The 57,671-nt window shown below is 51.7% G+C and carries 45 protein-coding genes and 1 riboswitch (2 of these 46 only partly in view); of the genes, 40 read left to right on the top strand and 5 right to left on the bottom strand.

Annotated features, from left to right (window positions below):
* The 15 genes from H8S75_RS13520 to H8S75_RS13450 form a co-directional block, all read left to right on the top strand.
* On the top strand, positions 1–497 hold the 3' portion of the coding sequence (locus H8S75_RS13520) for an SDR family NAD(P)-dependent oxidoreductase (protein ID WP_002604143.1). It extends 262 nt beyond the left edge of the window; 497 of the gene's 759 nt are visible here — the last part of the coding sequence; its start codon lies beyond the left edge, outside the window; its stop codon occupies positions 495–497.
* Positions 498–537: 40 nt separating this feature from the next.
* Entirely contained in the window at positions 538–1,116 is a 579-nt protein-coding gene (locus tag H8S75_RS13515; protein WP_187022074.1) for an O-linked GlcNAc transferase-like protein, read from the top strand.
* Positions 1,117–1,129: 13 nt separating this feature from the next.
* A complete protein-coding gene (locus H8S75_RS13510; RefSeq protein ID WP_187022073.1) occupies positions 1,130–2,092 on the top strand; it encodes an RluA family pseudouridine synthase in 963 nt (320 codons plus the stop codon).
* A gap of 3 nt (positions 2,093–2,095) precedes the next feature.
* Entirely contained in the window at positions 2,096–2,629 is a 534-nt protein-coding gene (locus H8S75_RS13505; RefSeq protein WP_187022072.1) for a Holliday junction resolvase RecU, read from the top strand.
* Between the two features lie 93 nt (positions 2,630–2,722).
* Complete coding sequence (gene hisZ, locus H8S75_RS13500) at positions 2,723–3,985, top strand: ATP phosphoribosyltransferase regulatory subunit (RefSeq protein ID WP_187022071.1); 1,263 nt, start codon at positions 2,723–2,725, stop codon at positions 3,983–3,985.
* Between the two features lie 8 nt (positions 3,986–3,993).
* Positions 3,994–4,641: an ATP phosphoribosyltransferase gene (hisG, locus tag H8S75_RS13495; RefSeq protein ID WP_002604138.1), complete on the top strand. Its 648-nt coding sequence runs from the start codon at positions 3,994–3,996 to the stop codon at positions 4,639–4,641.
* Positions 4,642–4,675: 34 nt separating this feature from the next.
* On the top strand, positions 4,676–5,968 hold the full coding sequence (gene hisD, locus H8S75_RS13490; protein ID WP_187022070.1) for a histidinol dehydrogenase: 1,293 nt from the start codon (positions 4,676–4,678) through the stop codon (positions 5,966–5,968).
* Between the two features lie 43 nt (positions 5,969–6,011).
* A complete protein-coding gene (gene hisB, locus H8S75_RS13485; RefSeq protein ID WP_187022069.1) occupies positions 6,012–6,599 on the top strand; it encodes an imidazoleglycerol-phosphate dehydratase HisB in 588 nt (195 codons plus the stop codon).
* Positions 6,600–6,601: 2 nt separating this feature from the next.
* Positions 6,602–7,615: a hypothetical protein gene (locus H8S75_RS13480; RefSeq protein WP_187022068.1), complete on the top strand. Its 1,014-nt coding sequence runs from the start codon at positions 6,602–6,604 to the stop codon at positions 7,613–7,615.
* Positions 7,593–8,309: a 1-(5-phosphoribosyl)-5-[(5-phosphoribosylamino)methylideneamino]imidazole-4-carboxamide isomerase gene (gene hisA / locus H8S75_RS13475; protein WP_187022067.1), complete on the top strand. Its 717-nt coding sequence runs from the start codon at positions 7,593–7,595 to the stop codon at positions 8,307–8,309. The genes H8S75_RS13480 and hisA overlap by 23 nt, the downstream gene beginning before the upstream one ends.
* 52 nt (positions 8,310–8,361) lie before the next feature.
* The gene (hisIE, locus tag H8S75_RS13470; RefSeq protein WP_187022066.1) at positions 8,362–9,651 is read left to right on the top strand and encodes a bifunctional phosphoribosyl-AMP cyclohydrolase/phosphoribosyl-ATP diphosphatase HisIE; all 1,290 of its coding nucleotides are present in this window, start codon (positions 8,362–8,364) and stop codon (positions 9,649–9,651) included.
* A 222-nt stretch (positions 9,652–9,873) separates the two neighbouring features.
* Positions 9,874–11,199, top strand: a complete 1,326-nt coding sequence (locus H8S75_RS13465) for a hypothetical protein (protein WP_187022065.1) — start codon at positions 9,874–9,876, stop codon at positions 11,197–11,199.
* A gap of 108 nt (positions 11,200–11,307) precedes the next feature.
* Positions 11,308–12,534: a peptidase T gene (gene pepT / locus H8S75_RS13460; RefSeq protein WP_187022064.1), complete on the top strand. Its 1,227-nt coding sequence runs from the start codon at positions 11,308–11,310 to the stop codon at positions 12,532–12,534.
* Between the two features lie 13 nt (positions 12,535–12,547).
* Complete coding sequence (locus tag H8S75_RS13455) at positions 12,548–12,802, top strand: TfoX/Sxy family protein (protein ID WP_187022063.1); 255 nt, start codon at positions 12,548–12,550, stop codon at positions 12,800–12,802.
* Positions 12,803–12,916: 114 nt separating this feature from the next.
* Positions 12,917–13,011: riboswitch (NiCo riboswitch) on the top strand.
* Positions 13,012–13,064: 53 nt separating this feature from the next.
* Complete coding sequence (locus H8S75_RS13450; protein ID WP_187022062.1) at positions 13,065–15,614, top strand: cation-translocating P-type ATPase; 2,550 nt, start codon at positions 13,065–13,067, stop codon at positions 15,612–15,614.
* A 134-nt stretch (positions 15,615–15,748) separates the two neighbouring features.
* Here H8S75_RS13450 and H8S75_RS13445 read toward each other — a convergent pair whose 3' ends face one another.
* Entirely contained in the window at positions 15,749–17,080 is a 1,332-nt protein-coding gene (locus tag H8S75_RS13445; protein WP_187022213.1) for an MATE family efflux transporter, read from the bottom strand.
* 184 nt (positions 17,081–17,264) lie between these two features.
* Here H8S75_RS13445 and H8S75_RS13440 point away from each other — a divergent pair, with 184 nt between their 5' ends.
* Positions 17,265–17,723 (top strand): Lrp/AsnC family transcriptional regulator, encoded by a 459-nt coding sequence (locus H8S75_RS13440; protein ID WP_187022061.1) that lies wholly within the window; start codon positions 17,265–17,267, stop codon positions 17,721–17,723.
* A gap of 142 nt (positions 17,724–17,865) precedes the next feature.
* Positions 17,866–18,465, top strand: coding sequence for a biotin transporter BioY (locus tag H8S75_RS13435; protein WP_187022060.1), 600 nt, complete (start codon positions 17,866–17,868; stop codon positions 18,463–18,465).
* 131 nt (positions 18,466–18,596) lie between these two features.
* Here H8S75_RS13435 and H8S75_RS33595 read toward each other — a convergent pair whose 3' ends face one another.
* Positions 18,597–18,836, bottom strand: a complete 240-nt coding sequence (locus H8S75_RS33595) for a DUF6512 family protein (RefSeq protein WP_432764187.1) — start codon at positions 18,834–18,836, stop codon at positions 18,597–18,599.
* Positions 18,837–18,987: 151 nt separating this feature from the next.
* On the opposite strand from H8S75_RS33595, the gene H8S75_RS13430 reads away from it, so the two are divergent.
* The 10 genes from H8S75_RS13430 to H8S75_RS13385 all read left to right on the top strand — a co-directional run bounded on the left by H8S75_RS13430 (position 18,988) and on the right by H8S75_RS13385 (position 33,784).
* Positions 18,988–21,435: a LuxR C-terminal-related transcriptional regulator gene (locus H8S75_RS13430; RefSeq protein WP_243270264.1), complete on the top strand. Its 2,448-nt coding sequence runs from the start codon at positions 18,988–18,990 to the stop codon at positions 21,433–21,435.
* Between the two features lie 122 nt (positions 21,436–21,557).
* The gene (locus H8S75_RS13425; RefSeq protein WP_187022059.1) at positions 21,558–21,899 is read left to right on the top strand and encodes a DUF2442 domain-containing protein; all 342 of its coding nucleotides are present in this window, start codon (positions 21,558–21,560) and stop codon (positions 21,897–21,899) included.
* 15 nt (positions 21,900–21,914) lie between these two features.
* On the top strand, positions 21,915–22,244 hold the full coding sequence (locus H8S75_RS13420) for a DUF2442 domain-containing protein (RefSeq protein WP_187022058.1): 330 nt from the start codon (positions 21,915–21,917) through the stop codon (positions 22,242–22,244).
* Positions 22,213–22,665 (top strand): hypothetical protein, encoded by a 453-nt coding sequence (locus H8S75_RS13415; RefSeq protein WP_187022057.1) that lies wholly within the window; start codon positions 22,213–22,215, stop codon positions 22,663–22,665. The genes H8S75_RS13420 and H8S75_RS13415 overlap by 32 nt, the downstream gene beginning before the upstream one ends.
* A 96-nt stretch (positions 22,666–22,761) precedes the next feature.
* Positions 22,762–22,890, top strand: a complete 129-nt coding sequence (locus H8S75_RS33095; protein ID WP_279288672.1) for a hypothetical protein — start codon at positions 22,762–22,764, stop codon at positions 22,888–22,890.
* On the top strand, positions 22,887–28,475 hold the full coding sequence (locus H8S75_RS13405) for an InlB B-repeat-containing protein (RefSeq protein ID WP_243270263.1): 5,589 nt from the start codon (positions 22,887–22,889) through the stop codon (positions 28,473–28,475). Before H8S75_RS33095 ends, H8S75_RS13405 begins: the two co-directional genes overlap by 4 nt.
* An 84-nt stretch (positions 28,476–28,559) precedes the next feature.
* Positions 28,560–29,111 carry a hypothetical protein gene (locus tag H8S75_RS13400; protein WP_187022055.1) on the top strand — a complete coding sequence of 184 codons (552 nt, stop codon included), beginning with the start codon at positions 28,560–28,562 and terminating at the stop codon, positions 29,109–29,111.
* A gap of 701 nt (positions 29,112–29,812) precedes the next feature.
* Positions 29,813–30,205, top strand: a complete 393-nt coding sequence (locus H8S75_RS13395; protein ID WP_187022054.1) for a hypothetical protein — start codon at positions 29,813–29,815, stop codon at positions 30,203–30,205.
* 102 nt (positions 30,206–30,307) lie between these two features.
* A complete protein-coding gene (locus H8S75_RS13390) occupies positions 30,308–31,777 on the top strand; it encodes a GntR family transcriptional regulator (protein ID WP_187022053.1) in 1,470 nt (489 codons plus the stop codon).
* A gap of 150 nt (positions 31,778–31,927) precedes the next feature.
* Positions 31,928–33,784: a PAS domain-containing sensor histidine kinase gene (locus H8S75_RS13385; protein WP_243270262.1), complete on the top strand. Its 1,857-nt coding sequence runs from the start codon at positions 31,928–31,930 to the stop codon at positions 33,782–33,784.
* 32 nt (positions 33,785–33,816) lie between these two features.
* Here the strand turns inward: H8S75_RS13385 and H8S75_RS13380 are convergent, their stop codons facing one another.
* On the bottom strand, positions 33,817–35,865 hold the full coding sequence (locus H8S75_RS13380) for a sensor histidine kinase (RefSeq protein WP_187022052.1): 2,049 nt from the start codon (positions 35,863–35,865) through the stop codon (positions 33,817–33,819).
* A 31-nt stretch (positions 35,866–35,896) separates the two neighbouring features.
* Here H8S75_RS13380 and H8S75_RS13375 point away from each other — a divergent pair, with 31 nt between their 5' ends.
* The gene (locus H8S75_RS13375) at positions 35,897–37,795 is read left to right on the top strand and encodes a hypothetical protein (protein ID WP_187022051.1); all 1,899 of its coding nucleotides are present in this window, start codon (positions 35,897–35,899) and stop codon (positions 37,793–37,795) included.
* 69 nt (positions 37,796–37,864) lie between these two features.
* On the opposite strand, the gene H8S75_RS13370 is transcribed toward H8S75_RS13375, so the two are convergent.
* A complete protein-coding gene (locus H8S75_RS13370; RefSeq protein WP_349768924.1) occupies positions 37,865–38,545 on the bottom strand; it encodes a response regulator transcription factor in 681 nt (226 codons plus the stop codon).
* A gap of 225 nt (positions 38,546–38,770) precedes the next feature.
* Between H8S75_RS13370 and H8S75_RS13365 the strand changes: the two genes are divergently transcribed.
* From H8S75_RS13365 to H8S75_RS13340, 6 genes are all read left to right on the top strand, one after another.
* Positions 38,771–46,030: an SGBP N-terminal domain-containing protein gene (locus tag H8S75_RS13365; protein WP_187022049.1), complete on the top strand. Its 7,260-nt coding sequence runs from the start codon at positions 38,771–38,773 to the stop codon at positions 46,028–46,030.
* 672 nt (positions 46,031–46,702) lie between these two features.
* Positions 46,703–48,568 (top strand): TIGR03960 family B12-binding radical SAM protein, encoded by a 1,866-nt coding sequence (locus tag H8S75_RS13360; RefSeq protein WP_187022048.1) that lies wholly within the window; start codon positions 46,703–46,705, stop codon positions 48,566–48,568.
* Positions 48,552–49,262: a TIGR03936 family radical SAM-associated protein gene (locus H8S75_RS13355; protein WP_187022047.1), complete on the top strand. Its 711-nt coding sequence runs from the start codon at positions 48,552–48,554 to the stop codon at positions 49,260–49,262. The genes H8S75_RS13360 and H8S75_RS13355 overlap by 17 nt, the downstream gene beginning before the upstream one ends.
* Entirely contained in the window at positions 49,255–50,457 is a 1,203-nt protein-coding gene (locus H8S75_RS13350; RefSeq protein WP_187022046.1) for a ribonuclease E/G, read from the top strand. Before H8S75_RS13355 ends, H8S75_RS13350 begins: the two co-directional genes overlap by 8 nt.
* Positions 50,454–51,809: a Trk system potassium transporter TrkA gene (gene trkA / locus H8S75_RS13345; protein WP_187022045.1), complete on the top strand. Its 1,356-nt coding sequence runs from the start codon at positions 50,454–50,456 to the stop codon at positions 51,807–51,809. Before H8S75_RS13350 ends, trkA begins: the two co-directional genes overlap by 4 nt.
* A gap of 15 nt (positions 51,810–51,824) precedes the next feature.
* Entirely contained in the window at positions 51,825–53,264 is a 1,440-nt protein-coding gene (locus H8S75_RS13340; protein ID WP_187022044.1) for a TrkH family potassium uptake protein, read from the top strand.
* 82 nt (positions 53,265–53,346) lie between these two features.
* On the opposite strand, the gene H8S75_RS13335 is transcribed toward H8S75_RS13340, so the two are convergent.
* A complete protein-coding gene (locus tag H8S75_RS13335; RefSeq protein WP_187022043.1) occupies positions 53,347–54,522 on the bottom strand; it encodes an MFS transporter in 1,176 nt (391 codons plus the stop codon).
* 227 nt (positions 54,523–54,749) lie between these two features.
* Between H8S75_RS13335 and rplU the strand changes: the two genes are divergently transcribed.
* The 6 genes from rplU to nadD all read left to right on the top strand — a co-directional run.
* Positions 54,750–55,058 (top strand): 50S ribosomal protein L21, encoded by a 309-nt coding sequence (gene rplU / locus H8S75_RS13330; protein WP_002604079.1) that lies wholly within the window; start codon positions 54,750–54,752, stop codon positions 55,056–55,058.
* 14 nt (positions 55,059–55,072) lie between these two features.
* On the top strand, positions 55,073–55,402 hold the full coding sequence (locus H8S75_RS13325) for a ribosomal-processing cysteine protease Prp (protein ID WP_002604078.1): 330 nt from the start codon (positions 55,073–55,075) through the stop codon (positions 55,400–55,402).
* 3 nt (positions 55,403–55,405) lie between these two features.
* Entirely contained in the window at positions 55,406–55,696 is a 291-nt protein-coding gene (gene rpmA, locus H8S75_RS13320; protein ID WP_002604077.1) for a 50S ribosomal protein L27, read from the top strand.
* Positions 55,697–55,770: 74 nt separating this feature from the next.
* Positions 55,771–57,054 carry a GTPase ObgE gene (gene obgE, locus H8S75_RS13315; protein ID WP_187022042.1) on the top strand — a complete coding sequence of 428 codons (1,284 nt, stop codon included), beginning with the start codon at positions 55,771–55,773 and terminating at the stop codon, positions 57,052–57,054.
* Between the two features lie 39 nt (positions 57,055–57,093).
* A complete protein-coding gene (yhbY, locus tag H8S75_RS13310; RefSeq protein ID WP_055652764.1) occupies positions 57,094–57,387 on the top strand; it encodes a ribosome assembly RNA-binding protein YhbY in 294 nt (97 codons plus the stop codon).
* Positions 57,388–57,420: 33 nt separating this feature from the next.
* On the top strand, positions 57,421–57,671 hold the beginning of the coding sequence (nadD, locus tag H8S75_RS13305) for a nicotinate-nucleotide adenylyltransferase (protein WP_187022041.1). It continues 388 nt past the right edge of the window; only the first 251 of its 639 coding nucleotides appear in the window; its start codon is at positions 57,421–57,423; the stop codon falls past the right edge of the window.

The following is a 57,671-nucleotide window of genomic DNA, read 5'->3' as shown; positions in this document are numbered from 1 at the left end:
TCGGAAAGATTGGACCGGTAGGTTCTTTAAATCTTGCCGATGAAGCCGGTATGGTGGATTTAAACTGCAAAGCGCTCTGCGTGGTCACGCATATGGTGCTTCCCTACCTCTCCGGGAACAGCCGCATCATTCAGCTGGCTTCCTCGGCGGCATTTCTTCCGCAGCCGGATTTTGCCATCTACGCAGCCACGAAGTCCTTCGTACTCAGCTACAGCCGGGCGCTTAACGAGGAGTTAAAACCGCGCGGCATCTATGTGACCGCAGTATGCCCCGGACCAGTCAAGACGGAATTCTTCGATATTGCGGAGACCACGGGCGAGATTCCGGTCTATAAGAGGATCGTCATGGCGGATCCAAAGCGCGTAGTAAAGAAAGCGATCCGCGACAATATGATGGGACGGACCGTGTCGGTCTACGGCATTACCATGAAGGCATTTCATCTGCTCTGCAAGGTTCTGCCTCACGGCATGATCTTAAGGATCATGAAGGCGCTATAACAAACGGGGATTGAATCAATACTATACCGATAAAAAAGGAATGACAACTGTGAAAAAATACAACAAGGGGCAGTACGGATACCGGAACCATCATAAGAAAGTGGAGACAGGCAAAGTCGCCTTCGGAGCAGCCATGATTATCGCCCAGCTGATCGCAAGATATTTTGTGGACAACACGGCCTGGAAGAATATTCTGACGGTCATGGCCATCCTTTCCGTTCTTCCCACGGCCAACGTGGCCTCACCGCTTCTCGCGGCCTGGCGTTATAAGACGCCCTCCGAGGACTTTCACCAGAGAGCGGCAGGGTATGAGGGACGTTTTTCCATTCTGTACGACTTAATCATCACCACCAGAGACGCTATCATACCGGCGGATGCAGCCATTGTCCATCCCAGCGGCGTATTCCTATACTGTACCTCGCCGAAGCTGGACACTGCAAAAGCGGAGAAATTCTTAAAAGAGATGTTTGCGGGACACAAGCTGGATCTTGGCGTGAAGATCATTCTCGATGAAAAGGCATTTTTCCACCGGATGGAGAGCCTGAAGCCGGCGGAAGAATACGAGGATGACGGCAGTGTGGACTACACGCTCCAGCTGCTTAAAAATCTATCCATGTAAGGGGAATTGAAAGATGCGTTCTCTCATTGTTTCTGAAAATGAATCGGGTCAGCGGCTCGACAAGCTGCTGGCCAAATACTTAAATCTGGCCGGTAAGGGATTTCTCTATAAGATGATGCGCAAGAAGAACATCACGCTGAATGGGAAAAAATGCGATGGCTCGGAGAAGCTTGTCCAGGGAGACGAGGTCAAGCTGTTCTTCTCCGAGGAGACCATTGAGAAGTTTTCCTCTCATACGCTCCAGGAGGTCAAAAAGGTGAATCTGCATATCATTTATGAGGATGACCATATTCTTCTCGTCAACAAGCCTTCGGGAATGCTTTCCCAGAAAGCGAAGGACACCGATGAATCCCTGGTGGAATACATCATCGATTACCTCATATCCAGCGGACAGTTATCCACAGAACAGCTCTGTAGCTTCCGCCCATCCGTCTGCAACCGCCTGGACAGAAACACCAGCGGCCTCGTCGTCGCCGGCAAGTCTCTGCCGGGCCTTCAGATTATGTCCGCGGTCTTCAAAGACAGAAGCCTGCATAAATACTACCGGTGCGTGGTAAAGGGCCGTGTGACGGAAAAACAGGTCATTACCGGATTTCTTAAAAAGGACGAGGCCACGAACCAGGTGACCGTCACCACGACGGAAACGGCGGGAAGCGTTCCCATTATGACGGAATATGAACCGCTCGGCTGGGCGGAGGACTGCACGCTGTTAAGCGTCAAGCTGATTACAGGGCGGACCCATCAGATCCGGGCGCATCTGGCCTCTATCGGCCATCCCATTCTTGGGGACTACAAATACGGCGACAGCGCGGTCAATGAAGAGGCGAAAAAGCGCTGGAATATCCGTTCCCAGATGCTTCATTCCTGTACGGTGACATTTCCGCAACTGCCGGAACCGCTGACCGGTCTTTCCGGCAAAACCTTTTCAGCGCCGCTCCCGCAGACCTTCCGGAAAATCTGCCGGGATTGGAGTTAGGCTATGGGAACATGGAACACAAGGGGCTTAAGAGGCTCCGCACTGGAAGACTTAATCAACCGCAGCAACGACAGCTACCGTGAGAAGAAGCTGGCCCTGATCCAGAAGGTGCCGACCCCGATCACCCCCATCTCCATCGATAAGGAGAGCCGCCACATCACGCTGGCTTATTTCGATCAGAAGAGTACGGTAGACTACATCGGGGCCGTACAGGGGATTCCCGTCTGTTTTGACGCCAAGGAGTGCGCCGTGGAGACGTTTCCCCTGCACAATATCCACCCGCATCAGATTGCCTTTATGCGTGAATTCGAGGAGCAGGGAGGCATATCCTTCATCATCCTGTCCTATACGGTAAAAAATGAGATATATTATCTTCCGTTTGACGAAATCCTTCGATTCTGGACTCGAATGGAGGAGGGCGGGCGCAAAAGCTTCACCTATGAGGAAGTGGATAAGTCCTGGCAGATACGCAGCTGCCGGGATATCTTTGTCCACTATCTGGAGATGATTCAGAAAGATTTGGACAGAAGAGATTGACAAGTCGGGCAGTGTCCCTTATAATAAACTACACGTTATCATGGTAGCACTTTACCATATGAAAGCAGTATGCAGCAATGTTCGGAGGAAGCTATGGCAAACAAATTATTACATACACCGGATGGCGTCCGGGACATCTACGGAGTGGAATGCACCCGAAAGGCATCCATCCAGAACAGGATCTTAGAGATATTCCATCTGTACGGATATCAGGACATTGAAACGCCGACCTTTGAATTCTTTGATATCTTTCATGAATCCCGCGGAAGCGTTAAAGCGAAAGAGATGTTTAAGTTTTTCGACAGGGACAACCATACCCTGGTGCTCCGGCCCGATGAAACGCCGGCGATCGCCAGATGTGTGACGAAGTATTTTACAGAAGAGGATATGCCTTTGCGGCTCTGCTATTTAGAGCGGACCTTTATCAATAACACCAGCTACCAGGGACGGCTCAAGGAAGCGGCCCAGACCGGTGTGGAACTGATCGGTGATGACTCGTCCGACGCGGATGCGGAGATTCTCGCCATGGTTATCCGGGCCCTGAAGGCGGCTGGCCTCACGGAATTCCAGGTGGAGCTGGGAGAGGTCGATTTCTTTCGCGGCCTTCTAGAGGAAGCCGGCATGGACGAGGAGATGGAGGAGAAGCTTCGTGAGCTGATCGAGAACAAGAATTACTTCGGCGTGGAGGAGCTGGTGATGGAACAGCCCATTCCACAGGAATTAAAGGATGCATTTCTAAAGCTTCCTGAACTGTTCGGTTCCCTGGAGGATATCCAGGCCGCCAGAGAATTTACGAAAAACCCGCGGGCCTTACGGGCGATTGACCGTCTGGAAGAGGTGAACCGGATTCTGGAATATTACGATTTGTCGGAATACGTTTCGTATGACCTTGGAATGCTGAGCCAGTACCAGTATTACACCGGAATCATTTTCAAGGCTTATACTTACGGAACCGGAGATTACATCGTAAACGGCGGGCGGTACGACAAGCTTCTCGTCCAGTTCGGAAAGGATGCGCCGGCCGTGGGCTTCGGAATCTCCGTCGATGATCTGATGCTGGCTTTATCCAGACAGAAGATCGATACGCCGGTCCGGGTGGTCAATACCATGATTCTCTTCGAGCCGGAATCCAGAGAGCAGGCGATCCAGCTTGCGAAGCACTTCCGCGATACCTCCATGCCGGTGCAGCTTCAGCTTAAGAAGGCGGACAAGACGCTGGAAGCGTATAAAGCCTATGCGGGGCGCACCACCATTACGAACCTGCTGTACTTAGATGAGAAGGGCTTTTCCGTAAAGATCGTGAACTTGAACTTAGACCGGATGGACGAGATACCGCTGTCCGAATACTTAAAATGAGGGATGACATGAGATATTTGACATTTGCCCTGGCAAAGGGCCGTCTGGCAGAACAGTCGCTGGATCTGCTGGAAAAAATCGGAATCACATGTGAAGAGATGCGGGATAAGAGTTCCCGGAAGCTGATCTTTACAAACGAGGAGCTGGGGATGCGTTTCTTCCTGGCCAAGGCAAGCGATGTGCCGACCTACGTGGAATACGGCGCCGCCGATATCGGCGTGGTCGGAAAGGACACCATCCTGGAAGAGGGCCGGAAGCTCTATGAGGTGATGAACTTAGGGCTGGGTAACTGCCGTATGTGTGTCTGCGGACCGAAAGAGGCAGAAGAGCTGTTAAAGCATCACGAGAGAATCCGTGTGGCCACCAAATATCCGGCCATTGCAAAGGATTACTTTTACAATAAAAAGCACCAGACCGTGGAGATTATCAAGCTGAACGGCTCCATTGAGCTTGCCCCCATCGTCGGCCTCTCCGAGGTCATCGTAGACATTGTGGAGACGGGCACGACGCTCAAGGAAAACGGCTTAACTGTGCTGGAAGAGATCTGTCCGCTGTCTGCCCGCATGGTAGTCAACCAGGTCAGCATGAAGCGGGAAAACGACCGGATTACCCGTCTGATCCATGATTTGAGGAATTTAATGCAGTCGATGGGCTGATGTTTTAAAACGCTCACTACAAGGAGGAAAACAAATGAGAATTGTTGCGTTAGACGAAACTTCCAAAAAGGATATTCTCGCAGACTTATTAAAGCGTGATCCGAACAATTATACCGCCTATTCAGATACGGTCCAGGAGATCGTGGACACAGTAAAACGTGACCGCGACGCGGCCGTATTTTCCTATACAGAGCAGTTTGACCATGCCGTGATAGACGCCACCACCATCCGGGTGACAAAAGAGGAGATTGAAGAGGCCATGAGAGAGGTGGAACCGGGACTTTTGGAGGTCATGAAGCGCTCCATGAAGAATATCCGGGCCTTTCACGAGAAGCAGAAGACGTACAGCTGGTTTGACAGCAAGCCGGATGGAACGATTCTGGGCCAGAAGATCACAGCGCTTTCCAGTGTCGGCGTCTACGTTCCCGGCGGCAAGGCGGCTTATCCGTCCTCCGTTCTCATGAACATCATTCCCGCCGAGGTGGCCGGAGTCGAGAAGATCGTCATGGTAACCCCTCCGGGCAGAGACGGAAAGGTCAATCCCGTGACCCTCACCGCGGCGCATCTTGCAGGGGCGACCGAGGTCTATAAAGTGGGCGGCGCCCAGGCCATCGCGGCACTGGCGTTTGGTACCGAATCCATCCCGCGGGTCAATAAGATCGTAGGCCCCGGCAATATCTTCGTGGCGCTGGCCAAGAAGGCGGTATACGGCCATGTCAGCATCGACAGCATCGCCGGTCCCAGCGAAATTCTGGTCCTGGCCGATGAAAGTGCCAATCCCCGTTTTGTAGCGGCGGATCTCTTATCTCAGGCGGAACACGATGAACTGGCCTCTGCCATTCTGGTTACCACCAGCATGGACCTGGCAAAGAAGGTATCGGAAGAGGCGAAGCGGTTCACAAAGGAGCTTTCCCGCTCAGAGATCATTCAGAAATCACTGGATAATTACGGCTACATCCTGGTGGCAGACACCATGGCGGACGCCCTGGAAACGGTCAATGAGATCGCTCCGGAGCATTTGGAGATCGTGACGAAGAACCCATTTGAAGACATGACTCGTGTGAAAAATGCGGGAGCCATCTTCATCGGGGAATACAGTTCTGAGCCTCTTGGCGACTACTTCGCAGGCCCGAACCACGTGCTTCCGACCAACGGAACGGCAAAGTTCTTCTCCCCGCTGAACGTAGATGACTTCGTGAAGAAATCCAGCATCATTTACTATTCCAAAGACGCTCTGGAGGCCATTCATGAGGATATCGAGGCTTTTGCAGAGGCGGAGCAGCTGACCGCACACGCCAATTCTGTCAGGGTCAGATTTGAAAAGTAGAGATACCTCCAATACTGGTATTGAGACAAGAGAGGACTAGGATATGGAAAGAACAGCGGAAATAGCGAGAGTGACAAACGAGACGGATATCCGCCTGAAGCTGAATCTGGATGGAACGGGCAAAGCCGCAGTCCGGACTGGAATCGGATTCTTTGATCATATGCTGTGCAGCTTCGCCCGTCACGGCCTGTTTGATCTGGAAGTGGAAGTAAAGGGGGATTTAGAGGTAGATACCCACCATACGATTGAAGATACGGGCATCGTGCTTGGCTCCGCCATTAAAGAGGCGGTTGGAGATAAAAAATCGTTAAAACGGTACGGAAACATGATTCTTCCCATGGATGAGTCCCTGATACTCTGTGCCATTGATTTATCGGGCCGCCCCTACTTTGTTTTCGACGCCGCCTTCACGGCTGAGCGCGTGGGACAGATGGAGACGGAGATGGTGAAGGAGTTTTTCTATGCCATTTCCTACACGGCGGAAATGAACCTACATATCAGAAAGCTGTCAGGAGAAAACAACCACCACATCATCGAGGGCATGTTTAAGGCATTTGCTAAGGCCCTTGATGAGGCAACGCAGACAGATTCCAGAATCATCGACGTACTATCCACGAAAGGTATGCTGTGACTATGGTAGATCAATTCAAGGAGAAGGAGGGCATAAGACGGTTCCTGCTGCTGCGATTTCGGATCGGACGCCTTCTCACGGGGATTGCATGTATAGCTGCCGGTGCTGGTATGATTATAGCCTTTTTGCTGCTGGCTCGGTATGATAAAATCCATACCGCGAATACGACTCCGGAACCTTTTGACGCATTTAAAAAAAGTAAGGATTGTTCTGTCCAGATCCAGATGCTGGCAGGACCGTTTGCCAGCACCCAGAACGACGAGCTGAATTTTTACTGGGGATACGGAATAATGATGGAGCCTGTCATACTTCTTTTCAGAGGAGAGCTTCCGGAGTCGTGTCAGGCACTTCTGGAGTACACCCAAAATTTCGATACTGCGGCCAGTCCGGAACCGGTTACCTTACGCGGGCATTCTGCGGCCATTGAAATCGCATATCTTTACGACTATGCGCTGGAATCCTATCAGGCCATGTGGGGACTGGATTCCATAGAACTATATGAGTTTAAAGAGACAGTAGCGACATGCTATCTGGACACTGCAGAGCTGACATGGGTAAAAAAGCTTCCGTGGTATGCAACATTTTTGGTATACATTCTTCCGGCCGTGCTTCTCGTGATGGGCGTTTCCACATGCTGGCGCTATCTGATACAGAAAAAATGGGAGTATCGAAAAATGTCTCTCCTAAGTGAAAAAGAAATACAAGCTGCTGTACAGCAGCTTGCAGGCGCCTCGGAATTTAAACCCCGTTCCCGCATTTACCTGACAGCCGACTTTGTAATAACGGGAAATTATCAGTTTGATATCATTCCTTATAAACGAATTGCCTATTTTAAGGAGACAGGAGGTTTCTTCATGGCGGTTACCGCCGATGATAAGACCCATATTATTCTGTCTTCCGGTCACAAAAAGCTTGATCGGGTTCCATGGTTAATCCCATTAGAACATGTACTGGAAGAACTGATTAAAGATGCAAAGAGAGAAGGAGAACAGGATGCAGTTATATCCGGCAATTGACATGAAGAACGGACAGTGTGTCCGCTTAAAGCAGGGAAAGTTTAAAGAAATCACCGTCTATTCCGATTCACCGGAAAAGGTGGCCGCATACTGGGAATCACAGGGCGCCACTTTTTTACATCTGGTGGATCTGGATGGCGCTCTGGCCGGTTATTCGGTTAATGAAGAGACTATCCGGCGGATCGTTTCCGCCGTCTCCATGCCTGTGGAGATCGGAGGCGGTATCCGGACAGAGGCAGCCATTGAGCGTATGCTGAACTTAGGCGTGAGCCGGGTAATCATCGGCACCAGGGCGGTAGAAAATCCGCTGTTTCTCCGGGATGCGGTGATAAATTTCGGCGCAGACCGGATTGTTGCCGGTGTGGATGCAAAGAACGGCCTGGTAGCCGTCGAGGGCTGGGAGAAGCTCAGCGAAATAACCGCCTCGGACTTATGCGGACAGATGAAGGAGTACGGTGTTCGTCATGTAGTTTATACTGATATCTCCAGAGATGGCATGCTCACAGGCCCCAACGTGGAGGCTACAAAGGCCCTTACCAGGGAGACCGGCATAGATATCATCGCATCCGGCGGTATGTCCTCCATGGATGATTTAAAACGGCTTCATGAAGCTGGTGTAAAGGGCGCCATTATTGGAAAAGCTCTGTATGAAAACAGAATCAATCTGAAAGAAGCAGTGGAAGCATTCGAATGACGGATACTGCGTAACTATTTATATAAACTTATTATACGAGGAGACTATCGTTATGAAAGAATATAAAAAGGTGATTCCCGGATTCGGTATCCGCGAGGGAAAGGGAGTCCTGCTGTGGGGCACGGACTGCTGTGAGGACAACGTTCTCGCTCTTTCCCGGTATTACGGTGACAGCGGAGCCGATGAACTGTTCCTCTATGATATGTCCGAAACAGATGAAGATCACGAGCGTTCCATCGGTTTGATCAAAGAGATTGCACGGACAGCCGATGTGCCGGTGATTACCGGCGGACGGGTCCGGAGGCTCGAGGATGTGAAAAAGTATCTCTATGCAGGCGCAAAGGCCGTATTCCTCAATGTGGACGTTGATGAAAATGTAGATATGATGAAGGAGGCTTCCGATCGGTTCGGTGATGATAAGATCTACGCCTGGCTGCCGGATTTCTCTTATCTTGACCGGACGGAGGAATACAGTCAGCTGGGAGCTTCCGTCATGATTCTCGGATCTGTCTGCCATTCACAGGAAGAAATTGCACAGATGGAGGAGAAGGAGGAGAGATTTATCCTCTCGTCAGACCAGCCTGACTCTGTGACGCTTGCCGGCCTGATGGCCTCTGGCCGTGTATCCGGCGTCATTGGTTCTATGACCGGAAAATCACCCTCCTGTATGGAATTAAAGCAGCAGCTAAAAAAGAACGGCGTTGCAGTCGATACCTTTGAAAGCGCGGTGGCATGGGAAGACTTTAAGCTGAACTCTGACGGACTGATCCCCGTGATCGTCCAGGATTATCGGACCTCCGAGGTCCTTATGTTGGCCTATATGAATCAGGAAGCCTTTGAGACGACGCTTCACAGCGGCCTCATGGTGTATTTCAGCAGAAGCCGCCAGAGTCTCTGGCTGAAGGGGGAGACCTCCGGCCATTACCAGTATGTGAAGTCTCTCTCCTTAGACTGCGACAATGATACCCTGTTGGCAAAGGTCAATCAGATCGGCGCTGCCTGCCATACGGGAGCGCGCAGCTGCTTTTTCCAAACGTTGGTGAAGAAGGAGTATCAGGAGACGAATCCTTTAAAGGTATTCGAAGACGTTTTCGCCATTATTCTCGACCGCAAGGAGAATCCGAAGGAGGGGTCCTATACTAATTATCTGTTCGACAAGGGAATCGATAAGATCCTGAAGAAGCTGGGCGAGGAGGCGACGGAGATTGTGATTGCGGCTAAAAATCCTGATCCGGAGGAAGTGAAGTATGAGATTTCCGACTTCCTGTACCACATGATGGTATTGATGGCGGATAAGGGGGTAACCTGGGAAGATATTACGCGGGAGCTGGCAAACAGGTAAATAATAAATAAGATAGAGAAAATGAGTTAACATAACATTTTTATGTTAATCTTTATAGAAAATCCTTTGAGAGAAGATAAATTTTATTTTCTTTTAAAGGATTTTTTAGTGAAAAATGGGGGCTGCAAAGATAAAATCTGCTCATGTAAACAGTGACTTTTTATGTGGGATATGATACTGTTATTGTGAGAGCAAAATGCAGAAAGAGCAGGTGAGAATAGAATGTCACGAAGAAGAAAGCATGTACTGGCCTGTTTTCTGTTTCCGTTGGTCTCCATCTTACTTATATCGTGCAGACATGCTCCGGGGATGGGAGAGGAAACTTTACAGACAGAAAGCATGTCTGCCACTATGCCCGTGACCACAGACAATTATGTGATATCGGAACCATCTGAATTATTAGAACCATCTGAATCATCAGAAACTTTTGAACCATCAGAGTCATCATCCGCCAACCAGCCCTCCATTCACGACACCTGCGGCAAGATTGCCGAACAGATCAGCACCTTTATGAGCCAATACCGATCCAGCGTCTATTACGATGAGCCAACCGATTCGTTTGTCATCAATATCAAAGGCAGTACAAGAGATTTGGTGGATCTCAGCACGGAGGGCGGAACCATTACCCGTTATACGGATAAAGGGGGGGAAATATACCGGTACCGACTGGTTCTTTATGGTGAGACCGGTCGCATGGAGAGCAATTATTTTTTCACCAGTCACTTTATTTATTATACCAGCCTGGAGGAAGATTACTGCGTTCCTCCCATCATCATAGGAGAGACTGACATACTGGAGCAGACGCTGACAGAAGGTATTCTTATAGATGGAGTCTGCTATCGCTACGACCGTCTCAGGGATCAAATCCTTATGACAGATGTGATCGAATTCGTCTATACGCCGGAGGAGCTGGCTGACTTATATGAAAAGGCAGTAGTAAGCCCTGAGACAGCGGCAGCCAGCGAAGAAGAACTCCATTCCCGGCAGACTTCTCCTGAAACCGCAGTCAGCCTGTACCGCGAACTTTTAAAGGATGATACCATGTATTCCCTTACGGCTACGGCCGACTATCCAATGGGAGATGGGAATGCCGTTTATGCCTTCGGAGACTGCAATGGAGACGGGGACCCGGAGCTGCATATCGTGGGCGGTTATTTCTATAATATCTATACGTGCCGCAGCGGAAAGCTCGCCCTGCTCCGAAGCTCTGACAGATATGCCAGGCCTTTGACTCCATTGAAGGACGGCGGAATGATTGGTTATAAGGCAACCGGTCTCAGCTACGACTGCTATTACTATCGAAGACTGGATTTTGACGGTTTCCTTATCGATTCCGAATCCCGTGATTTCCTCGTGGAATTTGCGGTGGATGGCGACCCTGACAAGAATACCTATACGATGGACGGTGGTCCCTGTACGAAGGAACAGTGGGAAAATGAAATTGCCCCCTATCGCGACATGCTGGATAACCCTGCTTTGCAGCTTTCATGGGACTATGTATTTCCGGAAGCTGTGAGGGCGGAATTAGCGGACAGCAGGCGGGATTAGCCAGGACAGGAAACACATAATAGGGGCTTTCACCCTGTTCGTGTTTATGTTATAATTAGAAAATTGACAACGATACAGAGATATATAGCTCAAAGGAGGACATGAATCATGTCAGAAGTTTTAAATCACTTTTTAAAGTATGTTTCCTACGATACCGAATCGAAGGAAGACGTGGAAAAATTTCCGAGCACGGAAAGCCAGCGTGTCTTAGCGGAGGTTCTGGCGGAAGAACTGCGCGCTATGCATGCACAGGACGTGCGCGTGGATCAGAACTCATACGTATATGCTACCATACCGGCCACCATGGACAAGAAGGTTCCGGTAATCGGCTTTATCGCTCATATGGATACGGCTCCGGCTTACTCCGGCGCCAATGTACACCCGCAGATTGTAAAACAGTATGATGGCGGAGACATCCTGATGAATCAGGAGACTGGTCTCACCATGAAGGCAGCCGATTTCCCGGATCTGTTAAAGTATAAGGGACAGGATATTGTCACCACGGACGGCACCACACTGCTTGGTGCGGACGACAAGGCCGGTGTGGCAGAAATCATGACTATGGCAGAGTACCTTCTGGCTCACCCGGAGATTCCCCATGGAACGATCCGCATTGGCTTCACACCGGATGAGGAAGTGGGACACGGAGCAGATTTATTCGATGTGGCAGGATTCGCCGCAGATGCCGCCTATACTGTGGATGGCGGAGGATTAGGCGAATTGGAATATGAGAACTTCAATGCAGCCTCCGCGAAGGTAGATATTCACGGCTCCAGCATTCATCCAGGCTCCTCCAAAGGAAAGATGAGGAATGCGATACTCATGGCCATGGAGTTCCAGAACATGCTACCGGTCTTTGAAAATCCCATGTATACAGAAGGCTATGAAGGATTTTTCCATCTGGACTCCATGCGTGGAACCGTGGAGGAGGCTCATTTAGACTATATCATCCGCGATTTTGACGAGAAAAAATTCGCAGAGAAGAAAGAGTTTATCACGCGTGTTGCCGCCTACTTAAATGACAGGTACGGAAAAGGCACCGTGAATCTGGAACTCAAGGAAAGCTACCGCAACATGAAAGAAATCATTGAGCCGAATATCTATCTGATCGACATTGCCAAAGCGGCGATGGAAGAGATCGGCATCGAACCGATCGTAACTCCGATCCGCGGAGGCACCGACGGCGCCCGTCTTTCCTACATGGGTCTTCCGTGTCCGAATCTCTGCACCGGAGGCTATAATTTCCACGGTAAGTATGAGTTTATTCCGGTACAGTCCATGGAAAAAGTGGTTGAGCTTCTGTTAAAGATTGTAGAAAAATTCGCAGAACGCTAAAGGAGGATTCTTTATGGGAGAACTGGCGAAACTGCCGAATATCGGCAAAGTAGTGGAGGAACAGTTAAATCAGGTCGGTATCACGACTTATGAAGAACTTAAGGAGCTTGGAAGCCGTCAGGCCTGGCTGCGTATCAAGGCTATCGATGATTCTGCCTGCATTCATCGTCTCTATTCGCTGGAGGGAGCCATACTCGGCATAAAGAAAACGGAGCTTGACGCGGAAACAAAGGCGGATTTGAAAGAATTTTATAATTCGTTTCGTTAGAATCGGGCTGCCTGATTTTTCTGAAATCCTTTGTCACATTTTTCTGACCTCCTTCATAAGATAACATCAGATAATCTCTTTGCACTGCATTCCATCTGAAAGGATGCGGGATCAACAGTACAAACTGAGCAGGCAATGTCTGTAAATGACATGAAGCCGGGCCGTCGAGACGGCAGCAGATGGGTATCAGGCGCATCTGTGGGACAGTAGTATGTTCCACAGGTGCGCCTTTTTTGTTGTAATCTATTATGGGAGGTTCCTTATGGAGACTTGGAACAATGGGATGCCGGAAGGTCTGACAACCGCCGGGGCACAAAAGCTTCTCGAAAAGTACGGAAGAAATGAACTGACTCCGCAAAAGAAAGAAAGTTTTTTTAAGAAGGTACTTCACGTCATGGCAGAACCTATGTTTCTCCTTCTGATGATCGCTTCGGTGATCTACTTCATTTTAGGAGAGCCACGGGATGGTGCAGTGATGCTCCTGTTTGTCACCTGTATGATCACCATCGATGTGGCCCAGGAATGGAAGACCGACCGCACGCTGCGTGCGCTTAAGGATTTGTCGGCTCCGCGTGTAACGGTGATCCGCGACGGTATCAGACAGGAGATTGCCAGCGCGGAGCTGGTACCCGGGGATATCATGGCGCTCTGCGAGGGCATCAAGATTCCGGCTGACGGCTCCATCGTATCCTGCAGCGATTTCTGTGTCGATGAATCAACACTCACCGGTGAACCGGTCCGTGTCTGGAAGCATGCCCGGTCGTCGGATCCCCATCCGTCCCCGGAACCGGAGAGCAGCGAAGGCTACTGGAAACACGATTTCTGCTACGCTGGCACCCTGGCCGTGCAGGGAAATGCTTATGTTCTGGTGGAAAAGACCGGCGCGTCCACGGAATACGGAAAAGCAGGAAGTCACGTTCTGGAGGCGGAAAAGGTGATGACTCCGCTTCAGAAGCAGACGAAGAGCCTGGTTACCGTCTGCGCGGTAATCGCAGCACTGTTGTTTCTCCTCGTCAGTACCTTCACTTACATCAATCTGGCTGGTTATCCCTTCCAGGAACGGCTGATCAAGAGCATTTTGTCGGGAGTCACCCTGGCCATGGCCATGATACCAGAGGAATTTCCCGTAGTTCTCACCGTCTTTCTCTCTATGGGAGCATGGCGGCTGGCTAAGAAGCACTCTCTGGTGCGTCATCTGCCGTCAGTCGAGACACTGGGAGCCGTCTCTGTCCTCTGTGTGGATAAGACCGGAACCATCACGAAGAACCATATGGAAGTGAAAACGTTGTGGCCCGAGGCCGCCAAAGAAAGCGGTTTGGTATTCCTTATGGGGCTGGCCTGCGAGACCGACGCCTATGACCCCATGGAGAAAGCCATGCTGGAATACTGTGAGAAGTCTGGAGTTACAAAGGAGGATCTCTTTCGCGGTACGCTTATTAAGGAGTACGCATTTACCAACGAATCCAGGCGAATGGGGCATGTCTGGGAGCTGGATGGGGAACGCCTCGTGGCTTCCAAGGGGTCTCCGGAAGCCATTCTCAAACTCTGTTCCCTCTCAGAAGATGAGCGGAAGGCAGTGGAAGAGAAGGTCGCGGAGCTGTCCGGAGAAGGACTCCGCGTCATCGCCATGGCGTCTGCGGCCCTGCCGCCGGATGAAAATGTCCCGGACTCTCTGGCTGGATGCGGCCTTCTGTTTTCCGGGCTTGCAGGGCTTTATGATCCGCCGAGGGAAGGCATAAGAGAAGATATTGCCCTCTGCCGTAGGGCAGGTATCCGTATCGTCATGATTACCGGAGACAGCGGCTTAACTGCGGCAGCCATCGCCGCACAGACCGGCATCGACTGGGAGAGCGGCAGTATCACCGGTGAGATGCTGGACAGCATGACAGAGGAAGAGCTGCGGCAGACCGTAAAATCGGTATCGATCTTCGCGCGGGTCATACCTGAGCACAAAATGCGGATTGTCAGGGCTCTGAAGGACAGCGGGGAGATCGTCGCCATGACTGGGGACGGAGTCAATGATGCGCCTGCATTGAAATATGCGGACATTGGAATCGCTATGGGAAAACGGGGAAGTGAGGTATCCAGGGAGGCCGCAGACTTAATCCTGATGGATGATAACTTTCACACCATTGTTGAGACCGTGCGGGATGGGCGGCGGATCTACGACAACATCCGAAAAGCGGTGGGATATATCTTCACTATCCATATCCCCATTGCCCTGGCCTCCCTTTCGGCCTCCATGCTGGGGATCGCACCTTCTGCGCTCATGTTTCTGCCTGTACACATCGTATTAATGGAACTGATGATTGATCCGACCTGCTCCGTGATCCTGGAGCGGCAGCCCGCGGAATCGTGTGTCATGTGCAGACCGCCGCGGAAACGATCGGAAAAACTGCTGCGCCTTTCCTCTCTGACGAAAAGTATTGTGCAGGGGCTCGTCCTTTTCGGCACCTCCTTTGGAAGCTATTACCTGAAGCTCTGTCAGGGTGAATCTGCCCCGCAGGCGCGCTCCATGGGGCTTTCCATCGTGATCCTGGGCAATCTGTTTCTTGTGCTGGTCAATGCTTCCGAGTGCGACAGCGCCTGGTGCTCCGCGAAGAAACTGGCGCGGGACCGCGTCATGCGTCTGGCCGCCGTTATGACGCTGCTGCTTCTGGGAGTCAGCCTTTACAGCCCGATCCATTCATTTTTGAAGCTGGCTCCCTTATCCCTGCTCCAATCCTTTACAGCACTCTGCATCGCTGCCGTTTCTGTACTCTGGTATGAGCCTGTAAAAGCAGTAAGAAATCGAAAATGCAGAGAAACGTGATCGCCCAAAGCATAAAATAAAAAGATGAAGTCCGGATCCTGTGATCCAGACTTCATCTTTTCATAATATCCGTAATACCTGTAATACCTATATTACGTATAATGCCCTTTCTATAACGTCCTGGTCTGATACTTCTATAGCAGCCGCCGTCTGTACCGGATAAAGTACCCCAACCCGACCGCGTCCGCCAGAAACCACCCAATGGGTACCGACCACCAGATTCCAACCACGCCGATCGCCGGAATGGAAGACAGAACATAGGCGAGCAGGACGCGGGTTCCCAGGGAAATAACCGTGAGTACCACGGACATGCCCGGCTTTCCCAGCGCACGGTAAAGTCCGTAGAGCAGAAACAGACAGCCGATTCCGCAGTAAAAAGCCCCCTCAATATGAAGGTAACGCATTCCTTCCGCAATAATAGCCGTCTCCCGTTCACTGACAAACAGAAGCATCAGCGGACGTGCAAATATCCAGATAATCGCGGAAATCGCAAGGCAGAACAGAAAGGAGACGAGGACCGCTCCCTTAAATCCGGTCTGAATCCGGTCTTTTCTTCCTGCGCCAAAATTCTGGGCAATAAAGGAGGAGAAGGCGTTGCCAAAGTCCTGTACCGGCATATAGGCAAAGGAATCTATCTTCACAGCGACCGCAAATGCCGCCATCACCGTTGTGCCAAAGCTGTTGACAAGGCCCTGCACCATCAGGATGCCGAGATTCATGACAGACTGCTGGACACACGTCAGCACGGAAAATCCGGTAATCTCTTTTAAACAGGAGCGGCGGATTCTCCTGTGTTCTTTCCCGATGCGCAGCCATGGGCAGGAAAACCAGGAATAGACGGCAATTCCAATCCCCGAAACGTACTGGGAGATTACGGTGGCTTCGGCGGCTCCGGCGACACCGCGGTGAAGTCCCAGCACAAACCAGAGATCTAGAGCGATATTCAGCACGGCGGAGACAGCTAAAAACAGAAGAGGCGTGACGGAATTACCAATGGCGCGCAGGAGACAGGAAAAATAGTTATAGAGAAACACCGCCATGATACCGCAGAAAATGACCATCAGGTACTCCCGCATCATCCCCCGTATTTCCTCCGGCACTCTTAAAAAAATAAGGATCAGGTCCGTACTCCAAAAGGCCAGCAGATTCAGGAGGATACTAATTACCGCAATGAGAAGAAAGGAGGTAAAGATACTTTCTTTCAGCCCGTCAAAATCCTTCTGCCCATACCGGATCGAAAATACGGCGCTGCTTCCCATGCAGAGCCCCAGCAGGATCGAGGTCAGAAAAGTCATCAGGGTAAATGCGGATCCCACCGCAGCCAGTGCGTCCGGCCCGAGGAAACGGCCCACAATGAGAGTATCCGCCACATTATAGCACTGCTGTAAAAGATTGCCTAAAATCATGGGAACCGCAAATAGTAGCATGGTTTTCATCACCGGCCCCTGTGTTAAATCACCTTTCATCATCGCGCAAAACCTTTCTATATGTAATTTATAACTTACGTTTCGTAATTATTATATCGGTTAAAAGAGCGCGTGTCAATTAATAGATTGCCTTTTGCAGCAAATGATTTTATAATATCAGGAGAAACTGGTGAAATGATTGTATCTATGATTGTGAAAAATGAACGGAAAAGAAGGAGATAATATGTTTCTTGAAGGCCTGGATGAATTGGATCAGAAGATTGTACAGATGTTGATTAAAAATGCCCGCATGTCCTATTCGGAAATAGGCAGCCTGGTCGGTATCTCACGGGTGGCCGTCAAGATGCGGGTCCAGTCGCTGGAAAAACGGGGCGTCATCGAAGAGTATACCACCATTATCAATCCCCAGAAGATCAGCGGAGCCGTATCCTGCTACTTTGAGATTGAGACAAGCCCGGACACACTGGCCCAGGTAACAGAGATACTGCGCCGGAACGAAACCATCACCCAGATCTACCGTGTCACCGGAAAGAACAAGCTGCATGTCCACGCGGTCGCCGCGTCGGGAGAGGAGATGGAGCAGCTGATCGAGGAAGTGATAGACCCGCTTCCCGGAGTACTCAGCAGCAGCTGCAACATGATTCTGTCCCGGATCAAGGATATCAAGGGGCTGCGGCTGTGACACTGCGGTTTACGCCTTGTTACAGTTCACTCCCCACCAGGAGCACCGCGAGCCGTCTAAAAAAAGATTGTAAAATTTATTAAAAAAGTGTACAATCATCATGAGCACTTGCGAAAGTTGAGACAGAAAGGTGAGGATACAGATGAGAGAGAAAAATGGAGTGATAGCTCAAAAAAGAGAACTGACGAAGGATATGGCGATTTGTGGTCTTTTTGCCTCGTTAATCGCGGTAGGAGCCTTTTTAAAGATTGTAATTCCGGTTGGCGTAGATACAATGAATTTCACACTTCAATGGCTTTTCGTGCTTCTGGCAGGTCTTCTGCTGGGATCGAAACGAGCATTTTACAGTGTCACAACGTATCTGGTCATTGGACTGGTAGGATTTCCGGTTTTTGCGCGCGGCGGCGGCCCTGCCTATTTAATCCGGCCGACCTTCGGCTTTCTGCTGGGCTTTGCCCTTGCGGCCTATGCAATGGGAAAGGTATGTGAGATCCTGCATTCGTCGAAGATCAGGACCTGGATCCTTGCGGCGGCGATCGGTTACGTCATTTATTATGGAACGGGTATCTTATATTTCTACTTTATTACGCACTTCATTGTCGTTACACCGAACACAGTAGGCTGGGCGGCGATTTTCGCAGTCTATTGTCTGCCTACCATGTTTCCGGATGGCCTGCTGTGCATTCTTGCCATTATGCTGGCTGCAAGGCTGCGTCCAGTGGTGTCGCAGATGCTGTCATAGAAATGAATAAAAGAGGCTGGAGGGGGATTCTTTCATCTTCCTGCCATAGAAGCAGGATTACAAACAGCGGACTCTTCGGAGTCCGTTTTTCTATTTCATGAGTTTATATCCTGTCTGCTGCCGGTTTATATTCAGATTCCCGGTTCTGCAAATAACCCGATTTTCGGCGGACAGTATGTGAAAACGAAAAACAGCACTGCAACCAACGCAATTACGGCCACAAGAACATGTTCATACTTACGAAATTTCCCATTTGAAGTCAGATGCAGGGCAAGGACGAAGGCGGCCAGAACACTCACCAGAAAGGTGATGATATCCAGGGAAAGCAGATGAAATCCAAGGACTCCCGAGTATGTGTAAGAATTCCTGATACTGAATGCCTTAGCTTTTCACAAGATTCACTGTCGTATTTGGGTGAATTATAGTATAATAAAACGTAAAGAAATCAAAACGCTGGCAAGGCTACAGCAGAATAGTACTGTTGTTGTAATGGTCTTGCGGCACAGGAAGGAATATACATTTATGCCACGGCCACGACAATTAAAACAGGATATCAGATATTACCCCAAGGCGCTGATGGAAAGGCTGGAGAATATCAAGTCTTACCCCATGACACTTCTGGAAGCGGATTCCGGATTCGGGAAATCAACCTCGCTCCAGCATTTTTTCGATACCCGCAACCCGGAAGCATATCCGCTTTACCAGCATGAGTTCCATTCCGAAACCCCGGCGGAAGCATGGAAGATTTTCTGCGGCCTGATTGCCGCCGTTGACAAGGAAAGCGCGGAGCGGCTTTCCGTCATCGGGATGCCGGACGAAGATACCATGCCGGAGATCGCCCAGACAATACAGGGAATTTCCTGCGACCGTGAAACCTTTCTGCTTTTGGATAATTTTCAGCTATGGGAGCTGTACCGTCCATGCGAGTTCTTAACATATCTGTCCAGCCACGGCGGCGAAAAGCTGCATATCGTTGTGGCGACCCACCCCTATGTCAAGGAGGAGCGGGGCGGCCTGATACGAAGCGGCCTTTTGTATCTCTTGCAGGAGGAGGCGTTTGCCTTTTCCAAGGAGGATACAGACGCCTATTACCGAGAGGCCGGGCTTCCTCTCACGGGTGTCCAACTTGAAGAAGTCATGCGCCTGACGGATGGCTGGGTCATGGCTCTGTATATCCAGATGGACGCCTTTGTCAGAGCGGGAAAATTTGAACAGGGCGGTATGACGGCCCTCATGCAGAAAACCTTCTGGGGCGGTCTGTCCGAGGACGAAAAAGACTTCCTTCTGGAAGTGTCCATCTTCCCGACGTTCACACTTTCCCAGGCCCAGGCTTTCTCCGGCCTGACGATGGAGGGGACGGAAAACCGTCTGCGGGAGAAGCGTTTCTTTATCCGTTATGACCGGGAAAATTCCTGCTACACCATGCACACCCAGCTCCAAAAGATGCTGGAGGAAAAATTCGCCCTCCTGCCCGAAGAACGGCAGAAGGAAATCTACTTAAAGGGCGGCGGCCTGGCCGAAAAAGCGGGCGACCGGATGAATACCCTGCGCTTCTACTATCGCGCGGGGGCATGGGAACGGCTGTACGCCATGCCGCTCACCAGCTATGATATCGCGGACACCATCGACGAAACCACCACGCCAATGATCCTGGATATTATGGAACACACCACCCATGAGATGAAAGTCCGTTACCCAAAATCGCTGGTGCCGTTGGCCTTTACCCTCTTTTTCCTGGGGCAGAATGAGGAACTGCTCCGCCAGAAGGACGATATTGAAAGCGTCATTGCGGAATGTTCCGTTTCGAAAGAAGAAAAGAACGCCATGCGGGGTGAGCTGGAGCTGCTGCTGTCCTTTCTGGAGTATAACCGCATTGATGCCATGAGCGGACGCCACCGCAGAGCGCTTAAGCTGCTGGGCGGTCCGGCCACACTCATCAACAGCAAAAGCACATGGACATTCGGTTCCCCTTCAGTGCTGTATATGTACTGGCGGGAGAGCGGAAAGCTTAATGAAGAACTGGAGCAGATGGACGAGTGTATGCCGTATTATTACCGGCTGTCCAGAGGCCACGGCACCGGGGCGGAGCTGATTATGCGCGCAGAGGCCCATCTGCACCGGGGCGAGTCGGATGATGCCGAGATCCTCTGCCACCGTGCCATCTTCACCGCCGACAGCAAGCGCCAGAACAGCATAGCCCAATGCGGCGTGTTCACGCTGGCAAGGCTCGCCCTGCTGCATGGGGACAGGGAGCTTTTGGAGGACAGCCTTGCGACCCTGCGCGACCGTTCCTACCGCAACACCGAGGACTTGTGCCGGTATACCTATGATCTGGCAAATGGTTATCTCTCCCTTCTTCTGGGAAAGCCGGAGGAAGTAGCTCCGTGGCTTGCGGAGGGGAAAATAGACGACAGGCGGCTGGTTATCATGTCTCAGCCTTTCGCCCATATCATATATGGGCGGGTGCTGCTGGAAAAAAAGGAATACAAAAAGCTGCTGGGCATGGGCGGCTATGTGATGGGGATTTCCTCTATCTTCCCCAATCTACTGCCGCAGCTCTATATGAAGATTTACATGGTTCAGGCGTATATGGCCTTGGGAAAACCCAAAGAGGCGAAAGAAAATTTGCGAGATGCTCTTGCAATCGCATTGTCCGATCGGGTGTTCCTGCCCTTTGCGGAAAACTACGAGGGAATCAAAAAGCTGCTGCCTGATTGCTGTGAACAGGAAGCTCGGGATAAGATAGCAGAATTGTTCCGAACGATTGAAAAGGGGCTTGCTCAGATCATTGGTCATGGATTGACATCAAGAGAGCTTGATGTGATTAGGCTGATTAAGCAGGGAGATTCTTATACCGATATTGCAAAAAAATTGTTCATGGCCGATACAACAGTAAAGTGGCATATGAAGAATATATTTCAAAAGACCGGCGTCAATTCAAGAAAACAAATTGAAAACGGGAATTTCTAAAAACCCTCCCTAAAAGAGGGGGCGAAAATTTATTCCGCACTCTATAATTAACTTATAGGGTGCGTTTTTTATACCTGAAACAAGAAATCACAAGCGTTAAACAGGGAAAGGGGGGCTTTTTTGTGGCTTACAGAGCAAAAGAGCAGCAGATACCAGAGATCAGGCGGGTGACGCCGCTGCCGGACTACCGGCTGAAGCTGGAATTTACCTCCGGCAGTCTGCTGATTCTGAACATGGCGGATCGGATCGGCAGTATGCGGTATTGTCCGCTGTCGGATGTCAATATCTTCAATTCCGTCACCACGGACGGCTGGACGTTGTTTTTTGACACAGGCGATGAAATGGAGACGGTGTCCATTTATTCGGACGCGGCGGTCAGGCTGGCGCTTAGCGTGCCGCCCGTGGTTAGATCGCGGATTGAACGTGGAGAAGCGGCTGTGCAGCCGTCCGCCCTGACCGTCTGAGAAAGGAGGGTTTTTATGGCGCGTCGTTACAAGGGAAAAAAGATACCAGAGATTATACGGGTGACGCCGCTGCCGGACTACCGGCTGAAGCTGGAGCTTACCTCCGGCAGCCTGCTGATTTTGAATATGGCGGAACAGCTCAATCAGGTGCGGTATGCGCCGCTGAAGGATGTGGACATCTTTGGCTCCGTCACCACAGACGGCTGGACGCTGACCTTCGATACCTATCCGAGATTTATAATTGATCCCCATGAGTTTGAAGGGGTGGAGCTGGTGCTGCGGGTACCCTATCAGACGAGAGTGAGGATAGAACATGAGCAAAGAGCAAAAGAAAACACTGTATAGCGGCACACTGGTGGCGCTGACACAGGAAATTGAAGAATTTAACGGTGTTATAGCCCTGCGCCTGCATAAGACAGGGCGCAGTTATCCGATGGTGCTGTTTCACGATGCCTGCTACACCCAGTTCGGCCCCGATGCCGTGGGCAAGAAAATCATGTGGGCAAGAGAACTGACCAAAAGGGAAGCAAAGGCCGGATATCCCCATGTGTGGCTGATTTATCAAAACAGCCGGGAGGTTGTGGAGAGATGGTTGCCGAGGCTGGCGGAAAAGATGGACGAATACCGCCTGCTGGTGCTGCACCATATGAATGACGGCAGCGAATATCTGGTACAGGCAAAATCCGTGGAGGTTTTAAAGAAACCGCCGGAGCTGAAAGACGGCTGGGAATACACTGTCGTACCGGAGGTGGAGCAGGATGCGTAAAAAAGAAAGGCTGCGTGGCGCTTCTCGGCGGTTCTGGCGGTAATTGCCGTCTTAACAATCATTGTGCTTGCGTTATATATGGCGGGAAATGAATATATGCCGTTGGCAGCGGTTTATAAGTACCTGATGATGCTTGCATTCATCGCGGCAATATGTGGGTCGGCCGCCATGCAGATTGATCAGGAGAAAAAAGATGAAATGAATAACGAGGAGGGTTTGAGATGAAAAGAAAATGGAGACGAACGCTATCCGTTCTTTTATCCATTGCCATGCTGTTTAGCATGACGGGGATGAACACGGTATTTGCCACGGAGGGCGGGCAGACTGTCGGCGCGTCCGGCCTGTGCGAACACCACCCGGCGCATACCGCTGACTGTGGCTACACCGATGGGGCGCCGGGAACGCCCTGCGACCACGAGCACATGGACGACTGCTACAAGGAAGTGACGGAGTGTATCCACGAGCATAGGTCCGACTGCTACCCGGCGTCAGACAGCGTATCGGATAACGATGCCACACCGTCTGACGCGGAGCAGAGAGAACCGACCGAATGCACGCATATGTGCAGCGAGGAAAGCGGCTGCATTACTGAGGAGCTGGACTGCCAGCATGAGCACAAGGTGAATGGCGGCGAAGCCGACAGAGATGGCGGTCTGGACCGTGGCGAAAACTGCGGCTATGCCCCGGCTGTTCCCGGAACGCTCTGCGCCTTTGTGTGCGGGGAGTGTGCAAAGGACAGCGGCGAACAGAACCCGCCGCCTGCAAAGGATGAACTGGTGCAGATCATCACCGGCTTTGCGGGGGTTGACGGCTCCGCGCCGCTTGACACCATTGAGGTAACGGAAAAGACCACCGTGGCGGCTATCGGCCTGCCGGGGACGCTGGCCGTGACCCTGGACGGCGCGGACGGTGAAGCGGCCATCCCCGTGACGTGGGAATGCGCCGACGATTATGAAAACACGGAATACGAAACCTACGACTTCACTCCCGTGCCGGGCGAGGGCTATGCCCTGGCCGAGGGACTGGGTAAAAACGACCTGCCCTATATCACGGTAAATATTGTCACAGCGGCAAACAAAAACCTCCGGACAGCCGTCACCGTCACCGGCATCTTGAAGCTTGGCGGCACCATAGTGGTACACGACCTGACCCAAGACGGCAGCGACACAACCGGCGGCAGCGTGGCCTGGGCTTGGGATGCGGCGGCGGCCACCCTGACCCTGACCGGCAACGGCAGCATCGGGGGCTCCAGCAACGACATCGTGTTTTTAGCCGTCGGGGACGTTACTGTGGAAGTGAACGGCACAGTAAGCGCAAGCGCCCTGACCTACAAGGAAGGCCACGCCGGAAGCCTTACACTTACGGGCAGCGGCGTCCTGACCCTCTCCAACGAGGGGAAGAACGCGATTTGGGCAAGGGAGGGGCTTGAAATTTCCGGCCTGACCGTGAACGCGAGCACAACAGGAGAATATAGCAGCGCCATAAGTGTCGATTTGGGCAGCTTCACCATGACAGGCGGCAAGCTGACCGCCACCGCCACGGGGAACACTACGAACGGAATCTATGCCTCCCAAGGCATCAATATCTCCGACACGGCCGAGGTCACAGCCAGCGCCGGGAACTATGGGCTTACATCCAGCCGCGACATCAATATCTCCGGCGGTACGGTGGAGGCGGCCTCCACGGAAGGCCGGGCGGGTATCCGCACGGGCGACGGCGTACTGAACATCAGCGGCGGCAGTGTGACGGCCAAGAGCGCCGGCGGCGAGCTGGCCATCGACGCACTGGGCGGCGTAACCGTGGGCAGCGCCACCCTCATCACCGGCGAAAATGGCAATGGCGGCGGCATCAGGGAAAATCTTACCGTCAATCACACGGATGCAGACGTCACCGTCAACGGCCATATCTTGCGGACGTATAACCCTGGCACGGAGGGCAACCTGACGGTGTCGGCGGGCACGGCGGAGATCACCGGCGATGTGTCGGGCAATGTCACCGTATCGGGCGGCGCAGTCACGGTAGGCGGCACGGTAAACGGCCTCACAAACCACACCGGCGGCACCCTGAACGGCAAAACCCCGCCCACCCACCAAATCACCTTTACGGCGGAGCAGACGGGCGGCGTCAGCGGCACCACCGACAGCACCGGCATCGTCCTTACATTCAGCCAGGAGGTGACCGGTCTCACCAAGAGCGCCATCAAGTGTTCCACCAGGGAGGGCAACGCCGTTATCGACGGCGAGCCTGCCGGCTCCGGCAAGGTTTGGACCATTCCCATCTTGGTCGACACGGAAGGGAGCGTCGATGTCAGCATCGACCAATTTGGTGATTTCAACGTCACCAACAATCCGCAGTTGGTGATGGTCTATAAAGCTTCGGGCGGAGGCAGCGCCACCCATACCATCAATTTTGGATACAGCTCAGGCGGTACGCTTACAGCCACGGTGGACGGCGTTGCAATCTCCAATGGCGCGGCAGTACAGCAGGGGAAGAACATTGTCTTTACCGCCGCGCCCGATGCCTTCTACCGCGTCAAGGAATGGAAGGACAACGGGGTGACTGTAAACGGAACAAACGAAACCTATACTCTCTCTGACATTGTGGACCCCCACACCATCTATGTGGCGTTTGAGAAAATCCCGGTTTTCGCCGTCACGGTTAACAGCGGCACGGGCGGCGGCAGCTATGCCGAGGGCGCGACCGTCACCATCACAGCAGACGCAGCCCCCACAGGGCAGCGGTTTAAGGAGTGGACGGTCAATAGCGGAGACGTGACCCTAGCCAACCCGCAGGTGCAGAGCACCAGCTTCACGATGCCTGCAAGCGCGGTGGAGGTAACAGCCACCTACGAGGCATTGCCCGCAGCCACCTATTCCATCACGGTTCAGGACGACGGCCACGGCACGGCCAGCGCCAATGTCAATTCGGCACAGCAGGGTACGGCAATCACCCTGACCGCCACGGCAAACAGCGGCTATCGCTTCAAAGAATGGCAGGTAATTGAAGGAGGTGTGACAATCGCAAATAACAGCTTCACCATGCCCGCCGTGAATGTAACGGTCAAGGCGATTTTTGAGGAAATCCCTGTTACAAAGTACGCCCTGACTGTCACAAATGGCCGCGGCAGTGGCACCTACGAGGCGGGATCCACCGTCACCATCACGGCAGAGGCCCCGGCGCAGGGCAAGGTGTTTGATAAATGGATTATTACCAGTGGCGGCGGAACCCTTGCGGATGCCAGCTCAGCCACCACCACCTACACCATGCCGGCAGGCCCGGCGACGGTCACGGCCACCTATCAGGATGCACCAGCCACCGTAACCACTGTGACAGTCACTCCAGGAAATCCTAATGTGCAGAAAGGCGCAACACAGCAGTTTATGGCCTCTGTCATCGGAACAAACAATCCGGCACAGACCGTCACATGGACAGTCACGGGCGGCAAAGCGGGCACCTCCATCAGCAATACCGGCCTGCTGACTGTGGCGGCAGATGAGACGGCGGCAACGCTCACGGTCGGAGCAACCTCCACGGCGGATACCAGCAAATCCGGCACAGCCACCGTCACTGTGACCAGCGCACCCGTCTCCACCTACGCCCTGACCGTCACAAACGGCAGCGGAAGTGGCAGCTATGAGGAGGGCGCGACGGTCACCATCACGGCGAACGCTCCGGCAGCAGGCCAACAGTTCAAGGATTGGACGATTTCTCCGTCCGTTGTCTTTACAAACGGCACAAGCAGGAACAGCGCAACCGCAAACTTTACCATGCCAGATGAGGCGGTAACAGCTACGGCCACCTACGAGGCATTACCCACAGCCACCTATTCCATCACGGTTCAGGACGACGGCAACGGCACAGCCGGCGCCAATGTCAATTCGGCGCGACAGGGCGCGAGAATCACCCTGACCGCCTCGGCAAGCAGCGGCTATCGCTTCAAGGAGTGGCAGGTTGTCAGCGGCGGCGTTAACATCGCAAATAACAGCTTCACCATGCCTGCGGCGAATGTGACAGTCAAGGCGATTTTTGAGAGAATCCCCGCCGTCAGCATATCCTCAGCCACGGTGAGCGGCGTAAATGCCAGCTACACTCAAACCGGCAGCGCCATCAAACCCGTCCCTGTGGTCACGCTGAACGGCGCAACGCTGAGGGAACATATTGATTACACGGTGTCCTACAGCAACAATGTCAGTGTGGGTACGGCCACCATTACCATCACCGGCATCGGGAATTATACGGGGACAAAGACAGTCACCTTTACCATCCAATCCTCCGGCGGCGGTGGCGGCGGTGGCGGTTCGTCCTCCGGCGGTGGCACGACAGCCGTCACTCCTCCCGATCCCGGCAAGCCGGATACGGCCACCAACGCGGAAACAAAGGTAACGCCCACCGTCACCACGGAGGGCAGCGCCACCGTCACCGTGCCTGATAAGTCCGTCACCGACGCCATCAAAGCGGCCCAGGACGCGGTGAAAAAGGCAGGGACAGAGAAAAACGGCGTCTCCGTCACCATCGACGCAACTACGGGCAAAGAAGCAAGCGACATCACGGCGACCCTGACCGGACAATCGGTGGACGCCCTCATCAAAGCAGGCGTTACCGAGGTGCGGATCAAGGCCGACGCGGCGACCATCACCCTTGATTCAGCCACGCTGAAAACAGCGCAGGCTGTGGCGGGCGGAGCGGTCATAGTTTCCGCAAAGCCGGTGGCGGCAAGCACCCTGTCGGCGGCGGCACAAAACGCTATCGACAACCGCCCGGTGTTCGGGCTTGCACTGACAAGCGGCGGCAAGGCTGTTACGAGTTTCGGCGGCAGCAGCGTGTCCGTGGCAATCCCCTACACCCTGCCCGCAAATGAAAAGACCGGGAATGTGCAGGCGGTCTATGTGGACGGCAGCGGCAAGGTGACTTGGCTGACCAATTCCAGCTATGACGTAAACGCCAAGGCGCTTTTGTTCTCCACTGGTCACTTCTCCGTGTTCGGCGTGGGCTACAAGGCTGACGCCCCGGTGTTCACCGACACAGATAATCATTGGGCGAAAGCCGATATCGAATTTGTGGTGGCCCGTGGTCTGCTCTCCGGCACAGACAGCAACCAGTTTAGCCCCGACACCTCCATTACCCGTGGAATGTTTGTCACGGCGCTGGGCAGACTGGCCGGAGTGGATACAAACAGCTACAAAGCAGGCAAATTTGCTGATGTGAAAGCGGACGCCTACTACGCAGCCTATGTGAATTGGGCAGCGGAAAAGGGCATTGTGAACGGTACTACGGCAACTACTTTCGCCCCGAATAAATCTGTGACCCGTCAGGAGATGGCGGTCATCATGGCAGACTACGCCAAGGCGCTGGGCTACACAGTTCCTAAAACCCGTGAGGCCGTGACCTTTGCGGACAATGCCAACATCGCAAGCTGGGCGAAGGACGCGGCAAAGGCCATGCAGATGGCGGGCATCATCAACGCCAGGGACGGAAACCGCTTTGACCCGCAGGGAACGGCCACCAGAGCCGAGGTCGCGGCTGTGCTCCACCGCTATGTGGAACTGGTCATCGATCCGGCCACGGCGCAGGGCTGGACACAGAACGATGCCGGACAGTGGCTGTATTATGAGAATGGCAAGCCTGTCATCGGCTGGAAACAGGTGGACGGTAAGTGGTATTACCTTGATTCGGCGGGCCTTATGCAGTCTGGTGGCTGGAAGCAGATTGGCGGCAAATGGTACTATCTCTACGCGGATGGCTCTATGGCGGTCAGTACAAAGATTGACGGCTATGAGGTCGGGCCAGACGGGGTACTAAAGGAGTCATAATCTGTATACCCCCCGAGAAGGGGGGGATACATTATCCTGGTACTCGAAACGATAAACCATACACTTTGAAAAGGAGAATTCAGAATGAAAGAAATCAACGTACAAATGATTACACTTGAACAGGTAAACATCATCGAAACCGTTCCACAAAAGGAATCTGACAGCAATTTTACCGATGCGGATTACCGCCATTTAGCGGCTCGTAAACATGAGGGAGATGAAAACGGTAATACATGGTGTAAGTTTGCCAGCCTCCAGATTCCGCTGGAAAGCGAGGCCCTGGGGCTAACTGATGTGGTGATTGGGGATTCCAGGACAGTCTCTGTCAAAGAATCCGAATCCAATGTCCAGTGTGAGCATGGGGAAATTATCGTGGCCCGCAAACACCACGGGGATGAAAACGGCACTACAGAGTATACCATTGCACAAGTTTACGCCAGAATCAACACCACCAAAATCTTAATTCCTTGTGTCGCCATCAACCCAGAGGAAAGAACCTGCAAAGAATCCGATGGTTCCTATATGGAAATTGCGGGAAAGTGCATGGTGGGCCGTCGTCACAACGGAGATGAAAACAAGAACACCACCTACACCTTTGCACACATCGCTGTACCCTATGTTTCTGTCATGCGGTAAAAGCGCAGCAGTACGGAGAACTATCTTAGGATAGTAAATAACGGGGCGGGATCTGGCTTAGCCACACTCCCGCCCTGTTTATCAAGTAAGAAGTGGGAACGCGATCCTATTATACGATTTCTGTTGCCGATGGGATGAAATATCTTGTACGATTTCAGTATCAGCTTGTCATTATAGACGTTTCCCCGGAAAAAGGTGATGGATTCCGAGCATTGAATAAAGTAAGGGAGTTTACCACTGTGCCAATCCTGACTATACCAACCAACGGAGAGAGTAATCATATTGTTCAAACACTGGCGGTTGCTGACGAGATACATTTTGACGCCCCACCAATCTTATCTGAGGACAATATACTGTTTATCTACCCCAATCGAAGAAAAGTGGTGCTTATGGATGTAGAAATTACAATGCCACGGAAACAATTTGATCTTCTGTATCTCTTGGCTGGTAATACAGGACGGATATATAATACCCTGAACTGCCAAATGCGAAGCCTGCGGAGCAGTCTGAAAGCAGTCTCCAATGCCCCAGAATATTTACATACCATGCGCGGTGTTGGGTACTATTTTGACATAAAACAAAAATAACCCAATAAAAGCGGCTTGATGTAACAATCAGGCCGCTTTTTATGCTGAAACTTGCGATCGGCTTGCGGATAATTAACAAATGAGACAAGCATACTTAATCTGGTTACTTTTTTGGTGGCCATAATAGCCTTAATTCTTTCTTCTATTGCATTTTTGCTGAAATTAAATGGACAACTGTTTCTGATCATTACGGCCACCACAGGCTGCCGGGTCAGTGAGCTGATTGCTATCAAATTCACCGCAGTAAACATAAAAAAATGTAAGATTACAATAAAAAATCAATTAGGGAGAAAGATTGATGACAGCGATGTAGAGACAGGAGAGGTCTATAAACAGACGCTCAAGACCAAATCACATGCCGGCGAACGCAAAAGCACAATCCCGGAATTTGTTGTCGAAGAGATACTTGTTGCCAAAGAGCGTTATGACTACTGGAAAAGTATCACTCAGGGCTTCCAGGACAATGGATATATCTGGGTAAATATGTCAGTCAATATACGTATCTAATCAATTCCATACTCTTTTACTTTATTACCCTCTTATAAAAAACAGGTAGTAATTCCCACCATAAACTGTTAAAATAAAAAAGTACGAGGGAGGTAAAATACTTTGGAATACGAACAGCAGTTTTCAAACCTAATTTATGAGTATCTTCTTAAACGGCTGCAATTCGGATACTATGTATACGGTGACATCCTGCCAACAGCGGAGGTATTATGCCGTGAATTCAATGTATCAGATCACACCATATGGGCTGCTCTTAGGCGCTTGCGGGCAGAAGGTTATATTACCATGAAGAATGGTCAGTCCACTAAAGTCATCTATAAACAGACAGAACAGGAGCGCCAAAACAACTTAATTGACTTCTTTTCGGAAAGATGGAATGCCTATCAAGATCTCTATGAAGCAGCTGAACTTGCCTGTATGCCGCTTATGATTGAAGGGCTACGCCGCATGGATGAACAGGAAAAAAATTATATTGAAAAACTGTCAAAACGGGCCAACGCCGATGATATAATCCTGTTTTACTGCTATACCCTGCAGAAGATAGATAATCCCTTGCTGATGAATCTTTTTTGGGAAATTTCCCTGTTTCTGGGTTTTCCTTTTTCAAAATCGGGGTCACCATTCCATTATGATAGGCGCATCGGACAGAAACAATTTAAGGTTCTCGTAGCCTTGATTAAAGCCGGCTCCTGGGATTTATTACAACAAACACTAATTAAATATCAAAGATATTACATCGGTGAAACGATTAAATATATGCAACCACAAATCCGAAAAGTGCCAACTGAAAATCAAATTCCCTTTGCATGGCGGATTTATCGGGATCGCCCGCAAATCTGTTATAACCTGGCGTCTCTCCTGCTTCACGAAATTTATATGGGAGAATACCGGAATACAGAATTTCTGCCATCTTATGAAAAGATGGCAGAAAAATATAAGGTATCGGTCAGCACCATGCGCCGCACAATCCGAATGCTGAACCAGATTGGGGCGGCGAAATCCATCAACGGAAAGGGTACCCGCGTTTTCACCATCGGTGAGCGTTGCAGCAGGCCCGACTTTACATGCCCCGTGGTACGCCGCAACCTCTCCTTTTTCATCCAGTCTTTTGAGCTGTTTTTCCATACTTACGAAAGTGTTTCCCAGCGTTTTATTCAGTCTCTGGACGAAGCGGAGAGGGAAGGATTGATTGCCAGATTTGAAGAAAACCAGCGTACTGGACTCTGTGAAATTTCCATATGGCATTATCTGCTTTTTATAGTTAAATACAGCCATTCACAGGCAATCCGTCAGATATACGGCATTATTTATAGTCTTTTCCTATGGGGATATCCGTTAAAAGCGTCATTGGAAGAAGCGCCAATTACGGAACAAAATGGAGAGTTATTTACTGCTTCAATGATTAAGGGGCTAAGGGAACATGACATTGAACACTGTGTATCCGTTACCAAATCTTATATAAAGAAGCAGCTCCCCATGGGAACAGAATTCCTGATACAGAGTGGAATTAAGCCGGAAGATATGCGGCTTTCCCCTTCTATCAGACTGTTGCTTCTACATGATGAAGAATAAAAATAATATATTACATTATCCAATGCCCGGTTAAACTATCCGGGTATTTTATTGTCTTTTTTCGCAGAAAGGAGTATAATATCTAAAATAGTAGCTAACATGAACAAGGGTGGCCAGACATAATAAATAGGATAGTTGGAGGATACCTATATGGAGATTAATTTAAACTATGATCAGCTGAATGCAGAGTACAGTATGCTGATGAGTGTTTTGGGGGCAAGCGTCAGCAAGCATCTGATAGATGGCCACTATACATGTATCTGGGCCAATGATTACTACTATGATCTGATCCGGTATCCTAAATCCCAATACGAAGAACTGTTCCACAGCCATTGTGATGAGTATTTCTCCAACAATCCGGAAGGGTGGGAGAAGCTGGTCGAAACAGTCAATTCTGCTCTGGAACAGGGAAAAAACGGATTCTCCCTTTACCTGCCTATGGTCTATCCGGGTAAAGAGGCTTTCTGGGTAAAGATGCAGGCGGTTTTTACGGATGAGTTTATTGACGGGTACCGTGTCTCCTACACAACCATGGTGGATGTAACCGATATGATGCAGGCTAAACTGGCGCAGGAGGAAACAAAGCAGGATTTTGACAAGATGATGCAGGAGCAGGCCATGCTCATGAGTGCATTAAACATCAGCGTCAGTAAGCACCTGATTGATGAACACTATACCTGTGTCCTGGCCAACGAATACTATTTCAAGCTGATTGGTTATTCAAAGTCAAGGTATGAGGAGCTGTTCCACAACCATCCCGATGAATTCTATCAGAACAATCCGGAGGGCTGGGAACTGCTGACGGGAAAAGTCACCTCTGTGCTGGAGAACGGCGGTGACTGGTATGAGGCCATCGTGCCCATGAAATACGAGGACGGCTCCGGCTACTGGGTTAAGCTGGTCAGCTTTTTCACGGATGAGTACATAGACGGGTACCGTGTCTCCTATACAGTCATGACCGATGTGACAGAGCTGGTCCGTACCAGGAACGAGCTGGAGATGCTCATGAGTGCCATGGCGGTCAGCGTCAGCAAACATCTGATGGACGAACATTTCACCGTTGTTCGGGCCAATGATTTTTATTACCAGCTGATTGGATATCCTAAGGCAGAGTATGAAGCCAGATTTCACAATCATTGTGATGAGTATTTTATAGATAATGAAGCAGGATTAAAAATACTGAATGAGAAGGTTCAGGGAATGGTCTCAAACGATGGAAGAAGCTATGAGGCGTTCCTGCCCTTAAAGCTGCCCGACGGCTCCATGGTCTGGGCGAAGGCGATAGGCTTTTTAACGGATGAATATATAGATGGAAAACAGGTTGCCTACACTACGATGATAGATGTGACGGATTTGATGCAGATGCAGAAGGAGCGCAGTATTGCTTATGACAGCATTCCCGGGTTCATCATTAAGCACCGTATCCTGCCTCACAGTATTGTCATGATTGACGCCAGCGAGCAGATTGAAGATATTTTTGGTGTCAGTCCCAGGGACATCACATCAAGGGATCCTTTTTCCGTATTGGCGGAGGAGAGCAGAGAACTGATTGTAAACCGGATTCCCGCCCTGCGAAGAAGGGAGCCATTAGAGGCCACTATACACGCAAAGGATAAGCAGGGCCGCGACCGGTGGTTCCATATCAACAGCACCTGTATCGATATGGTATCCGATGATCCGGTGTACTTAACCATGTTTATCGACATCACTGATATTACGGAACTGAGGGAGCTTCAGCGCAAACTGGAGGAACGTACGGATATGCTGAATGAAGCGCTGGAGGCGGCTAAGTATGCCAATGCGGCGAAATCCGACTTTCTTTCCCGTATGAGCCATGATATCCGTACTCCCATGAACGCCATTACCGGAATGACAGAGATTGCCAATGCCCATATTGAGGATCAGGAACGGGTAAAGGACTGCCTCCAGAAGATCCGCCTGTCCAGCAGCCATCTTCTTGGGTTGATCAATGACGTGCTGGATATGTCAAAAATTGAGAATGTTTAAACGTATCAGTATTGACAATGAAGTTTTTATTTTCACAATATAAGCGGCAGCCTTATCCGAAAAATGCTTCCCTCACCAACAGTCGATTCTACGCTGATTTCTCCCCCATGCTCCAGCACGATGGTACGGGTGATGGAAAGGCCCAGTCCTTGTCCTCCTGCCTCGGCGCGGGTCGTGTAGAACCGGTCGAAGACCCTGGGAATCGCCGCCCCCGGAATCCCGCAGCCGGTGTCGGCCACGCAGATCAGGGCAAAGTTCTGATCCCGTTCCAGGGAGAGGACAATCTTCCCATCGGGCGGGGTGAATTCCCCTGCGTTAAACACCAGATTTTCCAACGCCCGGGTCAGTTTTCGGCCATCCGCCCTCACCGTACAGGGCAGGGGCGTCAGCTCGCATAAAAAGTCCGGACCGGTCAGCTCCACCACCGGCTGGTTGCTGCGGTAAAAGTCTGCCAGGAACCGGTTTAAAAAGAGCGGCTCCATCTGCGGTAGCGCGCCCGCCTCGCTCGCCAGCTCCTGGATGGATTCGAGCCGGTCTGCGAGAACGCTGCATTTATCCTCAATCCCCTGCATCTTCTCCCGTGTGTCCGCATCCAGCATAATGTCATTGAGACGGATGATCTGAGCCATGTTAGACAGGGCTGTGAGGGGGGATTTCATGTCGTGTCCAAGCTCTGCCATGAGCTGACCGCGCTCCTCTAAAAGTTTCGTCAAATGACGGGTCTTTTCGTCCACTTCCTCCTGCAGATGTTCGGTTAAACGCAGGTTTTCCGCTGCCATTGTCCGGCTTCGAGAGATCATCAGCGCCGCAAAGGAAAACACCATGCAGAATGCGCCGTACTCCTCCGGCCAGCCGCCGACTGCCGGCTCAAACCGTCCCACCGTAACTGCACCGTAAAGCAGGCATACGCCGTTTGCCGTGACAGCCATAAGGGCCGGGCGAGCATAAGGTTTTCCCAGCACACAGCCGCAGGCGGCCGCGGCAATCAGAAAGAAGGCGGCCAGGATCTGATAGCCGGAAATCAGCGGCCCGTACCATAGCATGAAGCCGGGAAAGGAGGGCAGCACCAGCAGGGGAACCAGAATCCCGACGCCGCACATGCCCAGGGAGAGGGCAGCGGCAGCGTATGGTATCCGCCGGTTCAGGCGTTGATGCTCCGAATCCGGCAGGAACAAATAGATGGAAATACGCACTGCACAGTAAACTCCGCAGAGAGCCGCCGCGTCCTCCAGCGCATACAGCGGGCGTACGAAGGGGACGCCCCATAAGCGAAGGAACGGATAGCACACCCGCAGGGCGAAGGTCAGGCATAAAAGACCGAACCAGAACGCCGCCGGGTCTCGCTGTCCTTTTTGCCCAAACCACAGCACTACGCAGAATAGGGCCAGCGCCAGGGAACTAAAGCAGAAAATCCCATAGAAAACCATGCGGGAGGCAGCCATATGAACCACGCTGTCCACACTTCCAATTGCAGGCGGAAACCACAGGCCGCCGTAGTAGTGGGAATAATTTGCCGTCTGAATGATCAGCTCCGCCTCGCCGTCTACGGGAAAGAAATATATCGTGTCCCGTATGAGCGGCCGATAGCCGCCCGCGTGCCCGGACTCTATTTCTGTGCCGTCCATTTTCCCCACGGCGCCCACCTCACCCGGTCCGCCCAAATCCTGGCCGTCAACAAAAACACGGGCGGCGCAAAGGGGCTCCTGAAGGTACAGAGCCGCCATGCCCGCCCCCTTTATGCGGAGCCGATAAGTGGCCGTGCCATAGAGATTTCCGTCTGTATGGAATAAAGACAGGTTCGGATACTCTCCGGCCCAGACGGTATACCGCGGGGATGGGGAGCTGTCAGAAAAATCATTGGGTGTAAGCAGACGGTCGGGGTACAGTTCCCACCCGTCCACCAGAAACGCTGCGCCATCTGCGGGAAGAAGCGTTACATGTTCTTGTACCATTTCCGTTTTTGCGGTATACTTGTTATCAATATGGGATAGGATGATAAGCCCTGCCAGGACGAAAAACGCCGCGCCTATCATTAGGATGACAACAGGGGTTACTTTTTTTAATGGTTTCTTTTTTTCCATTCTGTCACCTCATGGGAAAGGAATAGTTTTTATGAAAACGCTTTATCAAGGGATCATGTCTGCATTCACTGCGGCAGTCCTTCTTTCATTATGCCTCACCCCAACAGCTTATGCAACGGAAGAACCGCCTGGCAGCGGGGACACTTCCATAGAATCTGCGATTGAGACGGAGCTGGCGGAGGAAAGTCCAAAACCGTCCACAGCCACGCCCTCCGACGCCCAGGAAGAGGAAATGCTTCAGCCGGATCATTCCGACAATGACGAATATTCCTCCGAGCCCACGAAATCAGCTGCAACGTCGGAACCGCCGGATGAGGGTACAGCAGCGGAACCGATCACGGCCACTCCTTCCGAGGCTGTGGAACTTATGCTGCAGGAGCCTGACACAGCGTCAACAGCGGAGGAACTGCTGGAGTGGCTGTCCGACCATGAGGACAGCGGAGGAACCGTTTGGTTGTCCGATGATATTTCTCTCTGCGACGTTTCCTATGTGCATGGTCTAAGAAAACCGGCGATTACCATCAACACGGGAGAATTCTCCATTACCACTGATGGCTCTGTGGAGCTGTTGGCAGGCAGTCCTTTTACAATCTGCGGAATTGGCGGGGAGAACGGCGTACTGCGCGTGTCGGAAGGAAGCACGGCGTATATACTCGGCCTTGCCCTGGAATCGGAGGAAGGCTATGCGGCATTCCAGGAGGAGGAGTCCGGCTTTATGACGGAGAATAGCTCCGTCGTCGGGGATATCCATTATGCAGACCGGCCTTTTATCTGGGAGTGGGAGACCGGGCGGACTGTTGTGGGACCGGGGGAAACCTTTGACGCAGGCTGGCTGCCCGATGTGATCCTGGCCCGTGTAAATCACCTGGGCCGAACTACAGACGAATATGAGGCGGTTCCTGTCACCTGGGATTTATCGGGGCATGAGGAAGACCAAATGCTGCGCCGCCGCTTTACGGTGTCCGGCGAATTTGAGAACATGGCTTCGTTGGCTGCGCCTGAATGTACGGTGATTTATGATGATTTCCCGCTGACCTTCCTGGAGGTAAATGTATATAAAATAGAAGGCCGCTATGGAGATTCCTACCGTTTCACCGGCGAGTTCTCCGTGCCGGAGAATCGCCTGCCCATCACCATCGCTCAGGAATATTCCTTTGACGGGGAGAATTGGTTCCTCGACCAGGAGTCGATGGATACCATTGTAAAAAATACCTTTTCCATTTCCCCGTTTGTGAAGAAAGAAGACAGGGAAAGCTGTCCGAAGATTTTTATCCGACTGAGCTGGAATGATAACGGAACTGTGTACTATTCCAACGTCTTGTCCTTTGCGACAGACAGCCTTGCAGCGAACGAGGAACCCGGCGGCAACCGGGGCGGTGGCACGGATATCATTGACCCGCCAAAGCAGCCGGAACCTGATGTAGAGCCGGAGACTCCACCGCCTCCGGTAACATCAGAGCCGGAAACCGCGCCGCCGATTACTGTTCCGGAACCCACATCCAGTCCGGGCGCGGCGCCAGAATTGATGCCACCGGATGAAACCGTGGTATCTTCCGCGGTCGTGGGGGAAGAACCGAAAAGCCCATCCACCGCAGCGGAATCATCCTCCTCCCGTGAGCCGTCTGCTCCGGAATCGAAGCCGCCAGAAAGCACAGGGCAAATTTCAGCCGTTAAAGATGAAATGCCGGAAAATGCAGAGGTTTTGGCAGAGCCGGAGACGGAAACTTCTTTGCCGGGACCGGGCACGCTCCCGGTTGTGGCGGGACTTGCGGCAGTAGCAGTCTCCATCGGCGGGGCAGCCCTATACCTGTATCCCAAAGCATACCAGAAAGGGCATCCCGTAACTCATGCCCTGCGGGCAGGGTGCACTTTATGTGTTAAGATATGGAAAAGGCTTCTTGGGGAGCTGCGAAACCATATCAGACGATAAGGAAAAGCCATCGGCTGTCACTGGAGAGTGACAGCCGGTATTTCTTTACCCCAAAAATAATGATACATTTTACGGTACGAACAGATACCCTTTGCGCCGGATGGTCTGGATATATTCGTGGGCGGGGCAAAGCTCCAGGAGCTTTTGACGGATACGGCCAATAATGACCTGGAGGGACTTGGTTCCCTTGTTGATAGGCGACTTCCATACCTGATAGTAAATCTGTTCATAGGAAAACACCTCTCCGGGATGCCTTGCAAGAAAATACAGCACGTCAAATTCATACGTAGAGAAGTCAGCGGTTGAATCTCCAAAGCAAACGCTGCGATTTCCGGGATCTATCATGAGGGCACCATACGCTAACGGTTTTGGCGGCTGGGTATTCTGCCCGGATTTGATCCGCGCCCGGACACGCAATTCCAGCTCTTCCAAGCTGTACGGCTTGCAGACATAATCGTCGCCGCCGATGGAAAGCCCCTTAATGCGGCTCTGCTCCTCGGTGTAGCCGGAGAGGAACACAATGGGCAGGCCGGTCTTCTCCCGGACACGGGCGCACAGATCAAATCCATTTCCATCCGGCAGATCGATATCCAGGATCACACAGTCCAGCGCGGCGGAGTTTATAATCTTCTCTGCGGCTCCTGCCGTCTCTACGCAGACCGTCTCATATCCCATCTTTTCAAAATATTCCCGGTTATCTTCTAAAACAGTTCTGTCATCATCCACAATCAGTACTCTCAAATAAACCACCTCCACTTTTGGCGTTTCTTTCATATAACACCAGTATAGCATAAAATATTTGTTTTTTTTCCCTCCGAAAGTAAACGGCTGGCAACATTTTTTGAAATCCGCCCTTTTTCTGCAAAATTATATTATAATGAATATATCAAATGTTCCGTCTGCAAAACCACCCCGCAGACGGGGCAATTTCTGTTTTATGGGTTAAAATTTTGTATTTGAAGGAGGAAGGATACTATGTTTGGCAAAACAAAGGTAAGACATCGGAGGACACCGAGGGCGGGAATATTCCGACCGTACCATCGTCCCGGGGCAAGAGCGGCGGCGGTGCTTCTGTCGTTTTGCGTGGCGTTTACCATGATGCCGGCGCCGGTATTTGCAGCAGCGCTGGATCGGGAGGCGGAGACCGGCTTGTGCGAACACCACCCGGAACACACTGAGGAATGCGAGTATCGGGTGGCCGAACCGGGGCATCCGTGTGAACACAAGGGGAATGGCGGTGGAGCCGACAGAGAAGGCCCCCTGGGGGGCAATCACACGGAAGAATGTTATACGGACGAGCTGATTTGCGGCTTCATCGAGGACGAGGATTTGACGGCATCGGACAGCGACGCAGGCCATAAGCATACCCAGGACTGCTACGAACTGGATTGTCCTCATGAGAGAGGGGAGCATGATGAGGACTGCGGTTATGAGGAGGGCGAGGCAGGCACACCCTGCGGCTATGTCTGCAGCCAGTACGGTACCCCGGATCAGGACGGCGGGGACAATCTTCCTCTACCGGGAGAAACCAAGCCGGAACTGGTGCAGCCTGATGCCATAGAAGATAGGACCGTCACGTCCTTTGACGAACTGGACGAAGCAGTGAGAAACCAGACGGTCAAGGCCGGGACGCCCCTTGAAGAGCTAGCGCTGCCGAATACCCTTTCTGCCACGGCGCAGACCGGGGATGAGGATCCTAAGCCAGTGGTGATTGAGGGCGTGACCTGGGAGCCGGACGTGCTTTATGAGGGAGAAGCGGGCGAGTTTACCTTCACCGCGGCTGCGGCCGGGTACATTCCTGCCCAGGGCGTGGAATGGCCTGTGATTGCGGTCACTGTGGAGGAAGCAGCAGCGGTTCCGGACGAAATCGACGCTTTATGTGCCGCCATCGACGCCCTGCCCACGCTGGATGAGCTTTATGAAAATGCCCCCGGCGATGCCGCCCCAGAATTTGACTCCTGGGTGACCGAGACGAGAGGCAAGCTGGCAGAAGTTTCCGCCCTGTGGGAGCAGCTTTTGGCCCTGTCAGAGGACGGGGCCGCCATGGAGCGGATTACCGAGGCGCGGGCGGAGAAGCTGGCGGCGCTGAATAGTTTGGCCCAGCGGCTGGGGGAGTACATGCCGTTAGCAGGAGATTACGTAGAGGTCATCGGAAGTAATGGTGAGTCAAAGGGTAACTATGCCTCGCTGGGGGACGCCATCAGCAATGCGGCAACCGGCGACACCTTAAAGTTGCTGCAGGATATCACGGATTCGTCCAAAGTGACGATTTCAGACAAAGACCTTACGCTGAATCTGGATAATAAGAAGCTTAGCTTCCCTAGCTCACAAGCGAGCGGCGGCGGTGCCGCAATTCAATTAGCGGGGACTGCCTCCTTATGGGTGGAGGGAAGCGGAGAAATATCTATGGTTAATACTTCCAGTGCTACTCTGATCCTGAATGGAGGCAGCGGAACGCTGACAGTTAAGGGGGGAACAATCTCTGATTCTGGCCAAAACGGCGCTGTGATTTCAAATACGGGCAGCGGTGACGTAAGGATTGAAGGCGGAACGATCTCCACGTCCGGGTATCAAAAGATTGTAATTTCAAATCCGAATACCGGAAACGTAACCGTAACGGGAGGTACCGTCTCCGCCACAAACAATAGTAGTTATGCAATTGGGAATTTCGACAGCGGTAAGATTACGGTCGGCGGTACAGCCAAAGTAACTAGCAGCAGCACGGAGAAACAGACGATATACCTATATAAGGTTCCCACCACGGATCCCAAGACCGTTTTGGAGATTACCGGGGGAACGGTGGAAAACACGCAAAACGATGGCTACGCAGTGTACTTTGCCAACGAGAGCGGCGTGACCTCAGAAAATTTGACGGACTACTTCATCCAGTCAGGCGGCACGATTACCGGTGCGATTCATCCGGAACCCAAGACCTCCGCCCCCGCCTGGGCAGCCAGCGGCGACGGCACCAGCGCGGAAACGGCTTATGTGATCAGCTCTTATGAAAATCTGGCAAAGTTCGCATCCAATGTCAACGGAACCGATGATTATGCGAATGCGGCTGACAGCTTTCAAGGCAAATACGTCAAGCTATCCGATGACTTCCCGACCGGGGAAGGTGCTCTCTCCACACCTATCGGCAAAAAGACGGGGGTCGGATTCCAGGGACACTTCGACGGCAACGGCAAGACCGTGGCGCTGAATATCACGGTGAAAGAAAGAGGCGGGCTGTTCGGCCATATAAAATCCAGCGGCGTAGTGCAGAATGTGACAGTCACCGGTACCGTCTCCGCCAACGAGGATTCTGTCGGATACTTCGCCGGTGTGGCAGGCTATAGCGCCGGCACCGTGCAAAACTGTATGAATCAGGCTGACGTCACCGGTGAACAATATGTCGGCGGTATAGTGGGCGATAACAGTGGGACGGTGAATGCCTGTTGGAATACCGGTGCGGTCAGTGGCAGCTCATACGCAATCGGCGGTATCGTGGGCAGCAATAGCATGGACAGCGAAGGGATTGGCGGTATGGTGAAAAACTGCATCAACACCGGCTCGGTTATCGGTAGTACCCACTCAATCGGCGGCGTGGCAGGCAGTATCAATGCCGGTACGGTGGAAAACTGCTACAATACCGGTGATGTTACCGGTACAGAGAAGGTGGGCGGTGTGGCAGGCGTCATCAACAGAAGCGCAACCATGCAAAACTGCGTTTCCCTGGGACTGAAGGTCGCCACTACCGAGACTACAGGGGGCAATACCGTAGGTCGTGTGACAGGTGATAATAATAATGGTACACTCACGAACAACAAAGCTCGGACGGATATGAAAGTCTATAGGAAAGCGGATACTCCGGAGGAGGTTACCGGTGCTGCGGACGGCATACACGGCGCAGACCTGGCTGTGGACGGCACCGTGTCCCAGTCTGATGTATTCAGCCAGAATGCGGGATGGGATGCCACCACCATCTGGACCATCCCAACCGGCAGTCTGCTCCCCGGCAGCTATCTGCCCACGCTGGATGCATTGGCAGGAGAAGCCGCGCCAACCCTGCCGGGCGACGCGCCGGAACCGTCAGGGGCTGTGCCCAATCTGGATGATAGTGACACGTATGATAAAATACTTTATGCCAATGGCGTGCCCCTGCTGCTGGTGGCGGGCAGTGAGAACGCGGACTACACCGTGGTCTACATCGACAAGGGTACCATCGGCCAGCTCGACGACACCGATGTCATCTTTGACCCCGACGGGAGCGAAACCACTTATGACGGCACCAGCGCAGGAAATGACCTGTCTCGGGTGGCAATTTATGGTGGCAGTCTCCATCAGACGGTTGCGAGTACAAAGATTAGTATGACCGGCGGAAAGGTATCCAGCATCTATGGCGGCGGCTATACAAGGGATCAAGAAGTAACGGCCAACGTAACCGGTGACACCAACATTAAGATATCAGGCGGCGCTGTGCGTAATTATGTCCATGCAGGTGGACGGGCCTGGACAAATTCTACTGCCCAGGTAGGTGGAAATACAAATCTAGAAATAACAGGCGGAACGATTGGAAATGAGATTTGGGGCGGCGGTATAGCAAGGAATGGAAATAGCTCTGCTAATGTGGGAGGGAGCAGTATTGTTTCGATATCCGGTAATGCAGAGGTGAAGGGAAGCATCTATCAGAGCGGCAGCATAACCTACGATGAAGGCTATCATGACACCTCGGATGACAATGGCAACAGCGCTACTGTGGGAGCGGGTTCCAGTATCACCATAGGAGGCGGTGTGAAGATTGGCGGTACCGGTAAAGGCATCATGATTAACGGCGGCAGCCCCACCGAAGTTAAAACCGGCGCGGCCAGCTTCGTTATCGGCAGCGACTTGGCGGAGGGCGCCAGCGTCAATGTGCAGCTTCCGGCAGGCTACGACGTTACCTCCACCCCCACCATCGCTACCGACGCGGTAGACACTGACCTGGCGAAAATTAAGCTGGTGGGCGATGGGGCCGAGGGGAACGAGGCGTACTTTGACGGCAATGACAATACCATCAAGGTGAGAGAAACGGTTATCGTCCCCGCCCACACCCACGCCATGAGCGTGGACTGCTCCGCCACGGAGGGGACGCAGGTGACCTTTGACAAGGCCCTGACCAGCCGGGATGGACAGCTCTATATCGATGGCGTGGCGGTGAGCAAAATCTCAAGTTACTATAATCTCCCCGCCGGAAACTACTATCTGGCGGCGGATGTAGCATTGGACGACGGTATTTCTATCCAGGGAGAATCCGAGCCGACAGTCAACCTGTGCCTGAACGGCTACAAACTGGCCTATACCGGTTACACGGGTCAGACGAGAGTCTTAAGGATTGAGGCGGGAACGCTGAATCTCTGCGACTGCGACAGCAGTCAAAGCAGCCATACTATTACCAGCAAGGTGACGTACGAGGACGTAGCCGTTTCAGGCGGCGTGATCACCGGGGCATCTGAGGAGGGCATTGTTCTTTTTGGGGGCACGCTGCATCTCTATGGCGGAACCATCGCCGGGAACGGCAGGAGCGACGCCATGTGCGGCGGCGTGAAAAACGCAGGAGGAACCTTTTTCATGCACGGCGGTTCTATCCTCTACAACCGGGGCGATTACGGCAGCGTGTTCTCTATGAGCAGTCTGACCATCTCCGGGGGCGTGATCTCCCATAACAGGGCAAACAATGAGAGCGGGGGTGGGGTCATGTTCGTCAGTGCCCAAAGTGGATCGTCACTGACACTATCCGGTGCTCCCGTCATTTCCGACAACGTGGCAGGGACAGGGCAGATTGCCAGCAATCTTAGTTTAGGAACCGGAGCTTTCATCACAGTGGGGAACCGCTTTGCACCTGCCACACCCATCGGCATCACTATGAGGGAAACGCCCGCGAAAAATAGTCCCGTTTCCATCACCGGGACGAACAGCAAGGACTATTCGGGCTGTTTCAAGAGCGACAAGGATGCTTACGTCATCCAAAACGGCGAGAACAACGTGGTGCAGCTGGCGCTGCCCAGGTCCACCGACGCCAAGCAGATCACGGCGTTCACAATTGCGGGTCAGGTGGGCAATACGGTTATCAATCAGCAGGAACACACCGTCCAGGTCACCATGCCAACCGGAACAGACGTGACCAGCCTGACTCCGACTATCACGGTCAGCGACAAAGCAGGCGTCAGCCCGGCAAGCGGCACGGCGCAGAACTTCACCACCCCCGTCACCTACACCGTGACGGCGGAGAACGGAACCACCCAGAACTACACCGTTACAGTAACGGTACAGCCACCCGGCGGCACAGCGCCTGCCATTACCACCCAGACACTTCCGGGCGGCACCATGGGGACGGCGTACAGCCATACCTTGACGGCCGACGGCACTACGCCGATTACATGGAGCGTCAGCAATGGCAGCCTGCCGGACGGCCTGAATCTGGATACCGGTACCGGCATTATCAGCGGCACTCCAACCACAGCGGGAACCGGGGCATTTACAGTTAAGGCGGAAAACAGCAAAGGAAATGATACTAAGGGGTTTTCTATCCCGATTGCTGAGCCTGCGCCCACGGTGACCGGTGTGACTGTAACCCCGGCAGCACCCAGCGTACAGAAAGGAACTACCCAGCAGTTTCATGTAACGGTTACCGGCATGAACAATCCTGCCCAGACCGTGACCTGGAGCATTGACGGCAGCCATACAAGCGGCACGGCGATTAGCATTGACGGCCGGCTGACCGTGGCTTCCGACGAGATGGCAGACACCCTGACCGTCAAGGCTGTCTCCACCGTGGATACCAGTAAGAGCGGCACGGCCACCGTCACCGTTACAGAGACTCCTCCTGCACCGGTAGTCACACACACCATCACCGCATCAGCAAATGACGGCGGAACCATTTCCCCAAGCGGAGCGGTTACCGTAAACGAGGGCGAAAGCCGGACCTTTACCATTACGCCGGATAGCGGGCACAGGATTTCAAAAGTCACCGTGGATGGCGCATATCAAGGCAGCGTGACAACCTACACGTTTGAAAATGTAACTGCGGATCACAGCATTTCCGTGATTTTTGACCGAATTAACGGCGGCGGTTCGTCCCCGGGAGGCAGTTCGTCCTCAGGCGGCAGCTCATCTTCGGGCGGCAGTTCCTCCACCGCACCGTCCACGACCACGACCACAACGGCCGGGGAAAATGGAAGCAGCACCTCAACGACCCAAACCACGTCAAAGGACAGCAGTGGAAAGACTACTACAGTGACAACCCAGGTAACAAAAGATGCAGCCGGCAATACGGCCGGGAGTGCCACAACCGTAACCACAGACAATATCACAACCTCGGCAGACCAGGGAAGCGCTGTCGTCATGGTAAAACCGGACGGGGCGGCCATTAACAGCGCAGCACTTGCAGCCGGGGCCACGGCTGCAAGTCCAATGGACATCCTGGTGGCAGTTCCCCAGGATACGGTAAGGAGCGAGCTTCAGAAAGCGGATGTAAGCGCCGTGCGTATGGAGGTCATCATACCGAAGTCCGTGGAGAACAATCCGGCGGTAGGGACAGTAGGCGTTACCGTGGAAAAAGAAACCGTGGACGCGGCAAGGCAGACTGGAAAAACAGTGACAGTGACCGTGCGGGACGATACCATGGCAGTAAAAGCTGTCTGGTCCTTAGACGGCCAGTCCATGAGAAACGCGGCGGGTCAGTCCACCGATTTGAATCTGGGCATCCATACGGCGCCGGTACAGTCGAGCGATCCCATAGCGGAGCCTGTGAAGCCGACCGTGACGGCGGTGGGCCAGGAAAATGGCCTTGTGATTTCCCTTACGGCGGACGGAACCCTTCTTTCCTCAGCGAAGCTCACGGTTCCGGCAACGAACCAGACGGCGATCACAGCCTGTTCCACGGTTGCGTTGTACCGGTTTGACCAGACTACGGGAGCACTCCGTGCGGTTTCAGAAGGTATCTATCCCGTGGATGCAAACGGAAACGTAACGATTGATATACCGGCAGGAAAACGCATGGGAGTGAAGGAGACCTATGTGCTGCTTCCGGTACAGGGAACCGTAGGAGTGGGGACCGTGGGAACAGGAAATGGAACAACGCACACGGTCAGGAAAGGCGATACACTGAATCAGATCAGTAAGCAGTACGGCTGCAAGGTAGAAGACCTACTGGCCCTCAATCCTGGAGTGGATATCTATAACCTTCAGGTAGGAAGTAATTTGAGAGTACGATAACAACTAACTACAGGTTTCTGAACATACCGGGACCTTTGTAACAGAATGTGTCCAAAATACCATGAGTATGGCAGTTTTCAGGAAAGGTATTTTATGATTCGATTGAAGATGTAATGAAATGCTATCAGGAACCACAGCATAGCTCACTCCTCCATTGAAATGTATGTAAGAGGTGTTGTATAGCCGGCATAAGTCAGCTATACAGCACCTCTTTTTCTGAACAGTCAAACAACTGGTTCTCCAAATCTCATGCTGGTGAACGAAAAAGCGCCATCCCGGAATTTGTTGTCGAGGAGATGCTTGGTTTACCAGAGGATTTCGGAGCATGACAGTTTTATTGACGAGATCCTTCCGTCAGATGAACCTCAGATCATTGATTGTGCATTTTCACAGTCCTTTCTTGATTATGTTCTGCCGAATGGTGTTGCTTAATACCGTGAAATGCCTTATAATTATGCATTGTGGCGTATTGTTTTATCTAGTGTTACGTAGTTGAGATTAAATAAATCTGTTGTTTTTTTCAAAAAAAGGCCTGATTTTCTTCAAAAAGGGGTGAAAAAAAGAGCAAAAAAGAGCAAATAAGGACGCAAATCCAAGTTCTTTTCGATTCAAACAGGCCTTTACTATAAATCAAAAATACTGTGCAAACAGCACAATAAACAAGGAAAAATCATGAGAAAACTAGCTTTAAATGATGAAATATTACTAAGTATTCAACAACCAGCCCGCTACATCGGGGGCGAGGTAAATACGGTAAATAAGGACCCTAAAAAAGTGGACATTCGCTTTGCCATGTGCTTCCCTGATGTGTACGAAATCGGTATGTCGCATCTCGGCATGCAGATTCTCTACGATATGTTCAACCGTCGGGAAGACATCTACTGCGAACGTGTCTATTCTCCATGGACCGATTTAGATAAGATCATGCGGGAAAAAAAGATTCCGCTGTTCGCCCTGGAATCGCAGGACCCTGTCAGAGATTTTGATTTCTTTGGAATCACGCTTCAGTATGAGATGTCATACACGAACATTCTGCAGGTTCTGGATCTGGCACAGATTCCGCTTCACGCGGCGGACCGGACAGAGAGTGATCCCATCGTCATCGGAGGCGGCCCCTGTGCCTATAATCCGGAGCCCCTGGCCGATTTCTTCGACATGTTCTATATCGGTGAGGGAGAGACGGTTTATTTCGAACTGATGGACCGCTATAAAGAAAATAAGAAACAGGGCAGGAGCCGCCGTGAATTTCTGGAACAGGCCGCCGAGATCCCAGGCATCTATGTACCGGCCTTTTACGATGTGGAATACCATGAGGACGGAACCATAAAAAGCTTCCGCCCCAATAACATCCATGCGAAGGAGACCATCACCAAGCAGCTGGTGGTGAACATGGACGACGCATACTATATCGAGACTCCCGTGGTTCCTTTTATCAAAGCGACTCAGGACCGCGTGGTTTTAGAGATCCAGAGGGGCTGCATCCGCGGATGCCGTTTCTGCCAGGCCGGCAACGTATACCGTCCGCTGCGCGAGCACAGCCTCGAATATTTAAAAGATTACGCCTATAAGATGCTGAAAAGCACGGGACACGAGGAGATTTCCCTGAGTTCCTTAAGCTCCAGTGATTACACGTACCTGGAAGGGCTTGTGAATTTCCTGATCGATGAATTCAAAGGACAGGGCGTGAACATATCCCTGCCATCCCTCAGAATCGACGCATTTTCCTTAGACGTCATGAGCAAGGTGCAGGATGTGAAGAAGAGCAGTCTGACCTTTGCCCCGGAAGCCGGCTCTCAGAGACTCCGCGACGTAATCAACAAGGGACTGACAGAAGAAGTAATCTTACAGGGCGCGAACGACGCCTTTCACGGCGGCTGGAACCGTGTGAAGCTTTACTTTATGCTGGGTCTTCCGACGGAGACGAAGGAGGACATGGAAGGCATTGCCGAACTCTCTGAGAAGGTGGCAGAAATCTACTATGAGATACCGAAGGAACAGAGAAACGGTAAGGTCAACGTAGTGGCCAGTTCTTCGTTCTTCGTACCAAAGCCGTTTACCCCATTCCAGTGGGCCCGCATGTGTACGAAAGAAGAGTTTATCGAAAGGGCTTACATCGTCAAGGACAAGTTCCGGCAGATGAAGAACCAGAAGAGCCTTAAGTACAATTACCACGAGGCGGATTTAACCGTATTGGAAGGAGTTCTGGCACGCGGCGACAGAAAGACCGGAGCTCTGATCGAAGAAGCCTATAAAAACGGTGCCATCTACGACTCCTGGTCCGAATACTTCGACAACCGAATTTGGATGAAGGCCTTTGAGACCTGCGGACTTTCCGTGGATTTCTATACAACGAGAGAGCGAAGCCTGGACGAAGTTTTCCCATGGGATTTCATCGACGCGGGTGTTTCCAAAGAATTCTTAAAGAGAGAGTGGCTGAACGCCATTGATGAAAAATTAACGCCGAACTGCCGACAGAGATGTTCTGCCTGCGGTGGGATGCGTTTTGGAGGAGGTGTCTGCTATGAAAGTAAGAATTAAGTTCTCGAAGCAGGGCCCCGTTAAATTTATCGGTCATCTCGATGTCATGCGGTATTTTCAGAAGGCCATGCGGCGCGCCGGCATTGATATCAAATACAGCGAGGGCTTCAGCCCCCACCAGATCATGTCCTTTGCGGCTCCCCTTGGACTCGGCCTGACGAGCAACGGAGAGTACATGGACATTGAGGTGAATTCCATGAACAGCTGCGAAACCATGGTGAAACAGTTGAATGCGGTTATGGTGGAAGGAATTGAAGTTCTGGAGTGCCATAAACTGGAGGACAATGCGAAAAATGCCATGTCCATTGTGGCCGCCGCGGACTATACGCTTACGTTCCGCGAAGGAAAAGTGCCGGAGAATCTGGAAGCCTTTTTTGCAGGCCTGAAGGAATTTTATCAGCAGGATCAGATTCTCGCAGTGAAAAAGACGAAAAAGGGTGAGCGGGAGATGGATTTAAAGCCAGCCATCTACGAGCTTACCACAGAAGGAGACCATATCTTCATGAAGGTTTCCGCCGGAAGCCAGGACAACTTAAAGCCGGAGCTGATCATGGAGACGTATGACCGGTGGCGGGGCGAGTCCTGCCCGGAATTCGCCTTTTTAATCCAGCGGGAAGAGGTCTACGGCAATACCGGTGATGAAGAACACAGAAACCTGGTGCCTTTGGGACTTATAGGTGAAGAAGTTGAATAAGCTCATTATTACGAGATGGAACGGAGCAATCCTTACGATGGTTCAGTCAGACGGTGATACCGTGTCCCTGAACCTCGAACCGGAAGAAGAGCGTTCCAATCTCGGCAGCATTTATATTGGTAAAGTAAAGAACATCGTTAAGAACATAGGGGCGGCCTTCGTCGAGATCGGAGACGGCTGTATGGGATATTTAAGCCTTGCGGACGGCTATATTCATCATGCCTCCGCAGCCAGTCCGGATGGCAAGCTGAGGGCCGGCGATGAAATCGTCGTACAGGTTGACCGGGACGCAGTCAAGACAAAGGCACCCGTCCTTACCGGCAATTTAAACTTCACAGGGCGCTACATCGTCCTGACGGCCGGTAAACGGCAGCTGGGTTTCTCCTCAAAGCTGTCGGATCTGGAGTGGAAGAAACAGATCAAACCCATTCTGGAAGCAGAAAAAGAAGAGGATTTCGGTATAATTGTGAGAACAAATGCGCCGGAAGCCTCTTTTAATGCGATTCTGGAAGAGCTTAAGAGCTTAAAGGTATTATACCGCAGAGTTATGGAGGACGCCCTACACCGGACATGCTACAGTCTCTTATACCAGACCCCTCCGTCGTATCTGACCGATATCCGTGACAGCTTTCACGGTTCTCTGGGAGCGATCGTAACGGATGAGACCGATATTTACGAGGTCATTCAGGCTTATCTCAAATGCTTTCAGCCGGAAGATTTGCAGAAGCTGACATTATATGACGATGCCCTGCTGCCTCTGTCCAAGCTTTATAAAGTGGAAAAATCCATGAATGAAGCGCTGGGCAAACGGGTATGGCTGAAATCCGGCGGCTATCTCGTCATCGAGCCTACGGAGGCGCTCTGCGTAATCGACGTCAACACCGGGAAGTACTCCGGCAAAAAGAATCTCCATGACACGATTATGAAGATCAACACAGAGGCGGCCGTGGAAATCGCCCGCCAGCTGCGGCTGCGCAACTTATCCGGAATCATCATCATCGATTTCATCGATATGGAGACAGAAGAGGACCAGCGGGAGCTCTTATCCGTATTGTCCCGGATTCTGGCAAAGGATCCGGTTAAGACATCCGTTGTGGAAATTACAAAACTGAATCTGGTGGAAGTCACCAGGAAAAAAATACGCAGGCCGTTCCATGAACAGGCCGCGCTTATAAAAGGGAAGGCAGACACATGAAAATCATAATTGTCGGGTGTGGGAAGGTAGGAACTACCCTGGCCGAACAGTTGAACAACGAACATCATGACATCACGATCATTGATAAGAACACAGCTGTTCTAAGCGCTATCACTGAGCGGATCGACGTCATGGGTGTCGTGGGAAATGGTGCGGTTTATAAGGTTCAGATGGAGGCGGGAATTCAGGAAACAGATTTACTCATCGCCACCACCAATTCAGACGAGTTAAATATGCTCTGCTGTCTGATTGCAAAAAAAGCAGGTAACTGTCATACAATCGCGAGAATCCGGAATCCGGAATACAGCTCGGAGACGCGTTATATCCGGGAGGAACTGGGGCTTTCCATGGCCATCAATCCGGAGATGGCTGCGGCCATGGAGATCTCCAGACTGCTTCGTTTTCCGTCGGCCATCAAGATCGATACCTTCGCCAAGGGCCGTATCGAGATTTTAAAATTCCTCGTTCCTGACCACTCGAAGCTCCATGCCATGAAGGTCCGTGACGTTCTGGACAAGCTTCACTGTACCGTCCTGATCTGTGCGGTGGAGAGGGGAGAGGAGGTCATCATCCCCAGCGGTGATTTCGAGATGCAGGCGGGAGACAAGATCTCCATCATCGCGCCTCCCGCAGAATCCACGGAATTCTTCAAGCAGGCCGGAATCATCAATAATACCATCAAAACCGCCATGTTTGTAGGAGGCGGCAAGATCACGTATTACGTGGCAAAGCTTCTGGAAAACACGAAGATTCAGATCAAGATCATCGAACAGAACGCCGATCGCTGCAACGAGCTTAGCGAACTGCTGCCAAAGGCCATGATTATCCACGGCGACGGTTCTGATCAGGAGCTGCTTTTACAAGAGGGCATCCGCCAGACAGAGGCATTTGCATCCCTGACCGGATTCGATGAGGAAAACATCATGCTGTCGCTGTATGCGGCCAGCCAGTCGAAGGCGAAGCTGATCACAAAAGTTAATAAGATAGCTTTTGAAAATGTAATTAACTCCATGAATTTAGGCAGTGTGATCTATCCCAAGTTAATTACCTCTGATTCCATCCTGCAGTATGTGCGCGCCATGCAGAATTCCATGGGCAGCAATGTGGAGACGCTCTATAAAATCGTGGCTAACCGCGCTGAGGCGCTGGAATTCCGCGTAATGAACGATCCCGCCATCGTCGGCATTCCACTGGAGAAGCTTCGCTTAAAGGACAATCTTCTGGTTGCCTGTATTAACCGCAATGGAAGGATCCGGAGCCCTCGCGGAAAAGATGTTATTGAAACCGGTGACCGTGTAATCATCGTTACTACCAATACCGGATTAAATGATTTGAAGGATATACTAAAGTAGGAAAAGGCGAAGGAAATGAATAAGAAAATTATCGTCTATCTTCTGGGATGGATTATGAATATGGAAGCCATCTTTATGCTGCTTCCATGTGTGGTTGCTGCCATTTACCGGGAAAGCAGCGGAATCTGGTTTCTGGCCGTCATGGCGGTATGCGGAACGACCGGTCTTCTTCTGACACGCAGGAAACCGGATAATATGGTATTCTTCGCCAAGGAGGGCTTTGTCTCTGTTGCAATGAGCTGGATTGTGCTCAGCTTTTTCGGGTCCCTGCCCTTTTACTTAAGCAGGGAAATTCCCCGGTTTGAGGATGCCATGTTCGAGGTAATCTCCGGTTTTACGACGACGGGAGCCAGTATTTTAACGGATGTGGAAGGGCTGTCCCACTGTATGCTGATCTGGAGAAGTTTTACACACTGGATCGGAGGCATGGGCGTTCTCGTGTTTATTCTCGCCATCCTTCCGCTGGCAGGCGGTTATAACATGTACCTCATGAAAGCGGAGAGCCCGGGGCCATCTGTAGGCAAGCTGGTTCCAAAGGTAAAATCTACCGCTAAGATTCTCTACGGAATCTATTTCTTCATGACAGTGGTGGAGGTCGTCCTCCTGCTTGTCGGCGGCATGCCGCTGTTCGATTCGCTGGCAACCAGCTTCGGTACGGCCGGTACCGGTGGTTTCGGCATCAAAAACAGCAGCATTGCCTTCTATGACAGCTATTATCTTCAGGGAGTCATCACCGTGTTCATGATACTCTTTGGCATTAATTTTAACGTGTATTACTTATTCCTGATTCACCATCCAAAGGACGCGCTTCGCTGCGAGGAGGCGAGGGCTTATCTGGGAATTATCGGCGTGACCGTTCTTCTCATCACCCTCAATATCCGCGGAAGTTTTACCAGCATCTTTGCGGCCTTCCACCATGCGGCGTTCCAGGTAGCATCCATCATCACGACCACCGGCTTCTCCACGGTAGATTTTGACAAATGGCCGGAATTCTCCAAGGGCCTGCTCGTCGTATTGATGTTTATCGGCGCCTGCGCCGGAAGTACGGGCGGCGGCCTCAAGGTATCCAGGGTCATTATTCTGCTTAAATCGGTGAAAAAGGAGTTATTTTCCCTGCTTCATCCGAGGAGTGTCAAGATTATAAAGATCGAAAGCAAACCGGTCGAGCATCAGGTCATCCGGTCCATCAATACATTTCTGGTGGCTTACCTTGTGATTTTCGTTCTCTCGACCGTGATCGTCAGCCTCGATAATTTTGATTTTACAACGAATTTCACAGCTGTGGCGGCGACATTCAACAACATCGGACCGGGACTCGGCGCTGTCGGTCCCACCGGCAATTTCTCCGGCTTCTCGGTCATGTCGAAATGGGTGATGATGTTCGATATGCTGGCCGGACGTCTGGAGGTTTTCCCGATGCTTCTGCTGTTTGCACCATCCACATGGAAAAAGTAAATATTTTTGCAAAAAAGCACAGGGGGCTGAATGGATATTCTTTCCCCTGTGCTCTTTGCCTCCTGTCCTATGCATCTCAGTCTCAGTCACCGTACTTTTTCCTATTAATCGCTGCAAGCAGAATCACCAGAATCACATTCACCACCAGGATCCCGATCGCGGCCACGATACCGACATGATCCGCCGCACCGCCCACTATCTGGGGTGTCAGAATGCCACCCATGGCCGAGATCGCCGTAAGCACCGACATGCCGAAGGTTGAGCCCTGGATCAGCGGTCCCGCGTCGGCGATGCAGGTGGGATAGATGCCCGCCAGGAAAAAACCGAAGCCGATGAGCGCCAGAGTAATGAGCGGAAGGCTCTTCGTAGAGATCAGCAGGAAAAAGCAGATACCGCTTCCCAGTGCATTCATCAGGATAAGGGAGCTGCGCCTCATCTTTCCGCTCAGTGAGGCGCAGACCAGCCTGCCTGCCATGATGATCAGCCAGGTCACCGACACCAGCGTGGTGGCATACGTCTCGCTCATGACACCGGTATTCTGCAAATACGTGACAAACCAGCCGTTGATACAGTTTTCCACACCCAGGTAGAAGAAGAGTATCAGGGCGATGCAGTAGAACTGAAAGGACTTTAAGAATTCCCGTTCCTCCCGTTTTCCGGTATGCTTTAAAGGCACCGCATCTCTGGCCCGTTCATTTAACAGACTGTAATCCATGGTCCCGTAAGTGACCGCAGAGGTGGCGGTGATAAAGATCAGGAGATAGACGACCGACCGCCAGCCAAATCCCAGCTTCAGCAGGACTGCGGTGAGAAATGGCGCCAGGAAGGCCCCGACCGCGAAACTGCAGTGCAGGAGGTTCAGCTTCCCGGCCGCGCCTCCATCGTAAATATCGTTGACGGCGGCGTTATTTATAATTGTAACAGAACCTCTCACAAGGCCGTAGACCAGCATAATGCCGTACATGACAGGAAGCGGCGGCAGAAGAGTGAGTCCCAGCAGACAGAGCGGCGCCATGGCGGTCATCACTGTGATGGAGAACCGTCTTCCCATGGCAGGAACCATGACGGGGAAGAGGAAGCTGGCCAGAAGATTCCCCACCGCCATCACGGAGAGCAGTCCGCCAGCGGCCAGAAAGCTGATTCCAGCCTCCGTGATCACCGCCGGCAGAATCGCTCCGATCACCAGCACCGCCATCCCGCTGACCGAATAGCCATAGCAGCAGCGGATAAAAATTTGTTTCCTTCTATCTATTTTCATGGGTATTACCTCTCCTTGTCACCCCAAACTTTTTCCATTATACTAAGAAGAAAGCAGAAATACAAGGCAAAAACGGCCGGAAAAACTTTATAATTTTGTTTTATTTATGTTGACTTTACAAAGGACAAATGGTATTATGTTACAGTATGCCGCACAATGAGGTCTAAAAGTTTTCGTGTAAAAGCGAAGCACCGCAGTTGGCGAGTAATGATAATAGGAGGTGCCATATGTACGCGATTATTGCAACAGGTGGTAAGCAGTACAAAGTAGCTGAAGGCGATATCATTAAAGTAGAAAAGCTTGGTGTTGACGCTGGTGAAGCAGTCACATTCGATCAGGTACTGGTAGTAAACAACGGCGAATTAGCAGTCGGCTGCCCGACAGTAGCAGGTGCTACCGTAACAGGTACAGTTGTAAAAGAAGGCAAAGCGAAAAAAGTCATTGTTTACAAGTATAAGAGAAAATCCGGATACCATAAGAAAAATGGTCACAGACAGGCTTATACCCAGGTAAAGATTGAAAAGATCAACGCTTAATTCAGGCAGAGACTATGATTAAAGTAACAGTTTTGGAAGATTCAGACAGAGTGGTCCGCGAACTTAAGCTTACAGGACATGCCGGGTACGGTGAGGAAGGACAGGACATCGTCTGTGCCGCCGTTTCAGCCCTGGTATTCTCCGCTTATAACTCGATCGAGACCTTCACGGAAGACGATTTTGAGGGAAGTGCCGATGAACGTTCGGGAGACTTTCAGCTGCGTTTTTCAGGAGAGATCAGTCCGGAATCAAAACTCCTTATGAATTCTCTGGTGCTCGGGCTTACGAATATCATGGAATCATATGGGAAACAATATATAAAAATTCGATTTGAGGAGGTGTAAGTGATGTTAAAGATGAACCTTCAATTCTTCGCTCATAAAAAAGGTGTTGGATCTACAAAGAACGGCAGAGACTCCGAGTCTAAGAGGTTAGGTGCTAAGAGAGCCGATGGTCAGTTCGTATTAGCCGGCAACATTCTCTACAGACAGCGTGGTACTCATATCCATCCAGGTCTTAATGTAGGCCGCGGCGGAGACGATACACTGTTCGCTACGGTGGATGGCGTTGTCAGATTTGAAAGAAAAGGCAGAGACAAAAAGCAGGTTTCTGTTTATCCAAGAGTAATAAGCGAATAATTAGACCGGCTTCATACCTCACCGTATGAAGCCGTTTCTTTTAAAATGCCAATGGAAAGGAAACAGGTGAATTCATGTTTGCCGATAGAGCAAAAATATTTATTAAATCAGGAAAAGGCGGCGACGGTCACGTCAGCTTCCGCCGGGAACTCTATGTTCCCTGCGGCGGTCCCGACGGCGGTGACGGCGGCGACGGCGGCGATATTATCTTTGAAGTGGATGACGGTTTAAATACCTTAAGCGATTTCCGCCAGGTGCGCAAATACGCTGCCCAGGACGGAGAACAGGGAGGCAAGAAGCGCTGCCACGGAAAAAACGGCGGCGATCTCATCGTCAAGGTTCCGGAAGGAACAGTCATCAAAGAGTTTGAATCCGGAAAAGTCATCGCCGATATGTCCGGTGAAAACCGGAGAGAAGTCATCTTAAAAGGCGGCCGCGGCGGTCAGGGCAACATGCATTACGCCACTCCAACCATGCAGGCACCGAAATACGCCCAGCCTGGACAGTCCGGCCAGGAACTCTGGGTCCAGCTGGAACTCAAGGTCATCGCGGATGTCGGTCTCGTGGGATTCCCAAACGTGGGTAAATCCACGCTGCTTTCCCGCGTCAGCAACGCCCGCCCCAAGATCGCCAATTACCATTTCACCACTCTGAATCCTCATCTGGGAGTTGTGGATATCGACGGCGGCAAGGGATTTGTCATGGCGGATATCCCGGGTCTGATCGAAGGAGCCTCAGAGGGAATCGGCCTCGGTCATGATTTCCTCCGTCACATCGAGCGCACCCGTGTACTGGTTCACGTCGTGGATGCCGCATCTACAGAGGGCCGCGATCCGCTCGAGGACATCCGGGCCATTAATAAAGAGTTGGAAGCCTACAACCCGGATCTTATGAAAAGGCCGCAGATCATTGCAGCCAACAAGACCGACGTCATTTACGCTGAGGATGAGGATCCGGTTGCAAAGCTGAAAGCTGAATTTGAACCGAAGGGAATCAAGGTTTATCCGATCTCCGCGGTCAGCGGCCAGGGAGTCAAGGAACTTTTATACGCTGTTTACGATTTGCTGCAGACGGTAGATTCTACACCGGTTATCTTCGAGAAGGAATTCGATCCGTCGATGATGATCGACGAGACGCTGCCTTATACGGTGGAGAGGAACGAGGAAGGTATCTACGTCGTAGAGGGTCCGCGTATCGAAAAAATGCTGGGATATACCAATTTAGAGTCAGAAAAGGGCTTTTTATTCTTCCAGAAATTCTTAAAAGGAAACGGAATTCTCGAAGAACTGGAAAAAGCCGGAATCGAAGAAGGCGATACTGTCCGTATGTACGGTCTGGAATTCGACTATTACAAATAGACTAATGATAAAATTGAGAAGTAATATGATGGAGGAAATATGACAAGCAAGCAGCGTTCTTATTTAAAGGGCTTAGCAATGACCATGGAGCCTATTTTCCAGATCGGTAAATCCAGCATCACGCCGGAGATTACCACCGCCATTGCGGAAGCTCTGGAAGCAAGGGAACTGATTAAGATTACGGTATTAAAAAACTGTCTCGATGACGGCAGCGCAATCGCCTCGACACTGGCTGAGCGCACCCATTCTGAGGTGGTTCAGGTTATTGGAAGAAAAATTGTCCTTTATAAACCGGCGAAAGAAGAGAAGAAGAGAAAGATCATCCTTCCATAGGTTCAGCCGGCGTAACGTAAGGAGTTACTGAATATGGGGAAAATCGGAATCATGGGCGGTACATTCGACCCGATCCATAACGGTCACCTTCGCCTCGGAGAACAGGCCTATTACGAATACGGCCTGGACCAGATATGGTACATGCCTTCGGGACAGCCGCCGCACAAAAAGGACCACCGTGTAACAGACAGCCATATACGTCTGGAGATGACCCGGCTCGCCATGGAGGGCCGCGAGGGATTTTCCTGTTCGGATTTTGAGGTCATGCGCAGCGGCAACACCTA

It is taken from the genome of Hungatella hominis (assembly GCF_014288005.1).
GTDB classification, from domain to species: domain Bacteria; phylum Bacillota; class Clostridia; order Lachnospirales; family Lachnospiraceae; genus Hungatella; species Hungatella effluvii.
This window is presented reverse-complemented; position numbering and strand designations above follow the sequence as displayed.

Bases quoted from the DNA above. Each gene is read 5' to 3' on its own strand.
- H8S75_RS13515 (WP_187022074.1), top strand. From the start codon at position 538: ATGACAACTGTGAAAAAATACAACAAGGGGCAGTACGGATACCGGAAC.
- H8S75_RS13510 (WP_187022073.1), top strand. From the start codon at position 1,130: ATGCGTTCTCTCATTGTTTCTGAAAATGAATCGGGTCAGCGGCTCGAC.
- H8S75_RS13505 (WP_187022072.1), top strand. From the start codon at position 2,096: ATGGGAACATGGAACACAAGGGGCTTAAGAGGCTCCGCACTGGAAGAC.
- hisZ (WP_187022071.1), top strand. From the start codon at position 2,723: ATGGCAAACAAATTATTACATACACCGGATGGCGTCCGGGACATCTAC.
- hisG (WP_002604138.1), top strand. From the start codon at position 3,994: ATGAGATATTTGACATTTGCCCTGGCAAAGGGCCGTCTGGCAGAACAG.
- hisD (WP_187022070.1), top strand. From the start codon at position 4,676: ATGAGAATTGTTGCGTTAGACGAAACTTCCAAAAAGGATATTCTCGCA.
- hisB (WP_187022069.1), top strand. From the start codon at position 6,012: ATGGAAAGAACAGCGGAAATAGCGAGAGTGACAAACGAGACGGATATC.
- H8S75_RS13480 (WP_187022068.1), top strand. From the start codon at position 6,602: ATGGTAGATCAATTCAAGGAGAAGGAGGGCATAAGACGGTTCCTGCTG.
- hisA (WP_187022067.1), top strand. From the start codon at position 7,593: ATGCAGTTATATCCGGCAATTGACATGAAGAACGGACAGTGTGTCCGC.
- hisIE (WP_187022066.1), top strand. From the start codon at position 8,362: ATGAAAGAATATAAAAAGGTGATTCCCGGATTCGGTATCCGCGAGGGA.
- H8S75_RS13465 (WP_187022065.1), top strand. From the start codon at position 9,874: ATGTCACGAAGAAGAAAGCATGTACTGGCCTGTTTTCTGTTTCCGTTG.
- pepT (WP_187022064.1), top strand. From the start codon at position 11,308: ATGTCAGAAGTTTTAAATCACTTTTTAAAGTATGTTTCCTACGATACC.
- H8S75_RS13455 (WP_187022063.1), top strand. From the start codon at position 12,548: ATGGGAGAACTGGCGAAACTGCCGAATATCGGCAAAGTAGTGGAGGAA.
- H8S75_RS13450 (WP_187022062.1), top strand. From the start codon at position 13,065: ATGGAGACTTGGAACAATGGGATGCCGGAAGGTCTGACAACCGCCGGG.
- H8S75_RS13445 (WP_187022213.1), bottom strand. From the start codon at position 17,080: ATGAAAGGTGATTTAACACAGGGGCCGGTGATGAAAACCATGCTACTA.
- H8S75_RS13440 (WP_187022061.1), top strand. From the start codon at position 17,265: ATGTTTCTTGAAGGCCTGGATGAATTGGATCAGAAGATTGTACAGATG.
- H8S75_RS13435 (WP_187022060.1), top strand. From the start codon at position 17,866: ATGAGAGAGAAAAATGGAGTGATAGCTCAAAAAAGAGAACTGACGAAG.
- H8S75_RS13430 (WP_243270264.1), top strand. From the start codon at position 18,988: ATGCCACGGCCACGACAATTAAAACAGGATATCAGATATTACCCCAAG.
- H8S75_RS13420 (WP_187022058.1), top strand. From the start codon at position 21,915: ATGGCGCGTCGTTACAAGGGAAAAAAGATACCAGAGATTATACGGGTG.
- H8S75_RS13415 (WP_187022057.1), top strand. From the start codon at position 22,213: ATGAGCAAAGAGCAAAAGAAAACACTGTATAGCGGCACACTGGTGGCG.
- H8S75_RS33095 (WP_279288672.1), top strand. From the start codon at position 22,762: ATGCCGTTGGCAGCGGTTTATAAGTACCTGATGATGCTTGCATTCATC.
- H8S75_RS13405 (WP_243270263.1), top strand. From the start codon at position 22,887: ATGAAAAGAAAATGGAGACGAACGCTATCCGTTCTTTTATCCATTGCC.
- H8S75_RS13400 (WP_187022055.1), top strand. From the start codon at position 28,560: ATGAAAGAAATCAACGTACAAATGATTACACTTGAACAGGTAAACATC.
- H8S75_RS13385 (WP_243270262.1), top strand. From the start codon at position 31,928: ATGGAGATTAATTTAAACTATGATCAGCTGAATGCAGAGTACAGTATG.
- H8S75_RS13380 (WP_187022052.1), bottom strand. From the start codon at position 35,865: ATGGAAAAAAAGAAACCATTAAAAAAAGTAACCCCTGTTGTCATCCTA.
- H8S75_RS13375 (WP_187022051.1), top strand. From the start codon at position 35,897: ATGAAAACGCTTTATCAAGGGATCATGTCTGCATTCACTGCGGCAGTC.
- H8S75_RS13365 (WP_187022049.1), top strand. From the start codon at position 38,771: ATGTTTGGCAAAACAAAGGTAAGACATCGGAGGACACCGAGGGCGGGA.
- H8S75_RS13360 (WP_187022048.1), top strand. From the start codon at position 46,703: ATGAGAAAACTAGCTTTAAATGATGAAATATTACTAAGTATTCAACAA.
- H8S75_RS13355 (WP_187022047.1), top strand. From the start codon at position 48,552: ATGAAAGTAAGAATTAAGTTCTCGAAGCAGGGCCCCGTTAAATTTATC.
- trkA (WP_187022045.1), top strand. From the start codon at position 50,454: ATGAAAATCATAATTGTCGGGTGTGGGAAGGTAGGAACTACCCTGGCC.
- H8S75_RS13340 (WP_187022044.1), top strand. From the start codon at position 51,825: ATGAATAAGAAAATTATCGTCTATCTTCTGGGATGGATTATGAATATG.
- H8S75_RS13335 (WP_187022043.1), bottom strand. From the start codon at position 54,522: ATGAAAATAGATAGAAGGAAACAAATTTTTATCCGCTGCTGCTATGGC.
- rplU (WP_002604079.1), top strand. From the start codon at position 54,750: ATGTACGCGATTATTGCAACAGGTGGTAAGCAGTACAAAGTAGCTGAA.
- H8S75_RS13325 (WP_002604078.1), top strand. From the start codon at position 55,073: ATGATTAAAGTAACAGTTTTGGAAGATTCAGACAGAGTGGTCCGCGAA.
- rpmA (WP_002604077.1), top strand. From the start codon at position 55,406: ATGTTAAAGATGAACCTTCAATTCTTCGCTCATAAAAAAGGTGTTGGA.
- obgE (WP_187022042.1), top strand. From the start codon at position 55,771: ATGTTTGCCGATAGAGCAAAAATATTTATTAAATCAGGAAAAGGCGGC.
- yhbY (WP_055652764.1), top strand. From the start codon at position 57,094: ATGACAAGCAAGCAGCGTTCTTATTTAAAGGGCTTAGCAATGACCATG.